Raw genomic sequence first — 42,755 nt, 5'->3', positions numbered from 1 at the left:
CCGGACAGACCACCCGAACGAGCCACCCCCAAAATTTCCGCGCTTGCGCGGCCGGCCGAAGGGCCCGGAGGACTCAGAGGGAACTTGACGGTCGTGATGTTGGCGTTCTCGTGATGTTCCGCCCGCCGTAGCGCTGACGAGGGGCCGTCCGGATGGCTGACCTTTCACATCGCTGGTGCCAGACGGCGTCGTTCCGTGATGACGGCTATGGGAGCTGGTTTGCCGTAGAGGTAGCCCTGTCCGTAGGGGACGCCGGCCCTGACCACGGCGTCGCGTTCGGCGATGGTCTCGATGCCTTCGGCGACGACGGCTCCGCCGATCTCTTCGGTGAAGCGGACAAGTCCGGTGGCGATCGTGCGGCGGGCCAGGTCGCGGTCGATGCCGCGGGTGATGAGGTAGTCGAGCTTGATGACGTCTGGCCGAAGTCGGAGGAGTTGCTCGAGACCGGAGTAGCCGGCGCCGGTGTCGTCCACCGCGATGCGCACGCCAAGGTCGCGCAGGCAGTCGATGGCACGCACAAGGTCGGGATTGCCCGCGCAGTTCTCGTGCTCCGTGACCTCCATGACTACGCGGTACGGGTCGCGAAGGTCGCAGAGGAGTTCGACAAGGCCGCCAGTGACGGTGCTGGGGGATGCGTTGAGCGCGAGTCTGATCCCGGGGGGAAGGCCGGGAAGCTCCTCGATGGCGTGGTGGATCGCGGCCATCTCCAAGTCGATGCCCAGACCGACGAGCCAGGCAGAGCGAAACCAGCCCGGAGTGTCGTGGACCTCGTCGCCGCATCGTGGAGGGAACCGGGAGAGGGCCTCGACGCCGACGAGAGCGCCGCTGCCGAGTCGCACGATCGGCTGGTACACGATCCGGGGACCGCCGCCATCGATGAGACCGCAGATCGCGCGGGACGCCCGACTGCGCGTCTCCCACATCCGTCGTAGGTCGATCAGTGAGTCCTGGAGGAACTCGGCCACCATGCGTACGAAGTGACAGTCACGCTCACGGATTCCAGGATGGGGTTGATGGGCCAGACAGCAGAGCAGCCCGTACAACTGTCCGTGGCTGTCGACGAGTTCGGCCGACGCGTAGGACCCGACGTCAAGATTCCTTACCATCGGGGCCGTGGCCGCGTGCGCGTCTCTCTTCGTGTCGGCCGACACCGAGGGCAGCCCGAGGGCCCGTAGGTCCTCGTACAGTTCCTTGCTCCGCCGGATCGTCACCCCCGGCGCCAGCCCAAAACTCGATCCGTCGCCGCTGATGACCTGCACAACCAGCAGGTCCTTGTCCCACATACCCAGAACCGCGACATCCATACTTAAATGCCGACGAAGCACGTCGAGTAGTTCCATCACCTTATCGTCCGGCTCAAGCACCTTGGCTGAGGGTCCGAATGTCTCGTCTTTCACGACATCCCCCTCCCCGGCGTCAAATGATGGCCTTTCGCCCGCAGACTTCGTCTCGTACAGAAGCCTGCCCGCATAATTCTCAGCCATACCTGCCCAGGATCGTCATGGCCCGCGACCATTCTCCCACCGGCCGGCCTCCGCCTCCCCGGCAGAGCCGGCCAGCCCCGACGACGACGCGAACGAGCAGCGAGACACCAGGACTCCGGGGATAAGAGAACGGCCTTGGCGCGGATTTCCACGCAACCGGGCCGGCGCAACCGGCGCGTCGGAACGACTACCCTGCCCTCACGAGCCGCGGGCTCGGGCAGCCTGAGGGTCGAGCGCGGCGATGCGTGTGGACGATTCCGTCGTTCGACCGCCCGGATGCGTCGAGGAGGGTGCCGTGGCCGACCGCCCGGACGCGGAAGTACGGCGGGCGCGTGAGCTGTTGAACACGCCCTGGCGGGCCGATCCCGAGGCGACGGTCGTCGGCGCCCGGCAGCTGATCGAGCTGGGGCCAGCGTACGTCGCCGAGGCCGTCGAACAGATCAGGCTGCATGTCCTTACCAACTACCGCCTTGGCATGGGCGTCCGTATCGAGGGTGCGCGCCTGCTGGCCGGGCTGGGAGGGAAGTACGTCACGTATGCCGCTTACGGCCTGCGTTTGATGATCAACGAGTACCGGGGCTACGTCGACCTGTTTGAGAACATGGACGCCGCCAAGGAGCTCGCGGGGCTGGGGCCGGCCTATGTCGGCGAGGCGGCGTGGGAACTGCGCCGACAGATCAGGATGCCTGACGCCGATGAGTGGGACCGGGGGTATGGGGCGCTGTACCTGGCCGATCTGCGAGGTCCTGGCGTGATGCCCGAGCCGCCGTGGGAGCTGGACTTCCCGGTCTACGGCGCGTCCCAGGACCCCGTCGAGCAGCGAAGGTTCGAGCAGCGGTGGGTCGAGGGGTGGGGCACCGTGCGCGGTGCGCCCGACCAGCCGTTGTGGCATCTGAGCTTCGGCCACCGCACACCGGCTGGGGGCACCCTCGTCGTGTCGACCTGGCGCGGGCTCGGCAGCCACTGGCACGGGCCACACGGCCCCCAGGAGGCCGCATCCGACGCCGCGATCGACAGCCAGGTCGGCGCGCTGGGCCTGGCGTTCCCACGCGACGCCGCCAGAGGCCGGGCCGAGGAGGACTTCCGCCGCGCCGCGGCACCACTGGACGACTGGCCGCGGTCGTGGCCCACGCTGACGATCACGGTGAACGACGACCGGGCCGAGTTCCGCGTCCGGCGCCTCGGCGACGCCTGGGCGGCCGTCGCCCAGCTCGGCCCGCTGGCGGTCGGCGTCTACGGGCGCGGTTGCGAACTCGGTGACCACAGCCTGTTCAGCGCTTCCACGACCTACAGCCAGCCAAGTGGAGGGCGCGGCAGCCCGCCGCTGCCGCGTTCCGCGCTGTAGGCCCGGCAGGGTACGCGACAACCTCTAGTTGGCGGCGCCACGGAGGTAGGCGAGGACGGCGGAGACGCGCCGGTCGGAGTGGGGGTCAAGTGGGAGCTTGGCGAAGATGTTGCCGACGTGCTTGCGGACCGCCGCCTCGCTGACCACCAGCTTGTCGGCGATCGAGGCGTTGGTGCGGCCCTCGGCCATGAGCGCGAGCACCTCGCGTTCGCGGTCGGTGAGCGTGGCCAGCGGCCCGTCCCGGCGCCGCCGGCGCAGCAGGTGACGGACCACTTCCGGGTCGACCACCGTCCCGCCGGACGCGACCCGGTCGAGGCTGTCGAGGAATTCGCGGACATGGCCCACGCGGTCCTTGAGCAGGTAGCCAATGCCGCCGCCCGGCGCCGAGTCGAGGAGTTCTGCGACGTAGGCGTCGGCGACGTAGGCCGACAGCACCATGATCGCGGTTTGCGGGTGGGCGGACCGGATCTCGGCCGCGGCGCGCAGGCCCTCGTCGGAGTGGTCTGGCGGCATCCGGATGTCGGTGATGACGGCGTCCGGGTGGGTGTTCGCGGTGAATGTCAGCAGCGCGTGGGCGTCCCCCACCGCTGCCACCACCTCGTGACCGGCCCGTTCGAGGATGCCGACCAGACCCTCGCGCTGCAGTGCCGCGTCCTCGGCGAGGACCAGGCGCAGCGGCCGGCGGACCAGCGAACGGTGGGCCGGCGGGCGGTGGGCCGGCCAGCCCTTGGTATGTGGATCTTCGCCCACCGGCCCTCCCAGATCGTGTCGGCGCGGGTCGTCGGTCACGGGTCGGTACCGATCGGGCATTCCATTCTGACCTCCGTCGGCCCGCCGGCCGGGCTCGCGACCGACAAGGTCCCGTCGAGCGCCTCGACGCGCAGGGCGAGGCCGGCGAGCCCTGAGCCGGCCGCCGGATCGGCGCCGCCAGCGCCGTCGTCGACCACCGTGAGGACGAGCCGGTCGCCGAACGTCCAGGCATGGATCCGCGCCGACCGCGCGTGGGCATGCCGGGCGATGTTGGTGAGGGCCTCGCTGACGACGAAGTAGGCGGCCGCCTCGACCGGCGCCGGCAGCCGGCTGGGCAGGAGCAGGTCGGCGTCGACGGGCACGGGCGAGCGGTCGGCGATCTCGTGGATCGCGGCGACGAGGCCGTGGTCGCTGAGGACGCGTGGGTGGATGCCGCGGATCGCGGCGCGCAGGTCGTCAAGCGCGCCCTCGGCCTGCGCGTGCGCCGCGCGCACGAGGTCGAGCGCCGGGCCGTCGGGCGCCTCCAGCTCGGCCTGCCCGAGGGTCATCGTGAGGCCGACCAGGCGCTGCTGGACGCCGTCGTGCAGGTCGCGTTCGATGCGGCGCCGCTCGGCCTCGAACGCGCCGACGAGCCCGGCGCGGGACCTGCGCAGCTCGGCGACGGCGGCCGTCAGCCGTGCTTCGGGCGGATCGAGCAGGAGACGGGTCAGGGCCGCCTGCCCACACGCGAGCGCGGTGACCACGTAGGCCGCGACGACGAGGCTGACCAGCCCGGGCCCGGCGGCGGCGAACCAGGCCTCGCCAGGGGAGTCGATCGACCAGCCCGAGACCTCGACGCGGTCGTCGCGCACGAGGACGGGCGCGAGCAGCAGCACGACCGGGACCGCGACGGCGAACAGGAGCACCGTCGCGTCGACCAGCCACAGGACGCTGGCCAGCAGCACCGAGTACCCGATCTCCGACCAGCTGGCCGGCACCCGCCGCCCGGCGCGCAGGCGTTCCCACGTCGTGGCCCGCGTCGCCGCCCGGGTCGTCGCGCGGGGACCGGCCGCCTCGCGCGGCAGCACCAGCCGAAGCCGCGCCCGCTCCATGGCCGCGATGACAGCCGTGAACAGCGGCACGCCGGCCAGGAGCAGCAGGCCGACGACGACGACCGCTGTCAGCACGCCGAGCCCGACCACCAGCGCGAGGACGACAAGGCAGCCGAGCCCGACGGGCACGCTGGAGGCGAGGTAGACGAGCGACAGCCAGGGCCACCGCGAGAACAGGAAGCGCCAGGGCCGTCCGCGCACCGCGGCCCACGCGCCGCCGGACGAGCCCATGACCCGAGCGTAGAAGGTCAACCCGACCCCCGGGGTAGCGCGGGCGCTACCCCGACCGTGGTGCGGGGGCCCGTGTTCCGGCGCGTCCTGGGCGGTGAGGTGGGATCATGACGCCACGCCCGCGGACACCGCTCGCCGCCGCGCCTCCCGGGACACCCCCGGCGCCCGACGCGACGATAGCCGTCGCGCTCGACGGCATCAGCCGCACGTTCCGCTCCCGTTCAGGCGAGGTCCACGCCCTGCGCGGGGTGACCCACGCCTTCCGCCGCGGCACCTTCACGGCCGTGATGGGCCCATCCGGCTCCGGCAAGTCCACGCTGCTGCAGATCGCGGCCGGTCTCGACCGGCCCAGCCGAGGCCGGGTGATCGTGGACGGCACCGACCTCGGTGCGCTCGACCAGCCAAGGCTGACCAGGTTCCGGCGGACGTCGCTGGCGTTCGTCTTCCAGTCCTACAACCTGCTCGACGCGCTGACGGCGTTCGACAACATCACGCTTCCAGCACGACTGGCGGGCCGGCAGGTCGACCGCGCCGCCGCGCTCGACGCGCTGGACCGGGTGGGCCTGCGGGGCCTCGCGCGCCGACGCCCGACGGAGCTCTCCGGCGGCCAGCAGCAGCGGGTGGCGATCGCGCGGGCGCTGTACGGCCGGCCCGCGGTGCTGTTCGCGGACGAGCCGACCGGGGCGCTCGACCGGGCCTCCGGGCGCATGGTGCTGGAGCTGCTGCGCTCCCTCGCGGACGCCGGCCAGACGGTCGTCATGGTGACCCACGACCCGCTCGCCGCCTCCTACGCGGACGAGGTGCTGTTCCTGGCCGACGGCCGCGTCGTGGGGCAGCTGCGCCACGCCGATCCCGCGCGGATCGCGACCGCGATGAGCGAGCTGGAGCGATGACGTCCACCCGGCTGAGCCGCCAGACCGTGCGCCATTCCTGGCCTGCCTACGCGGGCGCCTTCGTCGCGCTCACCTTCGGTGTCCTGCTCATCGCCGTGACCGTGTCGCTGGTCGGTTTCGTCGCCGCCACCTCCGGCCAGCCCGGCGTCACCGACGCCGACCGGACCCAGCTCGCCGATCTCTCCGCGATGTTCGGGATCATGGCGAGTGTCTCCGTGTTCATGGCCCTGTTCGTCGTCGGCAGCACGTTCGGGTTCGTCGTCGCCACCCGCCGCCGCGAACTCGGCCTGGTGCGCCTGCTCGGCGCGACACCGGCGCAGGTCCGCCGGATGGTGCTCGCCGAGTCCGCGGTCGTCGCGCTGGCCGCGGTCGTGACCGGGTGCCTGCTGGGTACCGTCCTCGCACCGGCCCTGCCGGCCCTTCTGCGGGGCCTGGACATCACCACCCTGCGCCTGCGGACCCCGACGCCCTGGCTGGCATGGGCGATCGCGGCACCGGCGGGGGCGGCGGTCGCGCTGCTCGGCGCCTGGCGCTCAGCCCGGCGGGCCGCGCGCATCGCGCCGATCGCGGCCCTGGCGGAGGCGGCCGTCACGCGCCGCCGGCCCACCGTCGTCCAGCTGGTCGTCGGCACCGTCTGCCTGGCCACCGTGGCGGTCACGGGCGCGCTCGCCCGCGACCTGCCGCCGCTGTTCGCGCTGCTCGCGGGCGTCCTGCTGCCCGAGGTCCTCGTCGTCGGCGTGATGTGCTTTGGCACGGCGCTGTTCCCCTGGCTCGCCGGGCTGCTCGCCCGGCCGTTCACGGCTCGCCACGTCGCCGCGCATCTGGCGGCCCAGGAGCTGCGCGCCTCGGCGCGCACCACCGCGGCGCTGGCCGCGCCCATCGTCGCCATCTCCGCGATCGCCGGGTCGCTGCTGGTCACCCTCAGCTTCACCGCCGACTGGACGGTGGCCCAGGACCGCGCCCAGCTCGCCGCGCCGCTGGTCGTCGAACCCGGGGGCCCCGCGGCGGCGCGGGCCGTGGCCGCCGATCCGACGGTGGCCGTCGTGGACGCCCGCCGGCACCTGACCGGCGAGGCCCCCGCCGGCGAGCATGACGGCGACGCGCTGGAGGGAGAGGACGTGGACGTCGTCGACGTCCGCGCCGCCGCGGCGGCGCGTGGCCTGCGCGCCGTCCGCGGGAACCTCGCCGACCTGCGCGGCGAGACGATCGCCGTCACCGAGACCCTGGTGACCGACCTCGGCCTCGAACCAGGGGACACCGTACGTGGGCGCCTCGCCGGCCGCGACGTCGCGCTGCGGGTCGTCGCCGTCGTGCCCGACGCTCCCGACCTGTACGGCGAGCGCCTCATCCCCGCCGACCTGTTCACCGGCGGCCTCGCGGGCCTCGAGCCCGATCTGCTGTTCGTGATACCGCGAGCGGGCGTGTCCGCCGACGCGGCCCGCGCCTCGCTCGAGGGCGCGCTCGCCGGCACCGGCAGCCGCGTCCTGTCGGCCGAGGCGTGGATCGACGAGGTCGACGCCGCCACCCGGGCGGCAAACAACGTCGGCATCGTCGTGTTGCTCGGCCCCGCCGGCGTCTACGCCGCCATCGCGATCGTCAACGCCACCCTGATCGGTGCCGCGCAGCGTCGCCGTCAGCACGACCTGGTCCGCCTGCTCGGCGCCACAGAAGGCCAGCAGCGCCGGCTGGCGGTCTGGACGGCCGGGCTGGTCGGCACCGCCGCTCTGCTGATCGGGGCGTTCACCACCGGCTTCCTCGGCTGGCTCATCCGCCAGGCCACCGCCCGGGACCTGGCGCGAGCCCACCCCGAGGCCCACGTCTCGGTGGCGATGTCGATCCCGTGGCTGCCGCTGCTCGCCGTCGCGGCGACCTGCGCGGCCCTGGCGATCGCGGCCGCCCTCGCGGGCACCCTGCCGACCCGCCGCCGTGGCCAGCCCTGAGCCCGCGGCTCAGGGTGTTCGTTGATGACCGCTGGGCCCGGCCCGACCCACGCCTACTACTGTCACGTCCCGCTCGAGGAGACCCCGCGCCGGCACGCGACAAAACCGAATACCGACGGCCGCGGCGAACACGACCTGACCCATCGGCGCCCGATGATCGGCATGAGGGAGTTGTTGTCGGTCTGGAAAACTTTCCGGTATCGCGTGTGCCGCCGGAGTCGCCGCCCCGGCGTTACGGTCGCCAGCAAGATCCGGATTCATTTCGGAGGATCCATCCTCGAACCAGTACATGAACAAGGGTCAGTGGAGACCGATCGTCGCCCAGAACGGGTCGATCTCGCCTCTCGCCCATTCATGAAGATCGACCACAACCAAGGCTCGACGACAGACCGTCAGCTCGCCGCCGAGCCGACGGCGGCTGGCGGCAGGAAGCGGCCGAGCTCGGCGAGGGAGGTGATCCGGTGCGGTTCATCGAGCGGGCCGCGGCCGGTGCGGTCGAGATGGACGGCGTTCAACCCGACGGCGCGCGGCGCCAGCACGTCGAGGTCGTGGCGGTCACCGACGTGCAGCACCGCCTCCGCAGGCACGCCCAGGCGTTCGCAGACGGTGAGGTAGGTGATCGGCGCGGGCTTCGCGACGCCGATCGCCTCCGCGGTGAAGACCGGTCCGACCCGCCCCGCGAGACCGATCGCCTCGACCTTCGCGAACTGCTGCTGGTCGATGCCGTTCGTGAGCACCGCGGTCGCAAGTCCCGCCCGGGCCACCGCCGTCAGCGCCGCGTCGACGTCGTCGAACCGCTGCCAGGTCGACGCGTAGCAGGTGAGGTAGTCGGCGATGTGCCGATCGAGCTCGGCGTCCGTGCCGGGGCGGTGGCCGACGTGCGGCAGGAAGTCGCGCAACCGGGCGCGGCGCTGCTCGACGTAGCTGATCAGACCGTTCTGCCACGCGCCGAAATGCCGGTCCTCGGCCTCGAACCAGGCGGCCAGCAGCACATCGGTAACGGTCTCGACGCCGAGCCGCGGTACCCACTGGCGCAGCGCGGCGACGGCGGAGCTCTCGTGGTCGAACAGTGTGCCGTCCAGGTCGAAGATCACTGCACGCAGCCTGTCGGACCAGGTCACGGGTTCGGGGGGAGCGGTCGCGGTCACGCGCCCAAGTCTGCACGCAGCCACAAGTTCCCACGCGTTCGCGCCGCCGCGCCCGCCGCGCACGGGGCCCGTGACAAGGACGTCGAGATCCTCACTCCGCGCCGCCAGATCACCGTGCCGCAACGCCAACTCGACGGCCAACGCATCCAGTTCCAGCCCGCCGACCGCGCCCTGCCCGCGCCCCTGCACCCTGTATCGGGCCAGAACCCGGATTCGGACCATCGGCCTACGCCTCGACGCCACATGCCTTGGCGCATGACGCCTGGATGAGCCGGGGGACCGCGCGGTTTTCTGGAGGGCGTCACCCGGATATCCAGCATGCCGGTCCAGAAGGTGCTCGCCGCCGCCGACCGGGCGCGGCCGCCGAGGACACGACCGGCGCCTCTCACGGTCGAGGACCTTCCGCCCGCCGACATATTTGCCGAAACAAACACCAGCCAGGTGGACGCGCTGCCGCGCCGACTGAACAGCTTGCGAAGATACGCAGCTACATGCTATGTATCACGGTGTCACCGCGCGCACGGTGCGGCTCATGAGGGAGTTCGGGACATGGTGGACCTGAGCAGGCGCAAGGTGTTGATCTCGGGCGGCACCCTAGGCGCGCTCGGTGCGCTGGGCGTGGTCACGCCGACGCAGGCGCGCGCCGCGGGGGGGTGGACGTGGCCGGCCAGTGGATCGGTGGCCGGTACCGGCACAGGTGCCGACCCACGGTGGGTATGGGATGCCGAGGCCGATCCGGTGGTCGCCTCGTTGTTCGACCGCGGCCTGGTGCCCCAGGTCAACCAGCTGTTATGGGACTGGAACCGCAACGGCCAGCCGCTGCCGGACGGGTTACCGGAGAATCTGCGGGACTTCATCGAGCACGCCCGTCAGCTGCCCTCGTGGGCGGACCGGGCCAAGCTGGAGACCGCCGCCCAGTTCAACAAGTCGCGGGGGCTCTATCTCAACCTGCTCAACGGTGTCGGCGGTGGGATGCTGAGCACCGCCATTCCCAAGGAGGCGCGCTCGGTCTACTACTCGGCGGGCGGCGCGGACATGGAGGACCGGGTTGCCAAGACGAGCATTCTGGGCTTCGCCGTCGGCGCGCTGAACGCGTACCGGCCGGACGGCAACTGCATCGTCAACGCGGTGAAGACCCGGCTGACGCACGCGGCGGTGCGGCACCTGCTGCCACAGTCGCCCCACTGGTCCGGCGACATCCCCATCAGCCAGGAGGACATCCTGGTGACCTGGCACACCCTGCCGACCTACGCCATGGGCAAGATGCGGGAGTGGAAGATCCCGATGAGCGCGGCCGACTCCGCGGCCTACCTGCACGTGTGGCAGGTGACCGCGCACCTGCTCGGCGTCCGGGACGAGTACATCCCCGCCACGTGGGACACGGCCAACTCCCAGTCGGACCTGGTGCTGCCGCCGAACATGGGGCCGACACCCGAAGGCGTGGAGCTGACCGACATCCTGCTGCGCCAGCTCGCCGAACAGGTGAGCCCGGGTGGCGTCGGCCGGCCCCTGGTCAACGCGCTGGCCCGGTTCCTGGTCAGTGAACAGGTGGCCGACTGGGACCAGATCCCGCGCGAGCCGTTCTGGGAGGCGACGATCAAGAGCGTGTGGCCGGTACTGGTGAAGGTCCGGGAGGGGCTCATCCCGTTACCGCTGGTGCCGTCGATCGCCTGGACCGTCGACGAGGCCCTGCGGCAGTACGTCCTGTTCTTCCTCACCAAGGGGCAGGAGACAAAAATCGTCATCCCCACGGGCAATCGTCCGAGCTGAGCCAGCGAAATGCGCGAGTCCATTGGGCGGCGACGGTTCCTCGGGTATGTGCTCGCCGCGCCGACGCTGGTGACGGCGGCGGAGATCGGTCTGAGGCCGACGGTCGCGGCGGCGTCTTCGGCCGAGTTTCAGCTGCCGTCGCCCGGTATTACTGACATAGTCGACCTCAACGACCTGATGACCGTGGCGGCGGCGCCGACCTCGGGTCTGATCTCGGTCGGGGTCGGCCAGGACGGGATGGTGTCGTTCGCACTGCCCAGGGCCGAGGTGGGACAGGGCATCACCACCTCGACGGCCATGCTGATCGCCGAGGAACTCTCGGTACCGCTGGACCGGGTGCGGGTCACCCTGGCCGACGCCCGGCCGGAGCTGGTGTTCAACCAGCTCACCGGTGGGTCGAACACGACCTTCGCGACCTACACGCCGATCCGGGTCGCCGCCGCGATCGCCCGGCGCCGGCTGCTGGAGGCGGCGGCGATCGAGCTTGGCTCCGCGGTCACGGACCTGTCCGTGCGCGACGGCATGATCGTCGATCGTTCCGGCAGGAGCATCGGGTTCGGCGCGCTGGCCGACAAAGCCGCGAGCGTACGAATCGAGCAGGTATCCGTCGAGCTCACGCCACGCGAGAGCTTCACCGTGATCGGCAAGCCGCACAGCCGGATCGACGCGCTGGACGCGGTCACCGGACGCAAGAAGTTCGCGATGGACCTCGACGTGCCGGATGCGAAGCCCACGATGGTGTGCCGCGCGCCGACCCTCAACGGCAAGGTCGGCTCGGTGGCCAACCTCGCCGAGGTGCGCGCGATGGCGGGGGTCACCGATGTCGTGGTGATCTCCACCGGAGTGGCGGTGCGCGCCGAGACCTTCGGCCAGTGCATCGATGCGGTGCGGGCACTGCGTGTCTCCTGGAAACCCGGTACCGCGGCGGGAAAGTCCGACGAGATCGTGCGTCGAGAGTTGGAGCGTGCGGAGCTGTCTCTCGGGCTGCCGCCGCTGACGCCGACTGTGGAAGGGAAGTTCACCTTCTACTTCCGCGGCAACAGTGCGTTGGAAACCAACTGCGCCATCGCCGATGTCCGGGCCGACCGTGCCGAGATCTGGTCGGCGTTGAAGTCGCCGATCGTTGCCCAGCGGACCATCGCCGCGAAGCTCGGCCTGGCGCCGTCCAGGGTTGCCGTGCACGTCGTCCAGGGCGGTGGTTCCTTCGGGCGCAAGCTGTTCTTCGACGCCGCGCTGGAAGCCGCCGAGGTGTCGCAGAAGATCGGCAAACCGGTCAGGCTCATGTGGCACCGTGCCGACGACGCTCGCCAGGGCCGCGTCCACCCGATGGCCACCTCCCGAGTGCGCGTCTCTTACCTCGGTGGCACCGTGCTCGGCTACGAACAGCGGCACACCAGCGTAGCCACCGACCTCGGCCACGGGCTCGGCGAGATCATCACGGCCACCGCCGCGCAACTGCCGGTGGGCGACATCGGATTCTCCGAGACCTTCTTCCTGCTCAGTCAGACGATGCCCTACAACTTCGGGGCAACCAGCCAGCTGCTGTCCGAAACCGACAAGGGCTTCAACACCGGCAGCATGCGCAACGTCTACTCGCCCGACGTCGCCTGCGCCCGCGAACTGATCGTCGACCAGCTCGCCGCGCGGATGCGCAAGGACCCCTACCGGTTCCGGCGCGACTTCCTGCGCGATGACCGCTCCAGGGCGGTCCTGGACAAGGTCGCCGAGGTGGGCGGGTGGGGTCGGGCCCTGCCGGCCGGCACGGCCCAGGGCATCGCCTTCCATGCCGAGTACAAGTCCGTCAGTGCCGCGCTGGTGGAGATCGACTGCCGGCCGGAGACGGTCAACCGGCCCATCCGCGAGGGCGTCGCCGGGCCGCGGGTCACCAGGGCCGTCTTCGCCGTGGACGTCGGCCTGGCCGTCAACCCGCGCGGCCTGGAAGCCCAGATGATGGGCGGCATCTCCGACGGCATCGCGCTGGCCCTGACCTCCAGCCTGCACCTGCGCGACGGGTACTTTCTGGAAGCCAGCTGGGACAACTATTTCTACACGCGGCAGTGGAACACGCCCCTCGCCCTCCAGATCATCGTCATGCCCAGCACCTCGGAGCAGCCGGGCGGCGCGGGGGAACTGGGCGTCGCACCGGCCATGGCCGCCGTGGCCTGCGCCTACGGCCGCGCGACCGGGACCATGCCGACCAGCTTCCCGATCAACCACGGCACGCTCTCCTTCGAGCCCAAGCCAACCGTCCCGCCTGTTCCCCCGTCACCGACCGACGGCCTGAGCCATGCCCGCTGAGATTGGGAGACGCCCGTGCCCGAGCGCACTTTCCGTGTCAACGGCGAGCAGGTCACCGTCAATGTCCCCGACGATGTGCGCCTGCTGTGGGTGCTACGCGACGTCCTCGGCATCACCGGCCCCAAGTACGGCTGCGGCATCAACGTCTGCAAGGCCTGCACGAGCCACCTCAACGGCAAGGAGGTCAACCCCTGTGCGATCCCCGTCAAGGACCTCCAGCCAGCCGACGAGGTCACCACCATCGAAGGACTGCCGGCCACGGTCGGCAGGGAGTTGCATCCCATGCAGCAGGCGTGGCTCGACCACGATGTCGTCCAGTGCGGCTACTGCCAGCCGGGCCAGATCATGGCGGCGGTGGCGCTGGTCCGCCGGGTCGCCGCCCAAGGACGTGCGATCACGGACGACGACCTCGACGGCCTACGCAACATCTGCCGCTGTGGCACCTACTTCCGCATCCGTGAAGCCGTCAAAGCCGGTGCCGCGAACATGTGAGAGGGATCCGGCGGTCAGTCCTCGTCACCTGCTGGTTTCAGCAGGGGCACGAGAAACCGGCGGGCGACCGCGGCCATCTGCTCGTCGTCGTCGATATCGACGACATAACTGGGTATCACCAGAAAGGAAGCGGACACCCGAACCATCAGCTCGGCCGCGAGGTCGGTGTCCAGGTCGCTGGACACCGCACCCGCGCGCTGTTCACGGCGCAGCTGACCGGCGAGGAACTGCCGTACGGTCGCGAGGGTCTGCCCACCGTCGCCGACCACCGAGGCCACCAACAGGTCGGGTTCCGTGGCGATCAGACCACCGATCAGCGGATTTCTCCGGACGGCGCGCAACGAGCTCACGAAGCCGAGCACCAGACGGTCGGCGACGGTCTTGGCCTGTCGGATGTCGACGAGGAACTGGTCGAAGTACCGGCGGAACTCGCGTCGCACCACCTGTTCGACGAGCACGTCCTTGGTCGTGAACCGGCGGTAGACGGTAATCCGCGAAACCCCGGCCCGCCGCGCCACATCCTCCATCGTCGACCGCTGAATACCCATCCGGCAGAACTGCTCATACGCCGCGTCAAGAATCCGCGCCCGAGTCTCCTCTGTGTCGTCGACCCGTTCGACGGCGTCGGTGTACGCGCGTTGCAGCACCGACTCCGAGCCCGGTGTCATGAACGCGGACAGCGAGGGTTCCATGGTCACCTCCTGGTTCTTCCTCAACGGTCGCCGTCGCGACGAGCCTTTTGATCATCTACACGCCATGACCCAATGATACACGGACTCTGTTTTTGTTTCATTGCACCAGGTTTCCGGCTGGCATCGAACGACCTCGAGGAGGAGCGGCAGCATGGAGAAAATCAGCAGGCGCAACATCCTGGCGGTGGGTGGGGCGTTGGGCGCCCTCGGCGCCCTGAGTGTCACGGCGCCCGTGCCGTGGACCTGGTCGGCCGCGGGGTCGGTGGCGGGCGCGGGCGCCGGAACCGACCCGCGGTGGGTCTGGGACCCGGAGGCCGACCCGCTGGTCGCGTCGCTGCTCGACCGGGGTGACGTGCCGAGGGTCAACGAGTTGCTGCGGACCTGGACGAAGAACGGTCAGCCCCTGCCGGCCGGATTACCCGCGGACCTGCGGGACTTCATGGAGCAGGCGCGGCAGCTGCCGCCGTGGACCAACCAGGGCATGCTGGCGACCGCGTACCAGTTCAACGAGAAGCGCGGGCTCTACCTCGGTGTGCTGTACGGGCTGGCCAGCGGCATGATGAGTACGGTCATCCCGAAGGAGGCGCGCGCGGTCTACTACTCCAAGGGCGGCGCGGACATGAAGGACCGCATCTCCAAGACCGCCAAGCTCGGATATGACATCGGGACCCGGAATGCTTTCGCCCCCGACGGCGAGATGATCGTGACGTGTGTGAAGACCCGGCTGGTGCACGCGGCGGTACGGCACCTGCTCCCGCAGTCGCCGGAGTGGTCGGGCGCCGCCCCCGAGGACATCCCGATCAGCCAGGCCGACATGATGGTCACCTGGCACAGCCTGCCCACGACCGTCATGCAGAAGCTGACCGCGTGGAAGGTGCCGATCCCTGCCAACGAGTCCACGGCCTTCCTGCACTCGTGGCAGGTCGGCGCGCACATGCTCGGCATCAAGGACGAGTACATCCCCGCGTCCTGGTCCGAGGCCGACTCCCAGGCCAAGCAGGTCCTGGATCCGGTGCTGGCCCCGACACCGGAGGGCAAGGTCCTCGCCGACATCCTCCTCAGCCTCGGCGCCACGATTGACGCCGGCATCCTCAGCAAGCCCATCCTCGGCTCGTTCACACGGTTCATGCTCGGCGACAAGATCGCTGGCTGGCTGGACATCCCCCGCGACCCGGTCTGGGACACGCTCCTGCGCACGGCCTGGGGCCCCTTCATCGCCGTCCGGGAAGGCCTGCTACCCCTCCCGCTGGTGCCGCAGGCCTACTGGCTCTTCGACGAGTTCCTCCGCAAGCTGGCCCTGCTGTTCCTGTCCGAGGGACAGACGATCAGCATCGAGATCCCGCAGATCAACCGCCCGTCCTGACCCGTCCTGACCCGTCCTGACCCGTCGTGGGCTGGCCGGGGGTGTTCCCGACCCCCGGCCACCCGGGTTCTCGAATGCCGCCGCCGGACCGGCCGTTGTGGACGACCCGGGTCCGCCGACGCGCCGTCGTCGCCGGCGGAGACCCTGCGACGGAGAGCGGTCGGCTCAGGAGTCGTCCTGGCGGCTGGCGGGGATGAGCGCGGCCGGGGTGATGGAGCCCGCCACGGGCAGCGTGAGGATCATGCGGGTGCCGTCGGTGTAGCCGTTGTCGAGGTCGATGTGTCCGCCGTGGAACTCGACGATCTTGCGACAGAGGGCGAGGCCGATGCCGGTGCCGGGGTAGGCGTCGCGGCTGTGGAGTCGTTGGAAGATGACGAAGACCTTCTCGCTGAACTGCGGGTCGATCCCGATGCCGTTGTCGGTCACCGACAGGCGCCACGTGTCGCCGTCGCGGTCGGCTCCGACATGGATGACCGGGGTGCGTTCCGGGTGGCGGAACTTCAGGGCGTTGCCCAGCAGGTTGGTCAGCAGCATCTCCAGGGACGCGCCATGGCCCGGGACGGTGGGCAGCGGGTCGTGGGAGAGCTGGGCGTCGGTCTCGTCGATGGTCAGGGTGAGGCTGTCGACGGCCCGGTGATAGACCTGTTCGAGGTCGACGGGCTCGATCGCGGTGCCGGCGCGGCCGGCGCGGGAGAACGCGAGCAGGTCCTGGATGAGTTTCTGCATCCGCGCCGCGCCGTCGACGATGAACGCGATGTACTTGTCGGCGCGGTCGTCGAGCTGGCCGGTGTAGCGGCGTTCCAGCAGCTGGCAGAAGCTGATCACCTTGCGCAGGGGCTCCTGCAGGTCGTGGGAGGCGACGTAGGCGAACTGTTCGAGGTCGGTGTTGGACCGGCGCAGTTCCTCGGCCTGGCGGTCAAGGACGTGGCGGGCCTGTTCGGAGGTTTGCAGTTCGGCGGCGAGGCGGCGGCGCATCCGCTCGACCGCGCCCGCCACCGTCTGGATGTCAGCCGGGCCGCTGGGCTGGATGGGATGGTCGAAGCTGCCGGCCGAGACCCGGGTGGCGTCGGCGGCGAGCCGGGACAGCGGCCCGGACACCGCGCGGCGCAGTCCCACGAAGGCCAGGACGGCGCCGGCGAGGATCACGGCGGCGATCGCGGAGAAGGTCCAGTTCCGCACGGTCCGTACGTGCACCAGATCCGCGCCCGCCTGGGCGCGGGAGGCGGTGAGCTCGCCCTGCAGGGCGTTGCTGGCCGCGCGCAGCGCGTCGAACGCGGCCTTGCCCGTGGCGGCCTGCGTGGTCGCGACCTCGACGGGCTGGCCGGGCGGCGCGGCCACGACCCGGTCCGCGTATACCCGGTGCCAGTCGGCGGCCCGGGCGAGCACGGCGTCGAGGGCCGCGGCGCCGACCCCTTCCGCGGTCAGTAGCCGGCGCAGATCCGCGACGGTGCGGTCCTGCGCCGCGACCCCGAGGTGGTAGGGCTCCAGGAACTCGGACCGGCCGGTCATCCCGTAGCCGCGGACCCCGGTCTCCTGGTTGATCAGAGCGTTGTCCAGCCGCACCGCGCCGATCAGCGCCGGGGTGCTCCGGTTGATCAGCCGCTGGTTCACCGCCGTCCCGTGCGCCAGCAGCCACCCCCCGAGCACGCCCAGCACGACCAGCACGGTGAGCGCGGCGCCGACCCCCACCGACAACCAGCGGCTCGTCGTCCACCCAGACGCCCGCCCCGGCGCCCCCGCGGGCTCGGCCGATGGCCCGCCACCCCCTTCGACGACCGCCTCCTCGACCACCACGATCCCTGCCCTCCGCCCGTCGCACGCCTGCCCGCCCACGCGCTGACGCCCGTAGCGGTTCGCCAGGAGTCTGGACTCCACCCCGCCACGTCCACTCGCCGGGAGCCCCACAGCGGCACACCATCCCCGGCCCCGGACCATGCGCGCGGGCGCCCGGCGGTGACCGCCGCACGCGCATCGCAACGGCAGGTGGCCTGCCTGCCTTCGCCGGTCATGATCACCACAGATGGCGGGTAGGGCGTGCAATGATGACGCACCCCCGACGGCTCCACCCCCACAGCTGAGGGAGACCCCGGCCTTGATGACCGCCGCGGCGCCGAGCCGCCCCTACGACGTCCTGCTCGTCGAGGACGACCCCGGTGACGCCCTTCTCATCGAGGAAGCGTTCCTCGTCCGCGGCTTCGGTCAACGACTGCACCAGGTCAGCGACGGCATCCAGGCACTGGAATACCTGCGCGACCCGGCCCGGCGCCGTCCCGACCTGATCATCCTCGACCTGAACATGCCGAGGATGGACGGCCGCGAGACCCTCGCCGCGATCAAAGCCGACCCCGACCTGCACCGCATCCCGGTCGTGATCCTCACCACCTCCGACGCCCCCGACGACGTCGCGTCCAGCTACGAACTGCACGCCAACGCCTACGTCAGCAAACCCACCGACCTCGACGCCTTCCTCGACACCGTCCACACCATCGACGACTTCTACCTCGGCCTCGTCCGACTCCCCCGACGGTGACGCGCCCCAGAACCCGAGACATCAACACCACACTCCCAAACACGGACGGTCGCTACGCGGCCAGCGCACAAGACCGGCGCGCCCGCAAGACACACGACCGCCTCGGTCTCGGCGACCGGTTCTGACGCCACCCCTGCGCCCGTGACCGACCGGGCTCGTCGCGGATTCCCGGACCCGCTCCGGGTCCCGAACGGGGATCGCGCTGAAGAAGTTGTATGCCTTACCGGGGACGGACGCGGCGACGTGGGAACGTGCTACCGATCCGCGGGCCGCAGCAGGTCGAAACAGTACAGGCCCTTTTCTCCAGCCATGACCGCCCGTCGGGCGTCCGCGCTCCATGCGCAATGTTCAATCCGGTCTCCTGGGCGCGCAGATGCGGCAGCGCGGCGCGGATCAGGGTGATGGAGCCGGTGAGGTTGGTGGCGATGATGTGGTCGACCTGGGCGTCGGTGATCTCCTCGGCGGCGCCGAACAGGCCGTAGCCGGCGTTGGAGACGATCACGTCGACGCGGCCGGCGGCGAACGCGACGTCCACCGTCGTGCGCACGGCGGCGGTGACGGTGACGTCCAGGATCTGCGCGTCGAAGGTGTCGGGGTACTTCTCGCGCAGGTCGGCGACCTTGTCCAGGTTGCGGACGGTGCCGATGACGCGGTCTGCGCGTTCCAGCAGCTGGGTGGTCAGGGCGTGGCCGAAGCCACTGCTGACGCCGTGATGAGCCAGGTACGGGTGGTCATGCGTTTTCCCTCGGGGCGGGGCGCCGCCGGCCGGGGTGACGGCGTCGATGGCGGCCAGGGCGTTGAGGGTCCGGGGGTAGCCGATGAACGGCAGCAGGCCGGTCAGGACGGCGATCAGGGTGGTACGGGTGTTGCCGACGTGGAGGTTGGCCGCGACGTGGCCCTTCACCTGGGCGTCCGCCCCGCCGAGCGCGGGGAGACATGGCCGGGGAACAGGCGCTCGTGCGCGGCGGTGGCCGCGGCGTTGGGTTTGCGGGCCGTCACGGGCGCACCAGCACCTTCAGGCGGCTGCGCTCGTCCATGGCCCGGTAGGCGTCGGCGACCTCGTCCAGGGCGACCTCGGCGTCGAAGACCCTGCCCGGGTCGATGCGGCCGGCGAGCACGTCCTCGAGGGCGGGTTCGAGGTAGGCGCGCACGGGAGCGGGGCCGCCGGCCAGCTGGGCGTTCTTCCCGAACAGTGACCCGAACCCGACCGGGGCCTGCTCGTACTGCGGGACGCCGACGCGGGAGATGATCCCGCCGGGGCGCACGATGCCGTAGGCCTGCTCGTAGGCGGGCATCAGGCCGACGGCTTCCAGCACGACGTGGGAGCCCTCACCGCCGGTCAGCTCCATCACCGTGGCGACGCCCTCCTCGCCGCGTTCGGCGACGACGTCGGTGGCGCCCCACTCCCGGCCCAGGTCGGTGCGGGAGGCGTGGCGGCCCATCAGGATGATCTTCTCGGCGCCCATCCGGCGGGAGGCCAGCACCGCGGACAGGCCCACGGCGCCGTCGCCGATCACGGTCACGGTCTTGCCGGGCTCGACCCGGCCCATGTGGGCCGCGTGGTAGCCGGTGAGGTAGACGTCGCTCAGGGCGAGCAGCGAGGGCAGGAGCGCGGTGTCGACATCGGTGGGGATCTTCACCAGGGTGCCGTCAGCCTGGGGTACGCGCACGGCCTCGGCCTGCGCGCCCCCGACACCGCCGGCGCCGTACCAGCCGCCGTGCGGGCAGGCGGTGTGGAAGCCGTCCCGGCAGATCGGGCAGGTGTTGTCGGCGAACGCGAACGGGGAGACCACGAAGTCGCCACGCCGCGGGCCGCGCACGTCAGAGCCGGTGTCCTCCACCACGCCGAGGAACTCGTGCCCCATCGGCACGCCCTGATCGGTCTTGTCCATCGAGCGGTAGGGATGCAGATCGGAGCCGCAGACGCAGGCCAGGGTGATCCGGACGATCGCGTCCGTGGGCTCGACGATCGTGGGGCCTGGGACGTTCTCGACCCGCACGTCTCCGGGCCCGTACATGAAGGTGGCACGCATGGAAGATCTCGCCTTTCGGGGCTCGCGGTAGCTCTGTGAGCCGGAAGTGAAGGCCGCGCTGGTGCGGGCGGCCGGGCGCGGTCAGCGCGGTTCGAGGCGCAGGGTGGAGGTTCGGGCGGCATCGGTCAGGACGTGCTCGACGATGCTCGGGTAGCGCCCGTACTTCTCGCGGTAGGCGGCGTCCACGCCCGGGTACTCGCCGGGGTCGGCCGGGCGGAAGGTGACGTCCTGCCGGACGCCGCCGGCGGCGACGCGGCCCTGGCGACGGGACTGCGCGCCCCGGTACCAGGGGCCGTCGGGGCCCTTGACCGAGCGGACGTAGAGCTGGTCGCCGGAGCGGACCACCCACATGGTCACCGGATCGCGCAGGGTGCCGTCGACCCGTTCGGAGGCAAGGCGCAGCTCCTCGGCCGCGGCGATCGTCTCCAGGTCCGTGCCGTTCCAGTCCACCATCGTCATCACCTTTTCGGTATGCGAGGCCGGGAGCCGGGCTTCCGCACCGGCCGTGTCGCCGTCCGTCACGTCCACCGTCACCCGCCCGCGGGAGGCAGGCCATCGAGAGCGTCCAGAGCGGCTCCGTAGCAGGACCACGGGCCGCCAGGAGCACAGGCGCTCGCTGGCGACCATGAGGCGACACACTCAACCCTGCCCGTTCACACCTGTTCCAGGCAGGCCGAGACGTGACGGGGGGTATCCAGCCGGGGTGCGACAGGGCCCCCTGGACAGGCATGGCGCACCGATGGCGGAGAGACACTGGCGTAGTGGCACCCGAGCAGCAAAGCGGCGGCGACGAGCTGGGACGCTTCCCGCGCGCCCGCCGCACCCAGACCAGCCCCCGGTCGGCCGGTCTGACCCCCGGCCCTGGTGTGCGCCGCACCCCCGGCTTGCGCCGCGAGGAGCTGGCCACGCTCGCGGGCGTCAGCATCGACTACTACACCCGTCTGGAACGCGGCCGGGAAACCCGCCCCAGCCCGGCCGTGATCGACGCTCTGGCCCGCGCCCTGCAGCTGGACGACGCCGAGCACCAGCACCTGCGCGACCTCGCCGTGCGCGCCGCCCACTACGGGCCCCAGGCCCCGCAAGCGCCTGGTCGCACCGTGCGCCCGCACCTGAAACTGGTGCTCGAAGCCCTGCGCCCCAACCCGGCCTACGTCGTCAGCCGGAGCATGGACGTCCTCGCCCACAACCCCGGCGGCCTCGCCCTGTACGCCGGCATCGACAACTGGCCGGCCACCCAGCGCAACCTCGCCCGCTACCTCTTCCTCCACCCCAACGCCCGCGAGGTCTTCCCCGACTGGGACAACCAAATCCGCGGCTGCGTCGCCCGCCTGCGCGCCCTGGCCGGCACCGACCCCGACGCCCCCGACCTCACCCAGCTTGTCGGCGAGCTTCTCCTCAAGAGCCCGGACTTCGCCAGGCTGTGGGAGCGCTACGAGGTCACCGGCCGCAAGATCACGACCAAGACCTTCCAGCATCCCCAGGTCGGTACGATCACCCTCGCCTTCCAGGGCCTGGCCCTCGAAGGCACCCCGGGCCAGCGCATGGGCATCTACACCGCCGAACCGGGCACCCCCGACCACGACGCCATGCTGCTGCTCGACATGACCGCCCCCGCATCAAGCCGACCGCATCCGAGCACAGACAGCGCCACGGTGATCGGTGACGTCGGTGTATCCCGGCCCGATGGCCGATGACCCACTCGTAACGCGGGGCGTCCGACAAGCGACCCCGAACCCCGACCAGGTCAGCTGATGACCGGCCATCGGATCCGAGGGCTTCGAATCCCCCTACAACCTGGAACTCCTCGCCAGCGTCCACGGGATCGCCAGCCACGAGGCCGCCAGCTCCGACGCCGCCGACCTCGGCCGAGGGCCGGTCAGTGGTGGCGGCCGCGCCGTTCTGTTCGACCTGGACAGGCGGTCAGATCGCCTGGACCGTGCGGCCAGCGGGATCCGTGACCTGGTCGGTCACATGGTCCGAATCCGGCGCGCCACCCGACGTATGTCCCCGGGGGTCGACCAAACTGACGGCAAACCCGCGCTGGTCACGTAGGACGGCCCTGGTGAGCCGGTCGGTGCCGTCGCCGAACACGGTGACCGTAGGGGCCGGTTCGCGTCGTCGTACGTGTACTTGGTGCGCGCCGTGGTCGAGGTGCCGTCGGCTCCGGACACGGCGGGCAGCACATCGCCGGCCGCGTCACAGATGTACGCGGTTCACCGCCGCGGCCCCCGGTCGACCACCTGCGACGCAGCGGTGCCGTCCTCGTCGGAGGTGGCGCTCGCGGTGCGCGGCCCGCAAGCGGGCCTCCGACCGCGGACGCAGAGTCTTCGGGCGCGCCGAAGCTCTTGTCGTCAGAGATGGGACATCTTGCTGAACGGAGTCGGGATGCGTTCCTGCTGGGAGCCGAAATCGACGAGCACGGCGATGTCTTCCTCGACCCCGATCACCTGGCCGAGACCGTACGTGTCGTGGGTGACTCGGTCGCCCACGGCGAACCGGTCACACGCCGGAGTCACCGGATCCTTGAAGGGGCTGGTGCTCAGACGGCGCTTGGGTACCGCTGACTTGGTCATTGGCTCCAGTATGCGCCTACCGGGCGGCAGGCTACCAGCGGCGGGTGTGTTGTACGAGCGGACCGTCACCGCGGTCCGCGCGTGACCGGCACACGACCGGATGATGGATCACTGCCGTCCTCGACCGCCGATGCCGGTCTCGGAGCTCACCGGGTGTCGGCCACCCAGGCATGGGATGCCAGAAGTCGGCCCGGGCCTGGGAGGAGCTGGACTATCGAGGTGGCGGACCCAGAACACCCGCCGCGGCCGGCGCGGGATCGCCTCCACCCGCGGGGTGCACGCGAACGTCGCCTCCTGCTCGCCGCGTCCCGGCCGGACCCGCGGCGACCTCGCCGGCTGGGTCGCGGGGCCCCAGCAGGTCGGCCAGTGCCTCGAGGGCGTCCTTCACGCGCTGGATCTCGGCCGGGTCGGTGCTGCCGATCGCCCCGGCGAGCGCCTCGTCGATCTCGGCCGGGGGGCGGTTCTCGGCGCGCCGCAGGGCCTCGTCCGTGGGGCGCACGAGGGTCCGGCGGCGGTCGGCGGGATCGGTGAACGTCTCGACGGCGCCGGCCTCGCGCAGGCGGGCCACGCAGGCCGAGACCTGGCTCTGCGGGAACCGGACCCGGGCGGTGATGTCCGAGATCGAGCTCCCCGGGTTCCCGAAGACGTCGAACACGACCGCGCGCGTCGGAGCGGACATCTGGTGGAGCCCGATCTCCGGGATCGCCTGCTCGCCGAGCTTCATCAGCCGGCGACCGAGCTGGAACAGTTCGAATCCGTCCATGCCAACCTTACATCAATCATGATGCATCTATCTTGATGGAACCCGCCTCGCTGGCCTAGTCTCGCAGGCGCCCGGCCCACACCCCCGGTCCGGGCGCTTCCCCGACGGCCGTTGTGAGGCCCCGTGCTGCTTCGTCTGCTCCTGCCCTACGCACGCCCGTACCGACGCGCGCTCGCGGTCGTCGCGGCTCTTCAGGTCGCCCAGACCGCCGCCGCCCTCTACCTGCCCGACCTGAGCGCCGACGTGATCGACAACGGCGTCCTCGCCGGCGACACGGGCCACGTCTGGCGCCTCGGCGCGCTCATGACCGCCGTGTCGCTCGCGCAGCTCGCGTGCGCGGTCGGCGCCGCGCGGGTCGCGGCGCGGGTCGCCTCGTTCCTCGCCCGCGACCTGCGCACGGCCCTGTTCGACCGGGTGCAGTCCTTCTCCGCGCGCGAGCTGAACCGGTTCGGCGCCGCGTCGCTGACCGTCCGCACGACCAACGACGTCCAGCAGGTCCAGATGCTCGTCCAGATCACGCTCACGTTCATGGTCACCGCGCCGATCATGCTCGTCGGCGGGATCGTGTTCGCCCTCGCCCAGGACGCGCCGCTGTCGCTGCTGCTCGTGGTCGTCGCGCCGGTGCTCGCCGGGCTGGCCTTCGTGGTCCTGCGCCGGATGACGCCGCTGTCGGCCACCCTGCAGGACACGACGGACTCGGTGAACCGGATCATGCGCGAGCAGATCATCGGGCTGCGGGTCATCCGCGCCTTCGTCCAGGAGGAGCGCGAGCACGCGCGCTTCGAGGCGGCGAACGACCTGCTCACCGACACCTCGGCGCGCGTCGGCCTGCTCACGGCGCTGATGTTCCCCCTGGTCACCGCGGTCGCCAGCGTCGCCAGCGTCGCCGTGGTCTGGTTCGGCGCCGCGCGGGTCGAGACCGGCGCGATCGGGGTCGGCGCGCTGTCGGCGTTCCTCGGCTACGTCCTGCAGATCCTCGGCGCGGCCGTCATGATGACCTACCTGCTGCGGATGCTGCCCCGCGCGCAGGTCTGCGCCCGGCGCGTCGGCGAGGTCCTCGACACCGCCAGCACCGCCGTCCCGCCCGCGACGGCCGCGGTCGCCGCGCTCCCCCGCCCCGGGCGCGTCGAGCTGCGCGACGTGGGATTTCGCTACCCGGGCGCGGAGGCGCCCGTCCTCGCCGGCGTCAGCCTCACCGCCGACCGGGGCGAGACCGTCGCGGTCATCGGCAGCACCGGCAGCGGCAAGAGCACCCTGCTCAGCCTCATCCCCCGGCTCGCCGACCCCTCCACCGGCGCGGTGCTCGTCGGCGGCGTCGACGCGCGGTCCCTCGACCGGGCGCTGCTGAGCCGCACGGTCGGCTACGTCCCGCAGCGCCCCTACCTTTTCTCCGGAACCGTCGCCACCAACCTGCGCTACGGCGACCCCGACGCCACCGACGACCACCTGTGGCGGGCACTGGACATCGCCCAGGCACGCGCGTTCGTCGAGGCGCTCCCCCAGGGCCTCGACGCACCGGTCACCCAGGGCGGCACGAACCTCTCCGGCGGCCAGCGCCAACGGCTCGCCATCGCGCGCGCCCTGGTCGCCCGGCCCCAGGTCTACCTGTTCGACGACTCCTTCTCCGCCCTCGACTACGCGACCGACGCACGGCTGCGGGCCGCGCTCGCCCGCCAGACCGCCGAAGCGGCCGTCCTCATCGTCGCCCAGCGCGTGAACACGATCCGCGGCGCCGACCGCATCGTCGTCCTCGACGAGGGCCAGGTCGTCGGCACCGGCACCCACGCGGAACTGCTCGCCGCCAACCCGACCTACCGCGAGATCGTGCTGTCCCAGCTCACCGAGGCGGACGCGGCATGAGCCGGACCAGACGGTCCCCCGACCGCGCGGCGGCCGCCGCGATCCCCGTGCCCCGGCGGCCCGACCGGTCCACCGACACCGGTGCCGTGGCCGGTCGCCTCTGGCGCGCGGTGCGCGGCCAGCGCGGGCTGCTGGCGGGCACGGGCGCCTTCGCCATCGTGAGCGTCGTGCTGAGCGCCGCCGGGCCGTTGCTGCTGGGCCGCGCGACCGACCTCGTCCTGGCCGGCGCGATCGGGCGTCAGTTCGACGCGGGCACCACCCGGGCCGAGGTCGTCGACGACCTGGGCGCGCAGGGCCACGGCACCCTCGCGCGGATGCTCGGCACCGTGGACTTCGTCCCCGGCCGCGGCATCGACACCGCCGCCCTCGGGCACACGCTGCTGTACGCGACGCTGGTCTATCTGGGCGCCGGGCTCTGTGCCTTCGTCCAGGGCTGGCTGGCCAACCTCGCCGTGCAGCGCGTCATCCGCGACCTTCGCCAGGACATCGAGGTGAAGATCTCCCGGGTACCCGTCTCCTATTTCGACGAGCACCGCCGCGGCGACGTCCTCAGCCGGGTCACCAACGACATCGACAACCTCAGCCAGAGCCTCCAGCAGACGCTCAGCCAGCTCGTCATCCCGCTGTTCAGCATCGTGGGCATGCTGGCCGCGATGTTCTGGGTCTCCTGGCTGCTGGCGCTGATCTCGCTCGTCACCGCCCCGCTGTCCCTGCTCGTCGTCGTGCTGATCGGCAAGCGGGCACAGCCGCGCTACCTGGAGCAGTGGAGGCAGACCGGGCTCCTCAACGGCCATATCGAGGAGATGTACACCGGCCACGCGGTGGTCAAAGCCTTCGGGCGTGAACGACAGGCGGCGGAGGTCTTCGCGAAGGGCAACGAGGCGCTGGCCGAGACGACCCACCGGGCCCAGGCCGCCTCCAGTGCCCTGCAACCGGCCATGGTGTTCCTCAGCAACCTCAACTACGTCCTCGTCGCGGTCGTCGGCGGAATCCGGATCGCCGCCGGCGCGCTGACGGTCGGCGACATCCAGGCGTTCATCCAGTACTCCCGCCAGTACAGCCAGCCGCTCGTCTACCTCGCCAGCATGGCCGGCATGGTCCAGTCCGGCCTCGCCTCGGCCGAGCGGATCTACGAGATCCTCGACGCGCCCGAGCAGACGCCGGACCCCGCCGAGCCGAACCTTCTGGCGACACCGGTCACCGGCCGGGTGGCCTTCGAGGACGTGACCTTCCGCTACTCCCCCGCCCGGCCGCTCATCGAGAACCTGTCGTTGGCCGCCGAGCCCGGGCACACCGTCGCCATCGTCGGCCCGACCGGAGCCGGCAAGACCACCCTGGTCAACCTGCTCCTGCGGTTCTACGACCTCGACGCGGGACGCATCACGCTCGACGGCGTCGACATCGCCACCCTGCCCCGACCGCTCCTGCGGTCCTGTGTCGGCATGGTCCTGCAGGACACCTGGCTGTTCGGCGGCACCATCGCCGACAACATCGCCTACGGTGCCCGCGACGCCACCCGCGACCAGATCGTCGACGCGGCGCGAGCGGCCCACGCCGACCGGTTCATCCGCACCCTGCCCGCCGGCTACGACACCATGATCGACGACGACGCCGTCCTCAGCGCCGGCGAGAAACAACTGCTCACCATCGCCCGCGCGTTCCTCACCGACCCCGCCATCCTCGTGCTCGACGAAGCCACCAGTTCCGTGGACACCCGCACCGAGATCCTCATCCAGCAGGCCATGGCCCGACTACGCCACGGCCGCACCGCGTTCGTCATCGCCCACCGCCTGTCCACCATCCGCGACGCCGACACCATCGTCGTCATGAACGACGGCGCCATCGTCGAACAGGGCACCCACGACACGCTCCTCGCCCACGGCGGCGCCTACGCACGCCTGCACATGGCGCAGTTCGACGACGCGACAACGAAGATCTTTATGCAGCGCCGAACTGGAACGCCAGCCTGAACGCGAAGTGGAAACAACATCCTCCGACGGCATACGGCCGCGGGCTGGCGTACCGCGGTCGTGGTATGCGCGGATGACGGCGGTGGGCGGACGTCGCAGGTCCGCTTTGGCGGGACCGTGAACTGCCACATTCGAGCTTCCGAAAGGCAGTTCCGTGTCCGTTCTTGCCCGATGGTGCGCACGCCATCGCTTCGTCGTTCTCGGGGCGTGGGCCGGCGCCGTCGTCGTCCTGATCGGCCTCGTCGTCGGCATGGGGTCCAGTTTCAGGACCGTCGCCGACCTTCCCGACAGCGAGTCGGCACACGCCTACACACTGCTCGGCCCCTCCGCCGGCTCGACCGAGACCGGCCGCGTCGTCTGGCACACCGCCGGGCAGGCCGTCGACTCGGCCGAGGTGCGCGGCGAGGTCACCGACATGCTGGCGAAGATCGCGTCGTTGCCCGGGGTCGAGGCCGTCGCCAGCCCCTACGCCGCCGACGACCCATCACGGCTCAGCGCGCGGCTCAACACCGGCCAGAACACGGCCTACGCCGACGTGACCGTCACCGACGACGTCGAGGTCGCCCAGGTCCAGAAGATCGCCCAGTCGATCGAGAGCGACCAGCTTCAGGTCGAGACCGGCGGCCAGGCGTTCGCCCCCGAGACCAAGGCCGGCGGCATCGCCGAGGCCGTCGGCATCCTGGCGGCGCTGCTGGTCCTGCTGCTCATGTTCCGCTCCGCGTGGGCCGCGGCGCTTCCGATCATCACCGGCGTGGTCGGTGTCGTCGCCTCGTTGCTGTTCGTCATGGTCGGCTCCCACGTCGTCGACCTGTCGAGTGAGTCGATCACGATGGGGTCGCTGATCGGCCTGGGAGTCGGCATCGACTACGCGCTGTTCATCGTCGACCGGCACCGCAAGGCCCTGCTCGCCGGAGCGTCGGTGACCGAGGCCGTCGGGCAGGCCGGGAACACCTCCGGCCGGGCGGTCATCTTCGCGGGCCTGACGGTGATCGCCGCGCTGCTGGCGATGTTCGTGGTCGGCATGGGGGTGCTCACCGGCATGGGCCAGGCCGCCGCGGTCACCGTGGCGTTCACGGTGCTGGCGGCGATCACCCTGCTGCCCGCGCTGCTGTCCGTCCTCGGCCAGCGCGTGCTGTCCAGGCGCCAGCGCCGCCTCCTGCTGGCCGGCGGGACGGTTCCGGCGGCCACGGGGATGCGCGCGAGGAAGCGGCACCGCCGCGCGCCGGCGCGCGCGTGGGCCGGACTCGTCACCCGGGTCCCGAAGCCGATGGCGGTACTCGCTCTGGTGGTGCTGGCCGCGCTCGCGATCCCGGTGCTGTCGATGCGGGTCGGCGAGGCCGACGCGAGCAGCGACCCCGCCGGCTCGGCGTCGCGTCAGTACTACGAGCTGATGAGCCCCGCGTTCGGCGGCGGCGTCGACGCTACCCTCGTGCTGGTGGCCGAGACTCCCGACGCGGGCTCCGTGCGGGCCCTGGACGCGCTGGTCAGCCAGTTGCCGGCGGTGCCCGACGTCGCCTCGGTCTCGGCCGGCGAGCCGGCCGGCGACGGCGTCCAGGTCGTCCGGGTAACGCCGTCGAGCAGCTCGGGGGCCGAGGCGACCGTCGACCTGGTGCACCACCTGCGGCGGGACGTGATCCCGAACGCCGAGGCCGGCAGCCACCTCGAGGTGTACGTGGGAGGCAGGACCGCCACCGACATCGACGTCGCGGACGCGCTGATGAGCAGGCTGCCGCTCTACCTCGCGCTCGTCGCCGGCCTCGGGTTCCTGCTGCTGGTGCTCGCGTTCCGCAGCGTGCTCGTGCCCCTGGTCGGGGCGGTCAGCAACCTGGCGACGATCGCCGTGGGCCTGGGCGCGCTGACCGCGATCTTCCAGTGGGGCTGGGGCAGCGACCTGCTCGGCGTCGGGGACGGCGCGCCGATCTCCTACATCGTCCCGGTCATGATCGTCGGCGTCATGTTCGGCCTGTCGATGGACTACCAGGTGTTCCTGGTGAGCCGCATGCGCGAGGAATGGGCACACACCCGCGACAACGCGCACGCGATCCGCGTGGGCGTCGCCGAGACCGCCAAGGTCATCGCCACCGCCGCGGTGATCATGCTGTGCGTGTTCTCCTCGTTCGGGTTCAGCGGCCAGCGGATCGTGTCCTGCATCGGCGTGGGCCTGGCACTGGCGGTGGTCGTGGACGCCTTCGTCGTGCGCATGGTCCTCGTCCCGGCGCTCCTGCGGATGATCGGCGACCGGGTGTGGGCATACCCTCGCTGGGCCGAGCGCGTCACCCCGCGCCTGGCGATCGAAGGACCCGCCGAGGAGGTCGCGCCATCGCCCGCCGAGGTCAGGGCACCGTCCGGCCAGGTCGACGCGCACCCGGCGGGCGATCTCGTCGGCGCCACCGGCCACGCGTCGGCGGCGGCCGACCGGCGATGACCGAGGAGCCGTGACGACCAACCGATCCCCCGCCGGGAGATCCGGTGACACCACCGGGTGGCGAAGCCTGCTCAGCGAGAGCCGGCCTCCTACCCGGTGGGACGTCGCCGTCACGGTCGCGACGCTGGCGGCGATGGTGACCACGGTCGTGGTCCGCACCTCCGAGCCCGCGTTCCCCGGGACGCAGCGCCTGGTCTTCACCGTCGTCTCCTGGCTGCCGCTCCTGGTCCGGACCTACTGGCCCGAACCGGCCCTGGCGGCGGTCGTGGCCGTCGAGGTCTGCCAGCTCGCCGTCATGCACGACCTCGGCTCCGACCTGCCCGGGGGTCTTTCCGTCGCCGCCTACCAGCCCATCCCGCTGGCCACGATGCTCGCGGTCCACACCGTCGCGACCCGTCGCCGCCAGCGGGACGGATGGCTCGCGGGCGCCGTCGCCGCGTTCGTGCTCCTGGTCGCGGCGCTGCTCTTCCAACCGCTCCGGCTGGCGGGCACCGATCTCGTCATGGTCCAGGTCGTCGTCATCGCCGCGGGCCTGGGTGTCGCGACGCGCGCTCGGCGCGACGCGCGGGCACAGCGCGCCCGCGCTGCCCGGGAGCAGGCCCGGCAGGCGGTGCTGGGCGAGCGGCTGCGCATCGCGCGCGAGCTGCACGACACCCTCGCCCACGAACTCGCCCTCGTCGACGCCCAGGCCGGGGTCGCCGACTACCTGCTCGACGTCGATCCGCGGGCCGCGCGCCAGGCGTTGCGCGGCATCACCCAGCACACCTCGGCGGCGATCGACGACCTGCGGGCGACGCTCCTTCTCCTGCGCGGCGACCCCGACGAGACCGACGCCCTCGACGAGGGGCGACCCGGGGCGGCCGGCGGCGAGGTGCCCCGTACCGGCGCCGCGGCGCTCGACGCCCGCTCGCTGGCACCGGTGGCCGGGCTGGACAGGCTCGACAGCCTGCTGGAGCGGCTGCGCGACGCGGGCACGCCCGTGACGCTCGACGTCCTCGGCGAACCGGTGGCGCTGGGCCACCAGAGCGACCTGGCCGCCTACCGGATCATCCAGGAGGCCCTCACCAACGCCACCAAGCACGCGCCCGGCGCGCCCGTCGACCTCACCCTGTGCTGGACGCGAAGCCAGCTGAGACTCGAGATCCGCAACACCCGTTCGGTCCGGCCAGGCCAGCGGCACCCGGCCGGCACCGGGCACGGGCTGATCGGCCTGCGTGAACGGGCCCGCGCCGCCGGCGGGACCTTCGACGCCGGTCCGACCGGCGACGGCGGCTACCTCGTCACCGCCGCGCTACCCGCCGGCGCACGACACCCCACCCACGACCCAGCCGTCCCCGACGTGGACGCCGCCGCGCCCGAGAGCAACCCGCCCGACACCAAGGAGCCCAGGCCGTGACCGCCCCGATCAGGATCGTGCTCGCGGACGACCAGGAGCTGCTGCGCGCCACCTTCAGGCTGCTGCTCGACGCCGCGCCCGGCATGGAGGTCGTCGGCGAGGCCGGCACCGGCGTCGAGACCGTCGCGGTGGTACGCCAGACCGTCCCCGACGTCGTCCTCATGGACATCCGCATGCCCGAACTCGACGGCATCGGCGCCACCGCCCAGATCACCTCCGACCAGGCCCTCGCCGGCGTGCGCATCCTCGTCCTGACCACCTTCGAGACCGACGAGCTCGTCCTCGCCGCCCTGCGCGCGGGCGCCAGCGGCTTCCTCGGCAAGGGAGTCGCGCCGGCGGCCCTCCTGGACGCCATCCGGACCGTGGCCACGGGCGAGTCGCTGCTCTCCCCCACCGCGACCACGGCCCTGGTCAAGCGGTTCCTGGCCAGCTCCACCGCGCACCTCGACGCCGCCCTCCCCGGGATGAACGAACTCACCGCGCGCGAACGTGAGATCACCGTGCTGGTGGCCCGCGGCCTGTCCAACGAGGAGATCGCCGACCACCTGGTCATCAGCCCCGCCACCGCCAAGACCCACGTCAACCGGGCCATGACGAAGGTGCACGCCCACGACCGCGCCCAGCTCGTCGTGTTCGCCTACGAACACGGGCTCATGACCCCGGGCACTCGGACGCCGTAGTCCGGCGGCCGCGCCCGTGGCCTCAGCCTGGTCGCCGTAACGCAGATGGGTACTTCACCCGCCCACGCCAGACAGGTCCATGAATCCCTATCTCGAGACGTGGAGTTTCCTCGCGGCAGTCCTCCCCGGGCGACGAGCCGCTCGGCGATGATGGTGCGCTGAATCTCGTTGGCGCCCTCACCGACGATCATCAGAGGCGCGTCCCGGAAGTGGCGCTCGACGTCGAACTCGGTCGAGTAGCCGTAGCCGCCGTGGACCCCGACGGCTCCGAGTGCCACCTCCACGGAGCGCCCGGCCGGCGGCGACTACGGGATGCCGTGGGCGAAGGGCCGACCGGCGGACAAGGCCTACGACGGCCGCCCGCGGCATGCCGCTCGACCGGATCCGCGCCGGCCTGCACGCCCTCGCGATGCCGACGCCCGTCAAGCTCCCGGCCAGAGGCTGACGCGCCCCCTGCCGATCCGCGGCCGATTCTGCTCTGTCCTTCGGTCAGGAAAGGCGGCCCGCGCGGGCGACCTGGCCAAGCCAGCGGGCGGAGGGCTTCACGGCGCGGGCGAACGTGGCCCGGTCGACGGCGATCAGTCCGAACGTCATCGCGAAGCCGGACGTCCACTCGAAGTTGTCAAGCAGCGACCAGTGGAGGTAGCCGCGCACGTCGACGCCGTCGGCGACACACCCGGCCAGTCCCTCGAGGGCGGCGGCGGTGTAGGCGATGCGCGCGTCGTCGTCGGCGGTGGCGATGCCGTTCTCGGTGACCAGGACAGGCACCCGGGCGTGCTCGGCCGCGAGCCGGACCGTGTGCCCGAGCGCCTGGGGGTACACCTCCCAGCCGGTCTGCGTCGTCGCGGCCCCGTCCGGAACCGGCAGGACGCCGTCCGGTCCGATGCGTTCCCTGGTGTAGGTCTGGACGCCGACGAAGTCGTCGTCGCGGGACACCTCGAGCCAGTCGAGCTCAGCCGCCTGACGGACAGCGGCCGAGCGCTGCTCTCCCCCGTCGGCGGGCTGGAGATCGATGAGCGCCAGAGTCCAGCCGACCGCGGGGCTACCCGGCCCGGACTTGATCGCCTCGACGGCCTTGCGGTGCGCCGCGGCCATCACCTCGACGCTGGGGACCGGCCAGCTCCCGCCTGAACTCGACTGGCCACCCGACGGGGCCCGCTGGCCGTCGGCGGCATCCGACAGGCCGAGGCCGTCCTCGCGGGCGGCGGCCGGGACGACGCCGAGGTGGACCATCAGCGAGATCACGTTCGGCTCGTTGAAGGTGCACACCCAGGGCACCAGGTCGCCGAGGTGCTTGGTGACCCGGGCGGCGTACCTGGCGAACCGGTCGACGGCGGCGGTGCCGTTCCAGCCGCCGGCCGCGGCGAACCAACGGGGCGTCGTGAAATGGCTGTAGGTCACGATGGGAGTGACGCCGTGCTCCAGGCAGGTGCCGACCATCCGCCGGTAGTGGTCGAGCGCCGCCCGGGAGAAGAAGCCCTCCTCGGGCTCGATCCGCGCCCACTCGACCCCGAACCGGTAGGCGTTCAATCCCAGGCCGGCGAGGGTCGCGATGTCTTCCGGATAGCGGTGGTAGTGGTCGACCGCGTCGCCGGACGGCTCGGCGAAATGCGATCCCGGGGCCCATTCACTGGGCCACAGGTCGGCGTTGACGTTGCCGCCCTCGACCTGGTGGGCGGCGGTCGCGGCGCCCCAGAGAAAACCGTCGGGAAACTGACTCATGTCAGCGAACCTCCTGATATCACGCGGGGAAGGCGGGGGACGTCGGGTCGGTCGCGGTGGGACGCCTCGGTGGAGGGGGCGCGGTGGCTCGTCCGCTGTCTTTCGGGGCCGGCGGCCGGGTGACGTGGATCGGACACGCGCTCGGCGTCGCGCGTCCGCCGGACCCGCGAGGACTCCGCCGGCGACGTCGGACCGCGTGTCGAACGCATCAGGCCGCCGCGGCGGCCAGCCAGGCGGTCATCCGGTCCAGGCTGCGTTCGCCGGCCACCGTGAAGGGTTCGTTCAGATGCCCGTGGCGGGAGCCTGGCTCGAACTCGACGCGGACCGGGACGCTGGCCGCCGCCAGTTGCGCGGCATATGCCTCTCCGGAGGCGCGCAGAAAGTCCGCGTCGGAGTTGAGCACGTACACCGGTGGCTGTCCGGCGACGTCGCCGTTGGCGGGGAAGGCATACGGGTCCGCCAGCGCCGCCGTGGTGCCGGTGAAGTTCAGGTTGATCTCGGGAGCCATGTCCGCGGTGGGAAAAAGATCCTGCCCGGCTTCCGTCTTGGCACGTAGATCCGCGCTCGCTGGCGGCAGCCGGGCGTGCAGGACGGCGTACACGAGCAGCAGGGACGCGGGCAGCGGTCCAGCACCGTCGCGAAGCCGTTTGGTCACCCCCGCCGCCAGGTTCCCGCCCGCGCTGGCCCCGCCGAGGTGAAGTCCCGCCGATTCGGCCTGGAGTTCCCCGGCGTGCTCGACGGCCCACGACCAGGCGGTGAGGAGGTCGTCGGACGGCGCCGGGAAATGAACACCGCGAAGGCACTTGCGATATTCGACCGACAGCACCGGGACTCCCCGCGAGGCCAGGGTCAGGCCGACCCAGTTCGCCTCCGGCATGTCCAGGTCCCCGCCGACGAAGGCGCCGCCGTGTGCCCAGACCAGCGCCGAGCCCGTCGCGTGGCCCGGCTCGCGGTAGAGCCGGGCCGGCATCCGTCCGGCGCCGTCGACAGTCACGTCGTGTACCTCGACCCGGCCCAGTTCGGGATAGTGGGCCGTGAGGGCCGCGGTGTCCGGGCCCCGCGGTATCCGCTCGGCGACCACCTCGGGGCTCGCCGTCTCCAGGAACCGGACGTAGCCCGCGAAGGATGACTGGTTTCGCTCGGCGCCAGTCTCAGCGGTCACGGTGCCTCCAGCGGTACGGCATGCTGTCGCTCTCCTCTTTCTCAGTGCTGATTTCGCGCCAGCTGAGATCGGTGAACTGTGGACCAAGGCCAGCGGACATCGATTTCGTCACCGGACGGCTGTGCGTTCCGTGGGCACCGGCGGTCGTCATTCACCGGCCGCGGGTGTCATGAGGACGGCGAGCAGGTCACGTTCCATGGCCGGTGCCTGCTCGGGGAAGTACGCCAGGAGGGTTCGCAGGTTTGGCAGGGATGGTTCGGTGCCGCTGTCGGCGTCGCCGAACTGCGGCAGGTGCCGGCGCAGCGCGGAGTGCAGCGCGGCCCAGGTGTCCTGGTCGTGGAAGAGCACCTTCAGCGGGGTGTCGAGGGTGTAGGCGGGCCGGGTGGCCGCCGGGAGGTCGTACTCCCAATGGTGGCTGCCCGCGCCGACGTGGGCGGTGAGCTCGTCCGGATGGCGGGGCAGGACGACGTCGGCGGCGGTGCCGGCCGGGATGGTGACGTCGACGGTCATGTGGCCGTCGACGTCCAGGCGCCAGGCGACGTGCGCCTGTCCATGGGGGGTGTCGTGGGTGACGGTGGCGTGGGTGAGCCCGCCGCCGGGCTGTGGGGCGATCCGGATGCGGCGGTAGCCCGGCTCGGCCGGTTGCAGGCCGCCGACGACGCGGTGCAGCCAGTCGGCGACGGCCCCGAGGGCGTAGTGGTTGAGCGAGGTCATGCCGGTGTCGTGCAGCGCCCCGTCCGGCCTGATCGCGTCCCAGCGCTCCCAGATCGTCGTCGCGCCCTGGGTCACCGGGTAAAGGAAGGACGGGCACTCGGTCTGGAGCAGCAGCTTGTAGGCGGTGTCGAGGTGGCCGGTGCGGCTCAGCGCGTGGGCGACCAGGGGTGTGCCGGCGAAGCCGGTGCTGATGCGGTGGTCGGCTCTGGCGACGAGCTCGGCGAGCCGGCGCCCGGCCCGTTTCTCCTGCGCGGGGCGGAGGATGTCGAAGCAGATGGCCAGGGCGTAGGCGGTGACGGTGTCGTTCGCGACCAGGCCGGTGGGGGTGACCCATTCGTCGCGGAACGCCGCGCGAACACGCTGGTGCAGCCTTGAGTATCGGGCGACGTCGTCCGTACGGCCGAGGACGTCGGCCGCCTGGGCGAGTTCGCTGGTCGTCCTGCACAGGTAGGCGGTCGCGACGAGGTAGGCGTCCGTCTTGCCGCCCGCCGGGTTGGTGGGCGGCGCGTCCGGGTCGAGCCAGTCCCCGAACTGGAAACCCGAGTTCCACAGGCCCCGCTCGTCGAGCATGCTCTCGGCGCTGTCGACGAACGCGGTCATGGAGGTGTACTGGCGGGCGAGGATGTCGGCGTCGCCGTACTCCTGGTAGAGCGCCCAGGGCAGGCTGACCGCGACGTCCCCCCACAGCGCGGTGGGCGTGGTGATGGGCATGCCGAGCGCGTCCGGGACGACGAGCGGGACGTAGCCCTTCTCGCGCTGCTCGGCCGCGAGGTCGGCCAGCCACGAGCCGAGCACGCCGCGGACGTCGTAGAGGAACGCGGCGGTGAGGGCGAACGCGTTGAGGTCACCGGTCCAGCCGAGGCGCTCGTCGCGCTGCGGGCAGTCGGTCGGCACCCCGACGAAGTTGCCGCGCATGGACCAGACGACGTTGCGGTGCAGCTGGTTGACGAGCTCGTTCGAGGTCTCGAACCAGCCGGTCCTGACCAGGTCGCTGTGCACGACCACCGCCCGCAGCGCGCCGGCGTCGAGCGGTCCGGGCCAGCCGTCGACCTCGACGTAGCGGAACCCGTGGAAGGTGAACCGCGGCTCCCAGGTCTCCCCGTCGGCGACGCCGCGCAGGGTGTACCGGTCGGTGGCGAGCGCGGTCCGGTTGGTGCGGAAGTCGGCCTCGCCGTCGATCAGCGTTTCGGCGTGCCGCAGGGTGATCGTCGTCCCGGCCTCGCCGCGGACGGTGAGGCGGACCCAGCCCGCCAGGTTCTGCCCGAAGTCGACGACCGTCCGCCCCGCCGGGGTGGTCAGGATCTCGACCGGCGCCAGCTGTTCGATCCGCCGGACCGGCGGCGCCTCCGGAGCGATCAGGGTGTCGAGGTCGTGCTCGACGACCTCGACCGGCGCCCAGCCGGAGTCGTCGAAGCCCGGCTCGTCCCAGCCGTCCGGGTGGTGCCGCGCGTCGTAGGTCTCGCCGTCGTAGATGCCGTCGGCCAGGATCGCGCCGGTACCGGCCCGCCAGTCGGCGCCGCTGCCCACCACGTCGACCCGGTCGCCGTAGTCGAGGTCGAGCCGCAGGAACCCGGCCGGGCGATCGGCCCACACGCCCCGTCGGCCTTCCTCCCAGGTCAGCCGGCCCACCGCCCAGCCCTCGCCCAGGATCGCGCCGAGCGCGTTCGTGCCCTCGACCAGCAGGTCTGCGACGTCGTGGCTGCTCACGACCATCCGATGCCGGTAGGACGTCCACCCCGGGGCCAGGACCTCGTCACCGACCCGGCTCCCGTTCAGATAGGCCTCGACGAGCCCCAGCGCGGTAACGTGCAGGGTGGCCGACCGCAGGCCGGGGCCGACCGTGAACTCGCGCCGCAGGTACGGCGCCGGCGCCGGGGCCTGCCCGGTGGGGCGGGCCGGCGCGGCGATGAAGCTGGCGTTCCACGAACGGGACACGGGACCTCGCTCCTGGGGTAGGTCGCGGACGTGGCGGCTGGTCCGCCTGGGCGGCGCTGGTGGCCGGGCCGAACGACGGCGTCCGCGACGGCGAAGCTCGGCTCCACGGGATGCGGGTCAGCTCGACACGGCTGGCTGGTAGACGAAACGGGTCAGCGTGGCGCCGGCGCCCAACGCCTCGACGCCGATGACGCGTCCGGTGAACCCGCCGGCGACCTCGGTGGACAGGTACCGGCCGTCGACGGTGGCCAGGACCTGGAAGTCGCCGTCACGGACGTGACCGAGCTCGAGCAGGTCGGGCCCCTGGCGCAGGCTGAAGGCGTCGGGCTTCGCGACAGCGCGGATGGCGAGGGGGTGCCGCGGCTCGATCTCGTTCTCCGTCGCGAGCGTCTGGTCGAGGGGGCCGATCACCATCCGCGCGGTGAGGGTCCGGCCCTGTCGTTGGACGGCGGCCCAGTGCGCGTCGTCGATGCGGACGGTCAGGCTGGCGTCTCCGTCGGGAACGGCCGCGGTCGCCTGCCACTCCAGGTCCCGGGCGCGTACCGCGAGCAGGTGCCGCGCCTCGCGCGCGTCCGCCGCCCGGCCGGCGGCGAGGGTGATCCCGCCCTGGGCGCGGCGCCGGACGAAGGTGGCGGGGTCGGTGCCGGGAGAGATCCAGCGGGGATGCAGGGACGAGGCGGAGAAGTCATCGACGAAGGACGTCGCCGCCGCCTCGGGCGCGAACCGGTCCTCGACGACGGTGGGCCAGCCGTCGACCCAGTCGACGCCGGCCAGGAAGGTCTCCCGCCCGTTGACATGAAACTGCGGGGTGGTGCCGCGGGGACGGACCCCGAGGTGGACCATCGCCCAGGTTCCGTCGGCAAGCTCGACCAGATCCGCGTGGCCGGTGTTCTGGACCGGGTGGTCGGTACCGGCCCGGGTCAGGATGGGATTGGCGGAGTTGGCCACGAAGGGTCCGGTGATGGTGCGGGAGCGGGCTACCGAGACGGCGTGGCCGCGTTCCGTGCCGCCCTCCGCGATGACCAGGTACCACCAGTCATCGTGGTGGACCAGGTGCGGGCCCTCGGGATGAGCGAGGCCGGTGCCGCGCCACAGCGTTCGCTGCTCGGTCAGGAGCTTGCCGCTGCCAGGATCGAGGGCCGCCTGCAGGATGCCCGCGCCCGGCATGGTCCAGCTGACGTGGCAGGTGCCGTCGACGTCCCAGGCCAGGTCTGGGTCGATGCCGATCGCCCCGTCGACGTAGGTCGGCTCGCTCCAGGCGCCGGCCGGGTCGTCGGTGTGCACGAGCAGGTGGCCCTTGCGGATGTCCGCCCGGTTGGTGGTGATCAGCCAGAACCGGCCGTCGTGGTGGCGCAGCGTCGGCGCGTAGATGCCCGCGCTCGCGCCGGCCAGGCCGGTGGTCACGTTCAGCTGGGTGGGACGGGTGAGCACGTTGCCGATCTGTTCCCAGTCGGTCAGGTTGGTGCTGTGGAAGATCGGCACGCCCGGGAAGTACTCGAAGCTGGAGGTGGCGAGGTAGTGGTCGTCTCCCACCCGGCAGATCGTCGGGTCCGGATGGAAGCCGGGCAGGATCGGGTTCACGTTCACAGTGCTGGGCCTCGTCTCATGCGGGGGCAGCGGATGACGTTCGGACCGCGGGTCGAACGCATCAGGCCACCGCGGCGGTCGGCCAGGTGGTCATCCGGTCCGGGCTCCGTTCGCCGGCCACGGTGAACGGCTCGTTCAGATGCCCATGGCGAGAGCCCGGCTCGAACTCGACGCGAACCGGGCGGCATGGTGTCGTTCCTCTCCTTCTCGGCTCCGCTCTCGCGCCACCCGGTGCGGGTGGGTCGGTCCGCGTGGGCGGCTCCGGCGGTCGTGCCGTGGCCGGCCCCGGCGGTGGTCAGGCGGTGAACGCGGGGAGCGTGATCGTGCCGGCGCAGCGGACGTCGTCGCTGCTGAACCCGGCCAGCACGGTGACGTCGCCGGCCTCGATGCCCCGGGTGCCGTCGGCCTGGGTGTAGAAGAGCCGTTCGACCGGGGCTTCGAGGGTGACCGTCGTGGTTTCGCCCGCGGGCAGCGCGAGGCGGGCGAACCCGATCAGCTGGCGGACCGGGCGGACCACGGCGGCCGCCTCGTCGCGGGCATAGAGCTGCACGACCGTCTCACCGTCGACGGTGCCGGTGTTCGTCACGACGAGCCGCGCGCGGATGAGCCCGTCGGTCTCCTCGACCGCGGGCCCGGTGGAGTCGTCGAGCGCGACGTCGAAGGTGCTGTAGGACAGGCCGTGGCCGAACACGTACAGCGGGCCGGGGTCGGCGAGGTCGTTGTAGCCGTGCCGGGTGCCGGTGGGGTGGTGGTAGCCGCTGCCGTGGTGGTGCCCGTGGTAGATCGGCAGCTGGCCGAGGTGGCGGGGGAACGTGCCTGGCAGCTTGCCGCTCGGGTTGAGCGCGCCGAAGACCGCGCCGGCGATCGCCGGGCCCGCCTCCTCGCCGAGCAGCGGCGCGAGCAGGACCGCGTTCGATGCCCGCGCGACCGCGTCGAGCAGCAGCGGCCGCCCGGAGACGACGACGGTCACCAGCGGCTTCCCCGTGGCCGCCAGCTGGGCGACGAGCGTCTCCTGGTCGCCGGGCAGCGCGGGCTCGGCGGTCGACTGGCCTTCGCCGGCGGTGTTGTTGCCGACCCAGCCGGTCCGTTCGCCGACCACGGCGATGACGACGTCGGCGTCGGCCACCGCCTGTTCGACTATGAACGGGTCCAGCGGATGGTCGGGGTCCGTCTCGAACCGTCCGAGCGGGAAGTGCTCGATGGCGGGGTCGAGGCGGCGCAGGGCGTCGACCACGGTGGGCATGTCCGGGTGGATCCGTCGTGCCTCGGCCTCGAAACGTTCGTCGAGGCCCGGCATCCGGGTTTGGAAGATGTCGGTGAACACGAAGGTCGCCGGGTCGACGCCGGGGATCTGCCCGGTCATCACCGCGATCATTCCCATGGGGACCTCGGCGTTCGAGACCGAGGTGTAGGCGCCGAAGTGGATGCGCAGTTCGTCGGCCGCGGGGCCGACCACGACGACGCGGCCGCTTCGCGGCGCGAGCGGCAGTGTCCCGTCGTTGTCGAGCAGTATCAGGCCCCGTTCGGCGATGGCGCGGCGTACCGTCGCGGCCTCGCCGGGCTCCGGCGTCGCGGGCGCGGGGTCTGAACGGGGCGTCGTCATGCCTGGGATGAGTCCGGCGCGGGCCTTGGCGGCGAGGACGCGGGTGACGGCGAGGTCGATGACCCGCTCGTCGAGCCGGCCGCCGCGGACCTCCTCGACCAGGTGGGAGTAGTTCGTGTCGCCGGGGAGCTCGACGTCGAGGCCGGCGCTGACCGCCTGGACGGCGGCCTGCGCCGGCGCGTCCGCGGTGTGGAAGAACCGGGTCTGCAGGGTCACGGAGTCGTAGTCGCTGACGACGACGCCGGTGAAGCCGAGCTGGTCGCGCAGCAGCTCGGTGAGCAGCCAGCGGTCCGCGACGCACGGAACGCCGTCGATCTCGTTGTAGGAGTTCATGACGCTCGCGAGGTCGGCTTCGGCGATCGCGCGGCGGAATGGCTCGGCGTACTCGTCGACAAGTGCGCGCCGGCCCAGCTGGGTGACGGCCTGGTTGAGGCCTCCTTCGGAGGCGCCGTAGCCGACGAAATGCTTGCCCGTGGCCAGCACGCCCGACGCGCCGTCGGTGCCCTGGATGCCGCGCACGAACGCGACGGAGAACCGCGCGGCGAGTTCGGGGTCCTCTCCGTAGGTCTCGTGAACCCGGCCCCAGCGCGGGTCCCGGGCGAGGTCCATGACCGGGGACAGCGCGTGGTGGATCCCGGCCGCGCGCATCCGCGCCGCCGTCACGGCCGCGGCGCGCGCCACGAGCGCGGGTTCCCAGGTGGCCGCCTGCGCCCAGGCGGTCGGGAACTGCGGGCCCGAGCTGTGCAGCAGGCCGCTGATCGCCTCGAAGTGCACGAGCGCGCCGATCCCGAACGGCGACACTTCCCGGACGGCGGCCTGGACGCGCGCGAGATCGGACCGCAGGCTGTCGGCGTCACGCCCGAGGAACCAGGCCAGCGACAGGTGCCCCACGCCGTGGGGCCGCAGGGCTGGCAGCCGGTCGACGTCGATGTCCGGGCCCGCCTGACCCGAGTCGCCGCCAGGCCGTCGTACGACGAGGTCAGTGACGGCGAACCCGGTGAGCTGGGCGACCTTCTGCTCCAGCGTGAGCTGGGAGACCAGCTCCGAGACCTTCTCAGGCGTCCACGTGGTGGCGGTCATGGGTGAATGTCCCCTCCAGATCGCGGGGCGCCCGGCGAATGCGGGATCGTCGTGGCTGGTCGCGGGATCTCGAGATCGCTGGTCGGGTAGCGCGGGCCGATCCGCGCGCGCACGGCGTCGAGCGTCCGCATCACCGACACGGACTCGTCCAGTGGCATCACGTCGCTGTCCAGGCGCCCCGCGCGGATCCGCTCATGGACGTGTCGAGCCTGGTGGTGCAGGCCGCCGCCGGCCCGGTCGTGTGGCCCGTCGCCACCCGCGGCCGCGTCGGCGGTGTCCGCGGGGTCGAGGGCGGCCGGCAGGCGCAGGCGCTCGGTGCCGGACCGGCTGTGGACGACCAGCTCGTCGGGGCAGTGCATGAACGCGGGCAGCTCGATGCTGCCGGCCGTGCCCGAGATCCGGCCGGTACAGCTGAGGCCCGCCCGCAGGGACGCCTTGGCGAGCGCCACGGCGCCTGACTGGTAGCCCATGAGGATGGCGACGTGCTCGTCGACGCCGGTGGCGCCGACCTGGCCGACGGCGCTGACCTGGTCCGGTTCGCCGAGCAGCATGCTGGCCAGCGAGACCGGGTAGACGCCGAGGTCGAGCAGCGCGCCGCCGCCCCGGGCGGGGTCGAACAGCCGGTCATCCGGCGTCGGTGGCAGTCGGAAGCCGAAGTCGCCGTCGACGGCCAGCACGGTGCCGATGGCGCCCGCCGCGACCAGCTCCCGGATCCTGACGTAGGCGGGCAGGAACCGGCTCCACATCGCCTCCATCAGGAACTGGCCTTCGTCGCGGGCCGTCGCGACCATCTCGGCTGCCTGTACGGCGTCGAGCGCGAACGGCTTCTCGCACAGCACCGCTCGGCCCGCGCGCAGGAACAGGAGCGTGTGGCGATGGTGATGCGAGGCCGGGGTCGCCACGTAGACGACGTCGACGCCGTCGTCGGCCGCCAGCTCCTCGTACGAGGCGTACCTGCGGGACGGCTGGACCGCGAACCGCTCGCCGAACTCGTCGGCCGTCTGCTGCCGGCGCGACCCGACGGCCACCAGCTCGGCGTCCGGCAACCGGCCCAGCGCCTCGGCGAACCCGCGCGCGATGGCACCGGTGCCCGCGATCCCCCACCGGAACGACATGAGACATCCCTCGGTACCCAGGGCCGATGCCCGGGCTTGGTCTGGTGTTCCGCCCGGGGGGCCCGCGGGGCGGAGACCCGGGCCCCCCGCCGGGGGGGGGGGGGGGTGCC

At 71.7% G+C, this 42,755-nt stretch carries 31 protein-coding genes and 1 pseudogene; 14 read left to right on the top strand and 18 right to left on the bottom strand.

Features of this window, described 5'->3' with window-relative positions:
• Window positions 1-164: 164 nt before the first annotated feature.
• Window positions 165-1,484, bottom strand: coding sequence for a sensor domain-containing phosphodiesterase (locus I6A81_RS18855; protein WP_203000594.1), 1,320 nt, complete (start codon window positions 1,482-1,484; stop codon window positions 165-167).
• Window positions 1,485-1,779: 295 nt separating this feature from the next.
• On the opposite strand from I6A81_RS18855, the gene I6A81_RS18850 reads away from it, so the two are divergent.
• A complete protein-coding gene (locus tag I6A81_RS18850) occupies window positions 1,780-2,829 on the top strand; it encodes a hypothetical protein (RefSeq protein WP_203000593.1) in 1,050 nt (349 codons plus the stop codon).
• Window positions 2,830-2,853: 24 nt separating this feature from the next.
• Here the strand turns inward: I6A81_RS18850 and I6A81_RS18845 are convergent, their stop codons facing one another.
• Together I6A81_RS18845 and I6A81_RS18840 are read right to left on the bottom strand one after the other, a co-directional pair.
• On the bottom strand, window positions 2,854-3,519 hold the full coding sequence (locus tag I6A81_RS18845; protein WP_407661326.1) for a response regulator: 666 nt from the start codon (window positions 3,517-3,519) through the stop codon (window positions 2,854-2,856).
• 95 nt (window positions 3,520-3,614) lie between these two features.
• Complete coding sequence (locus I6A81_RS18840; RefSeq protein WP_203000592.1) at window positions 3,615-4,901, bottom strand: sensor histidine kinase; 1,287 nt, start codon at window positions 4,899-4,901, stop codon at window positions 3,615-3,617.
• Window positions 4,902-5,008: 107 nt separating this feature from the next.
• Here I6A81_RS18840 and I6A81_RS18835 point away from each other — a divergent pair, with 107 nt between their 5' ends.
• Entirely contained in the window at window positions 5,009-5,794 is a 786-nt protein-coding gene (locus I6A81_RS18835; protein ID WP_203000591.1) for an ABC transporter ATP-binding protein, read from the top strand.
• Window positions 5,791-7,734 (top strand): FtsX-like permease family protein, encoded by a 1,944-nt coding sequence (locus I6A81_RS18830; RefSeq protein ID WP_203000590.1) that lies wholly within the window; start codon window positions 5,791-5,793, stop codon window positions 7,732-7,734. The genes I6A81_RS18835 and I6A81_RS18830 overlap by 4 nt, the downstream gene beginning before the upstream one ends.
• A gap of 392 nt (window positions 7,735-8,126) precedes the next feature.
• Here I6A81_RS18830 and I6A81_RS18825 read toward each other — a convergent pair whose 3' ends face one another.
• The gene (locus I6A81_RS18825) at window positions 8,127-8,882 is read right to left on the bottom strand and encodes an HAD family hydrolase (protein WP_307874748.1); all 756 of its coding nucleotides are present in this window, start codon (window positions 8,880-8,882) and stop codon (window positions 8,127-8,129) included.
• Window positions 8,883-9,431: 549 nt separating this feature from the next.
• Between I6A81_RS18825 and I6A81_RS18820 the strand changes: the two genes are divergently transcribed.
• From I6A81_RS18820 to I6A81_RS45635, 3 genes are read left to right on the top strand one after another with little or no spacing between them, the layout of a single operon-like run.
• Window positions 9,432-10,652, top strand: a complete 1,221-nt coding sequence (locus I6A81_RS18820) for an oxygenase MpaB family protein (RefSeq protein WP_203000589.1) — start codon at window positions 9,432-9,434, stop codon at window positions 10,650-10,652.
• A gap of 9 nt (window positions 10,653-10,661) precedes the next feature.
• Window positions 10,662-12,950 (top strand): molybdopterin cofactor-binding domain-containing protein, encoded by a 2,289-nt coding sequence (locus I6A81_RS18815; protein ID WP_203000588.1) that lies wholly within the window; start codon window positions 10,662-10,664, stop codon window positions 12,948-12,950.
• 15 nt (window positions 12,951-12,965) lie between these two features.
• A complete protein-coding gene (locus tag I6A81_RS45635; RefSeq protein ID WP_203000587.1) occupies window positions 12,966-13,442 on the top strand; it encodes a (2Fe-2S)-binding protein in 477 nt (158 codons plus the stop codon).
• A gap of 14 nt (window positions 13,443-13,456) precedes the next feature.
• Here the strand turns inward: I6A81_RS45635 and I6A81_RS18805 are convergent, their stop codons facing one another.
• Complete coding sequence (locus I6A81_RS18805) at window positions 13,457-14,134, bottom strand: TetR/AcrR family transcriptional regulator (protein ID WP_203000585.1); 678 nt, start codon at window positions 14,132-14,134, stop codon at window positions 13,457-13,459.
• A 151-nt stretch (window positions 14,135-14,285) separates the two neighbouring features.
• Here I6A81_RS18805 and I6A81_RS18800 point away from each other — a divergent pair, with 151 nt between their 5' ends.
• Window positions 14,286-15,497 carry an oxygenase MpaB family protein gene (locus I6A81_RS18800; RefSeq protein WP_203000583.1) on the top strand — a complete coding sequence of 404 codons (1,212 nt, stop codon included), beginning with the start codon at window positions 14,286-14,288 and terminating at the stop codon, window positions 15,495-15,497.
• A 165-nt stretch (window positions 15,498-15,662) separates the two neighbouring features.
• On the opposite strand, the gene I6A81_RS18795 is transcribed toward I6A81_RS18800, so the two are convergent.
• Window positions 15,663-17,291 (bottom strand): sensor histidine kinase, encoded by a 1,629-nt coding sequence (locus I6A81_RS18795; RefSeq protein ID WP_307874747.1) that lies wholly within the window; start codon window positions 17,289-17,291, stop codon window positions 15,663-15,665.
• A 301-nt stretch (window positions 17,292-17,592) separates the two neighbouring features.
• Between I6A81_RS18795 and I6A81_RS18790 the strand changes: the two genes are divergently transcribed.
• A complete protein-coding gene (locus tag I6A81_RS18790; protein ID WP_203000581.1) occupies window positions 17,593-18,027 on the top strand; it encodes a response regulator in 435 nt (144 codons plus the stop codon).
• A 220-nt stretch (window positions 18,028-18,247) separates the two neighbouring features.
• Here the strand turns inward: I6A81_RS18790 and I6A81_RS18785 are convergent, their stop codons facing one another.
• The 3 genes from I6A81_RS18785 to I6A81_RS18775 form a co-directional block, all read right to left on the bottom strand.
• A complete protein-coding gene (locus I6A81_RS18785) occupies window positions 18,248-18,931 on the bottom strand; it encodes an SDR family NAD(P)-dependent oxidoreductase (protein WP_203000580.1) in 684 nt (227 codons plus the stop codon).
• 91 nt (window positions 18,932-19,022) lie between these two features.
• A complete protein-coding gene (locus I6A81_RS18780) occupies window positions 19,023-20,060 on the bottom strand; it encodes a zinc-binding dehydrogenase (protein ID WP_203000579.1) in 1,038 nt (345 codons plus the stop codon).
• Between the two features lie 81 nt (window positions 20,061-20,141).
• Entirely contained in the window at window positions 20,142-20,519 is a 378-nt protein-coding gene (locus I6A81_RS18775) for a DUF2255 family protein (RefSeq protein WP_238438429.1), read from the bottom strand.
• 302 nt (window positions 20,520-20,821) lie between these two features.
• Between I6A81_RS18775 and I6A81_RS18770 the strand changes: the two genes are divergently transcribed.
• The gene (locus I6A81_RS18770; protein ID WP_203000578.1) at window positions 20,822-21,754 is read left to right on the top strand and encodes a helix-turn-helix transcriptional regulator; all 933 of its coding nucleotides are present in this window, start codon (window positions 20,822-20,824) and stop codon (window positions 21,752-21,754) included.
• Window positions 21,755-22,411: 657 nt separating this feature from the next.
• Here the strand turns inward: I6A81_RS18770 and I6A81_RS18765 are convergent.
• Entirely contained in the window at window positions 22,412-22,633 is a 222-nt protein-coding gene (locus I6A81_RS18765) for a hypothetical protein (RefSeq protein WP_203000577.1), read from the bottom strand.
• Between the two features lie 211 nt (window positions 22,634-22,844).
• Window positions 22,845-23,396 carry a MarR family winged helix-turn-helix transcriptional regulator gene (locus I6A81_RS18760; RefSeq protein WP_203000576.1) on the bottom strand — a complete coding sequence of 184 codons (552 nt, stop codon included), beginning with the start codon at window positions 23,394-23,396 and terminating at the stop codon, window positions 22,845-22,847.
• 123 nt (window positions 23,397-23,519) lie between these two features.
• Here I6A81_RS18760 and I6A81_RS18755 point away from each other — a divergent pair, with 123 nt between their 5' ends.
• The 5 genes from I6A81_RS18755 to I6A81_RS18735 all read left to right on the top strand — a co-directional run bounded on the left by I6A81_RS18755 (window position 23,520) and on the right by I6A81_RS18735 (window position 31,727).
• Window positions 23,520-25,256, top strand: coding sequence for an ABC transporter ATP-binding protein (locus I6A81_RS18755; protein ID WP_203000575.1), 1,737 nt, complete (start codon window positions 23,520-23,522; stop codon window positions 25,254-25,256).
• Window positions 25,253-27,226 (top strand): ABC transporter ATP-binding protein, encoded by a 1,974-nt coding sequence (locus I6A81_RS18750; protein WP_203000574.1) that lies wholly within the window; start codon window positions 25,253-25,255, stop codon window positions 27,224-27,226. The genes I6A81_RS18755 and I6A81_RS18750 overlap by 4 nt, the downstream gene beginning before the upstream one ends.
• Window positions 27,227-27,380: 154 nt before the next feature.
• Window positions 27,381-29,651 carry an MMPL family transporter gene (locus I6A81_RS18745; RefSeq protein ID WP_203000572.1) on the top strand — a complete coding sequence of 757 codons (2,271 nt, stop codon included), beginning with the start codon at window positions 27,381-27,383 and terminating at the stop codon, window positions 29,649-29,651.
• A gap of 10 nt (window positions 29,652-29,661) precedes the next feature.
• Complete coding sequence (locus tag I6A81_RS18740; protein WP_203000570.1) at window positions 29,662-31,047, top strand: sensor histidine kinase; 1,386 nt, start codon at window positions 29,662-29,664, stop codon at window positions 31,045-31,047.
• Complete coding sequence (locus I6A81_RS18735; protein ID WP_203000569.1) at window positions 31,044-31,727, top strand: response regulator transcription factor; 684 nt, start codon at window positions 31,044-31,046, stop codon at window positions 31,725-31,727. The genes I6A81_RS18740 and I6A81_RS18735 overlap by 4 nt, the downstream gene beginning before the upstream one ends.
• A 116-nt stretch (window positions 31,728-31,843) precedes the next feature.
• Here the strand turns inward: I6A81_RS18735 and I6A81_RS43560 are convergent.
• From I6A81_RS43560 to I6A81_RS18700, 7 genes and pseudogenes are all read right to left on the bottom strand, one after another.
• Window positions 31,844-32,014 (bottom strand): annotated as a pseudogene (locus tag I6A81_RS43560) (acyl-CoA dehydrogenase family protein); the annotation flags it as partial.
• A gap of 202 nt (window positions 32,015-32,216) precedes the next feature.
• Window positions 32,217-33,449 carry a glycoside hydrolase family 1 protein gene (locus tag I6A81_RS18725; RefSeq protein WP_203000568.1) on the bottom strand — a complete coding sequence of 411 codons (1,233 nt, stop codon included), beginning with the start codon at window positions 33,447-33,449 and terminating at the stop codon, window positions 32,217-32,219.
• Between the two features lie 208 nt (window positions 33,450-33,657).
• On the bottom strand, window positions 33,658-34,611 hold the full coding sequence (locus I6A81_RS18720; protein ID WP_203000567.1) for an alpha/beta hydrolase: 954 nt from the start codon (window positions 34,609-34,611) through the stop codon (window positions 33,658-33,660).
• A gap of 147 nt (window positions 34,612-34,758) precedes the next feature.
• Window positions 34,759-37,260 carry a glycoside hydrolase family 78 protein gene (locus I6A81_RS18715; RefSeq protein ID WP_203000566.1) on the bottom strand — a complete coding sequence of 834 codons (2,502 nt, stop codon included), beginning with the start codon at window positions 37,258-37,260 and terminating at the stop codon, window positions 34,759-34,761.
• A 117-nt stretch (window positions 37,261-37,377) separates the two neighbouring features.
• Window positions 37,378-38,847 (bottom strand): glycoside hydrolase family 43 protein, encoded by a 1,470-nt coding sequence (locus I6A81_RS18710; RefSeq protein WP_203000565.1) that lies wholly within the window; start codon window positions 38,845-38,847, stop codon window positions 37,378-37,380.
• A gap of 295 nt (window positions 38,848-39,142) precedes the next feature.
• A complete protein-coding gene (locus I6A81_RS18705; RefSeq protein ID WP_203000564.1) occupies window positions 39,143-41,530 on the bottom strand; it encodes a glycoside hydrolase family 3 N-terminal domain-containing protein in 2,388 nt (795 codons plus the stop codon).
• Window positions 41,527-42,645, bottom strand: coding sequence for a Gfo/Idh/MocA family protein (locus I6A81_RS18700; RefSeq protein WP_203000563.1), 1,119 nt, complete (start codon window positions 42,643-42,645; stop codon window positions 41,527-41,529). Before I6A81_RS18700 ends, I6A81_RS18705 begins: the two co-directional genes overlap by 4 nt.
• Window positions 42,646-42,755 lie beyond the last annotated feature (110 nt).

It is taken from the genome of Frankia nepalensis, assembly GCF_016786325.1.
Classification (GTDB): Bacteria; Actinomycetota; Actinomycetes; order Frankiales; family Frankiaceae; genus Pseudofrankia; species Pseudofrankia nepalensis.
The sequence above is the reverse complement of the archived record's forward strand: the minus strand, read 5'-3'. Positions and strand labels throughout refer to the sequence as shown.

Bases quoted from the DNA above. Each gene is read 5' to 3' on its own strand.
- I6A81_RS18760 (WP_203000576.1), bottom strand. From the start codon at position 23,396: ATGGACGGATTCGAACTGTTCCAGCTCGGTCGCCGGCTGATGAAGCTC.
- I6A81_RS18835 (WP_203000591.1), top strand. From the start codon at position 5,009: ATGACGCCACGCCCGCGGACACCGCTCGCCGCCGCGCCTCCCGGGACA.
- I6A81_RS18705 (WP_203000564.1), bottom strand. From the start codon at position 41,530: ATGACCGCCACCACGTGGACGCCTGAGAAGGTCTCGGAGCTGGTCTCC.
- I6A81_RS18805 (WP_203000585.1), bottom strand. From the start codon at position 14,134: ATGGAACCCTCGCTGTCCGCGTTCATGACACCGGGCTCGGAGTCGGTG.
- I6A81_RS18830 (WP_203000590.1), top strand. From the start codon at position 5,791: ATGACGTCCACCCGGCTGAGCCGCCAGACCGTGCGCCATTCCTGGCCT.
- I6A81_RS18820 (WP_203000589.1), top strand. From the start codon at position 9,432: ATGGTGGACCTGAGCAGGCGCAAGGTGTTGATCTCGGGCGGCACCCTA.
- I6A81_RS18800 (WP_203000583.1), top strand. From the start codon at position 14,286: ATGGAGAAAATCAGCAGGCGCAACATCCTGGCGGTGGGTGGGGCGTTG.
- I6A81_RS18790 (WP_203000581.1), top strand. From the start codon at position 17,593: ATGACCGCCGCGGCGCCGAGCCGCCCCTACGACGTCCTGCTCGTCGAG.
- I6A81_RS18775 (WP_238438429.1), bottom strand. From the start codon at position 20,519: ATGACGATGGTGGACTGGAACGGCACGGACCTGGAGACGATCGCCGCG.
- I6A81_RS18725 (WP_203000568.1), bottom strand. From the start codon at position 33,449: ATGAGTCAGTTTCCCGACGGTTTTCTCTGGGGCGCCGCGACCGCCGCC.
- I6A81_RS18840 (WP_203000592.1), bottom strand. From the start codon at position 4,901: ATGGGCTCGTCCGGCGGCGCGTGGGCCGCGGTGCGCGGACGGCCCTGG.
- I6A81_RS18815 (WP_203000588.1), top strand. From the start codon at position 10,662: ATGCGCGAGTCCATTGGGCGGCGACGGTTCCTCGGGTATGTGCTCGCC.
- I6A81_RS18780 (WP_203000579.1), bottom strand. From the start codon at position 20,060: ATGCGTGCCACCTTCATGTACGGGCCCGGAGACGTGCGGGTCGAGAAC.
- I6A81_RS18765 (WP_203000577.1), bottom strand. From the start codon at position 22,633: ATGACCAAGTCAGCGGTACCCAAGCGCCGTCTGAGCACCAGCCCCTTC.
- I6A81_RS18750 (WP_203000574.1), top strand. From the start codon at position 25,253: ATGAGCCGGACCAGACGGTCCCCCGACCGCGCGGCGGCCGCCGCGATC.
- I6A81_RS18700 (WP_203000563.1), bottom strand. From the start codon at position 42,645: ATGTCGTTCCGGTGGGGGATCGCGGGCACCGGTGCCATCGCGCGCGGG.
- I6A81_RS18855 (WP_203000594.1), bottom strand. From the start codon at position 1,484: ATGGCTGAGAATTATGCGGGCAGGCTTCTGTACGAGACGAAGTCTGCG.